The following is a 55,357-nucleotide window of genomic DNA, read 5'->3' on the forward strand; positions in this document are numbered from 1 at the left end:
TCAGCCGCTCTACGGCGTCGGCATGGAGCCGGCCCTGACCGAACACTTCGCCGAGCACCTGCCCGGCTATCGCGGCATGGGGCCGGTGCGGATCGGCAACCAGGCGCACGAGCACCTGCAACACGACGTGTACGGACAAATCATCCTGTCGACCGTGCAGGCCTTCTTCGACGAGCGCCTGCTGCGGCCCGCGACGGTCGAGGATTTCCGGGCCCTGGAGCGGGTCGGCGAGCGCGCCTTCGAGATGCACGACAAGCCGGACGCCAGCCTCTGGGAGTTCCGCGGCCGCGAGAGCATCCACACCTATTCGGCGGTGATGTGCTGGGCCGCCTGCGACCGGCTCGGCAACGCCGCCGCCAAGCTCGGCCTGGCCGACCGCGCCGACCACTGGAACGCCCGCGCCGCCCAGGTCCGGACCGCGATCGAGACCCGCGCCTGGAACCCCAAGCTCGGCCGCTTCGCCGCCACCTTCGAGGGCGAGGAGCTGGACGCCAGCCTGCTGCAGCTGGTCGACGTGCGCTTCGTCAGTCCCGACGATCCGCGCATGGCCGCGACCATCGCGGCGGTCGAAAAGGGCCTGCGCCGCGGCCCGTACATGCTGCGCTACGCCATCCCCGACGACTTCGGCGAGCCCAAGACAGCATTCAATTTCTGCACGTTCTGGCTCATCGAGGCGCTGCACCTGTCGGGCCGCTCCGACGAGGCCCGACAGCTGTTCGAGGAGATGCTGGAACGGCGCACCGCCGCCGGCCTGCTGTCAGAGGACATCGCCTTCGACGGCGCCGAGCTCTGGGGCAACTACCCGCAGACCTACTCGCTGGTCGGGCTGATCAACTGTGCGACGATGTTGTCGCGGCCGTGGTCGTCGGTGCGCTAGCCGAATCGGCGGATGCTCGTGGGGTCACGCTGAAAGGCCGGCCCCATGTTCCACGCCACCGAAACCCTGCACCGCTTCGAGGCGCGCGCCGCCAGCGGCGCCACGCGCGAGATTCTTGGCGCGAGCTTCGAAGATGCGGCGCTGGAATTCGTCGACCTCGTTCATGAGGGCGAGGTCGAGCTGACCGACTGCGAGAGCGGCGAACGGCGCCGCTTCCACATCGACTTGGACTAGCTATCCGGGGCTAGTCGTACCAGGCCCGGCCCGAGCGCTCGATCAGGGCGAAGGCGCCGGCCGGTCCCCAGCTGCCCGCGGCGTAGGGCTTGGGGGTCATCGACGATTCCCGCCAGGCGTCGGCCACGCCGTCGATCCATTCCCAGGCGCGCTCGACCTCGTCACGGCGGACGAACAGCGTGCTGTTGTTCTGGATGACGTCGAGGATCAGCCGCTCATAGGCGATGCGGCGGCGCGAATTGGGGCCGCTATAGGCCTTGGCCAACGACAGCGACAGCGGCAGCGACTGCAGGCGCATGCCGCGCTCCGACAGCCCCGGGGCCTTGTTCATCAGCAGCAGCTCGATGTCTTCGTCGGGCTGCAGGTCGATGACCAGGCGGTTGGCGGCCAGGTCGGCCTTGGCGGCGCCCTCGAAGATCGAGTGCGGCACCGGCTTGAACTGGATGGCGATCTGGGTGCGCCGCTCGGGCAGCCGCTTGCCGGTGCGCAGGAAGAACGGCACGCCGGCCCAGCGCCAGTTGTCGATGTCGGCGCGCAGCGCCACGAAGGTCTCGGTCCCGGTCGGCTGGCCGCGCTCGGCTTCGTAGCCGGAGACCGCCGCGCCGGAGGTGACTCCCGGCGTGTACTGGCCGCGGACACTGACGGTCTGAACGTCGGCGCGGGTCACCGGGCGCAGCGAACGCAGCACCTTGACCTTCTCGTTGCGGACGCTGTCCGGCTCCATGTCCGAGGGCGGCTCCATCGCCACCAGGCAGAGCAGCTGCAGCATATGGTTCTGCACCATGTCGCGCAGCGCGCCGTACTCGTCGTAATAGGGCCAGCGGTCGCCGACCCCCTCGGTCTCGGCCACGGTGATCTGCACGTGGTCGATGGTCAGGTTGTTCCACAGCGGCTCGAACAGGGTGTTGGCGAAGCGCAGCGCCAGCAGGTTCTGCACCGTCTCCTTGCCGAGGTAGTGGTCGATCCGGAAGATGCTCTCTTCGGGGAAGACCGCGGCCACCGCGCCGTTGATCACCTTCGAGCTCTCGAGGTCGCGGCCGATCGGCTTTTCCAGCACGATGCGGGTGCCGGGCCCGGCCATGCCGGCGTCGGCCAGGGCCGCGCAGACGCGGCCGTAGATGCTGGGCGACAGGGCCAGGTAGTAGATCGGGGTCTTGGCCCCGCCGAGCGCCGCCTTCAGTTCGGCCGCCCCGGCCGGGGTGGTGGCGTCGGCGCCGACGTACTGGAGGCGCTGTTCGAACCGCGCCCAGATCTTCGGGTCCAGCCCGCCGCCGCCGACCCGGGCCGACACCGCGTCCTTGATCTGGGCGACGAACGCCTCGCGCGTCATCTCCGCGCGGGCGGTGGCGATGATGCCGAAGCTCTCGGCCAGGAAACCGTCCGCATCCAGATTATAGAGCGACGGGAAGAGCATTTTCTGGGCGAGATCGCCTGTACCGCCGAAGAGCACGATCACGTCGGCGAGGGGCTGCTCGGCCATCTGATGTCACCTTTTCGCGAGAAAACGTCTTCGTGTGCGCATAGCGGCGTTCGCACGTGCGACGTCAAGCCCTTCTGACCAACCCATTTCCCACCAGAGGTGGATTTAGGCCCCGACCCTCACCGGATCGATCCGGCCGGTCGGACGTTTGTCGTTCGGCTGCGGGGCAAAGGTGCATATGAGTATCGACGAACTGAGCATTGGCCTTGATCGGCCCCCGTCCCGGCTCGCCCTGGAGGGCGCGGCGCTGTTTCTAGACCTCGACGGAACGCTGGCCCCGATCGCCGAGCGTCCCGAGGACGTCGGTCCCGATCGGCGGCGCAACGACCTGCTGAGCCGGCTGGCGAGCCGCATGAACGGTCGGCTGGCCGTGGTCAGCGGCCGCTCGCTGGACGACATCGACCGCATCCTGGAAGGCCGCGTCGCCTGCGCCGCGGCGATCCACGGTCTGGTGCGGCGGGACGCGCGCGGGGTGGTCGGAGAAGCGCCGCCGCACCCGGGCCTGGCCTCGGCCCGGGCCACCCTCAAGGACTTCGCCGCCGGCGATCCGCGGCTGCTGGTCGAGGACAAGTCGCTGAGCCTGACCCTGCACTACCGGCTGGCGCCCGATCGCGCCCAGGACGCCGTCGACCTGGCCGAGCGGCTGGCGACCGTCACCGGCCTGACCCTTCAGCCCGGCGACATGGTGGTCGAGCTGCGCACCCCAGGGGCCAGCAAGGGCGACGCCATCCGCGCCTTCATGACCGAGGCCCCGTTCAAGGGGGCCCAACCGATCTTCCTGGGCGACGACCTCACCGACGAGCATGGTTTCTTCGCGGTCCGCCAGATGGGCGGATACGGCGTGCTGATCGGGCCGCAGCGCCGCACCACCGCGATCTACCGCATGGACGGGGTCGAGGAGGCCCTGTCCTGGCTGGAGGGCGCGACGTGAGCCGCCTGATCGTCGTCTCCAACCGCGTCACCCCGCCCGCCGGCAAGGGCGAGGAGACGGTCGGCGGACTGGCGATGGCCCTGGCCGCGGCGCTGCGCGAATATTCGGGCCTGTGGTTCGGCTGGAGCGGCAAGACCGCGCCGGAGTTCAGCGGCCAACTCAACCTCCAGCGCGTCGACGGGGTGACCGTCGCGACCGTCGACCTCGAGGAGGCCGATCTCAACGAGTACTACAACGGCTACGCCAACAAGACCCTGTGGCCGCTGTTCCACTACCGCCAGGACCTGACCGCGTACGACCGCTCGTTCGACGAGGGCTACCAGCGGGTCAATCGCCGCTTCGCCGAGACCCTCGCTCCGCTGATCGAGGAAGGCGACCTGATCTGGGTGCATGACTACCACCTGATCCCGCTGGCCCGCGAACTGCGCGAACTGGGGATCAAGAACCGGATCGGCTTCTTCCTGCACATCCCCTGGCCGGCGCACCAACTGCTGATCACCCTGCCGCGGCACCGCCAGCTGGTCGAGGCGCTGTTCGCCTACGACCTCGTCGGCTTCCAGACCCCGGAGTATCGGCAGGCGTTCGAGGAGTACGTACTGAACGAGGCGCGCGGCGTCGCCGCCGGCGAGGATCAGCTGCGCGCCTTCGGCCGCACCTTGCGGACCGGGGCCTTCCCGATCGGAATCGACGCCCAGGACTTCGCCGAGCTGAGCCAGAGCGCCACCGCGCGGCGCACTCACGACGTCATGGCCGCCCACACCGCCTTTCGGAAGATGGTCATCGGCGTCGACCGGCTCGACTACTCCAAGGGGGTGGAGGAGCGGTTCCTGGGCTTTGAGCGGCTGCTGGCCGCGCATCCCGAACTGCGCCGCGAGGTGCTGTTCCTGCAGATCGCCCCGATCAGCCGCGAGGGCGTCGAGGCCTACCGCGAAATCCGCGCCCGGCTGGACGCGCTGTCGGGCCGGATCAATGGCGAGTACGCCGACATCGACTGGAACCCGGTTCGCTACGTCAACCGTAACTATCGCCGCGACGAGCTGGCCGGCATCTACCGCGCCGCCAAGGTCGCGTTGGTGACGCCGCTGCGCGACGGCATGAACCTAGTGGCCAAGGAGTTCGTCGCCGCCCAGGACCCGACCGATCCCGGCGTGCTGGTGCTCTCGCGCTTCGCCGGCGCCGCCAACCAGCTGAAGAGCGCCCTGATCGTCAATCCCAACAGCCCCGAGGAGATCGCCGAGGCTCTGCACCGGGCGCTGTCCATGGACCTGATGGAGCGAATTGAGCGCTGGCGCGCTCTCTTCGACAACGTCCAGCGCGAAGACGTCACCGCCTGGCGCGACGCGTTCGTGCGCGCGCTCGCCGCCACCCGCGAGGCCGACCGCGTGCGGACCGCCGAGGGACCCTTCTATGGCGAACAAGCTCGCCCGCTATCAGTCCATGCGGGACTTCAGTCGGACGGCCGAACCGAGCGGCCGGGCGAAGGTCAAACCGGCGGCCCACCTGCGCTACGTGATCCAGAAGCACGCCGCGACCCGGCTGCATTACGACTTCCGACTGGAACTGGACGGGGTCTTCAAGTCCTGGGCGGTGACCAAGGGCCCCTCCCTCGACCCCCACGAACGTAGGCTGGCCGTCGAGGTCGAGGACCACCCGCTCGACTACGGCGATTTCGAGGGCACGATCCCCAAGGACCAGTACGGCGGCGGCAGCGTCATGCTGTGGGACCGCGGCTACTGGGCGCCAGAGCCGGGAACCGACCCGCACCAGGGCCTCGAGAAGGGCGACCTGAAGATCGTGCTGGCGGGCGACCGCCTGCACGGCGGGTTCGTCCTGGTCCGCATGAAGACCGACCGCGATGGCGGCGACAAGACCAACTGGCTGCTGATCAAGCACCGCGACCAGTTCGCCCGCGAAGGCGACGACGACGCCCTGCTCAAGGACAACGACACGTCCGTAGCCTCCGGCCGCTCCATGGCCGACATCGCCGCAGGCGCGGGCAAGGCGCCCAAGCCGTTCATCACCACCGCCAAGGGCAAGGCCGACGGCGTCTGGCAGTCCAAGCCGCGCGGCGCGCCGGCGTCCGCCCCCCCGCCCAAACCGGCCAAGCGCAAGACCGCTGCGATGCCGGACTTCATCGAACCGCAGCTCTGCCGCACGCAGGACAGGCCGCCGAACGGCTCGGGCTGGGCGCATGAAGTGAAGTTCGACGGCTACCGCATGCAGCTGCGCGTCGCCGACGGCGCGGCCCGGCTGCGCACGCGCAAGGGGCTGGACTGGACCGAACGCTTTCAGGCCCTCGCCGACGCCGCCGCCGGCTTGCCCGACTGCATCCTCGACGGCGAGGCCGTGGCCTTGGACGGCGACGACAAGTTGAGCTTTGCGGCGTTGCAGGCCGCGCTGTCCGACGGACGCAGCGACGAGCTGATCTACTACGCCTTCGACCTGCTGTTCGAGGACGGCGAGGACCTGCGCGAGCTGCCGCTTAGCGAGCGAAAGGCGCGGCTCAAGACCTTGCTCGACGGGCGCGACGACGCCATCCGCTACGTCGAGCACTTCGAGACGTCCGGCGAGGCGGTCTGGCGCTCGGCCCAGAGGCTCGACCTGGAAGGTATCGTCTCCAAGCGCCTGGCCGCACCTTATCGATCGGGCCGCAGCGACACCTGGAGCAAGGCCAAGCTGCGCCCCGGCGACGAGGTGGTGATCGGCGGCTGGACCGGCGAGAAGGGCCGCCTGCGCTCGCTGCTGGTCGGACGCTACCAGGACGGCGCATTGGTCTATGCCGGCCGGGTCGGAACCGGCTTCAGCAGCGCCGTGGTCAGCCGCCTTCTGCCCCGACTGGAAGCGGTTGCGAGCGCCGACAGTCCGTTCAGCGGCCCCGGAGCGCCGCGCAAGGACGGCGACATCAACTGGGCGCGGCCCGAACTGGTCGCCGAAATCGAGTTCGCCGGCTACACCGACGGTGGCGCGGTGCGGCAAGGCGCGTTCAAGGGCCTCCGCGAGGACAAGCCGGCCGGCGAGGTCGAGACCGAAGCCGCCGCCCTGTCCAATCCCGATAAGCCGGCGCAGCGGAGCAAGCGCATGGGCGATTCGATCGTGATGGGCGTGACCATCTCCAGCCCCGACAAGGCGCTGTGGCCGAACTCGGCCGACAGCGACGCGCCGGTCACCAAGCTCGAGCTCGCACGCTACCTGGAGGCGGTCGGCCCGTGGATGATGCCGCACATCGAGGGGCGGCCCTGCTCGATCATCCGCATTCCGGACGGGCTGGGCGGGGAGCAGTTTTTCCAGCGCCACGCCGGCAAGGGCGCCTCGCCGCTGCTCTCGCAGGTCGAGGTGTTCGGCGACCACGCCGCCTATCTGCAGGTCGACCGCGTCGAGGCCCTGGCCGCCCTGGCCCAGATCGGCGCGGCCGAGTACCACCCCTGGAACTGCCGCCCGCACGCGCCGGAGACCCCCGGACGGCTGATCTTCGACCTCGACCCCGGCCCCGACGTCGACTTCGACGCCGTGGTCGCAGCAGCCCGCGACGTGCGCGACCGGCTGGAGGACCTGGGGCTCATCGCCTTCTGCAAGACCACCGGCGGCAAGGGCCTGCACGTGGTGACGCCGCTGGCCCCGTCGAAGGGCGAGCTGGACTGGCCGACGGCCAAGGCCTTCGCCAAGAAGCTCTGCGAGCAGATGGCGGCCGACGAGCCGGCCCTCTATGTGGCGAACATGGCCAAGAAGCTGCGCCAGGGGCGGATATTCCTGGACTACCTGCGCAACGACCGGCTTTCGACGGCGGTCGCGCCGCTCTCCCCCCGCGCCCGCGACGGCGCCACGGTGTCGTTCCCGCTGACCTGGAGCCAGGTCCGCGCCGGCCTCGATCCGCGCCGCTACACGATCCGCACCGCGCCGGCGCTGCTGGCCAAGACCAACGCCTGGGCCGATTACGCCGAGGGCGAGCGGTCGCTGGAAGCCGCAATCAAGCGTCTGAGCTGACACATTGGCCGCAGCTTCGCCGCGAAGATGAACCCGACCCGAACAGCACGGTTCAGCTAAGGCTCAAGCACGCTCCCTCATGATGGCTCTCAGTTCGATAGGAGAGAGCTTATGAGGAAGTTTCTGACCGCCGCCGTCGCCCTGTCGGTCCTGGCCAGCGCGGGCGTCGCCTCCGCTCAGCCGTACCGCGGCGACGATCGTCGCGACCACGCCGAGCGCCACTACGACAAGCGCATGGACAAGGCCGAACGCAAGTACGACCGCGACGTGCGCAAGGCCGAGCGCAAGTACCGCGCCGCCGCCTATCACCGCCCGCCGGGTTATCACTACCGTCACTGGAACCGCGGCGACCGGCTGCCGCCGGCCTATCGCGCCGACCGCTACCGGATCAGCAACTACAACTACTACCGTCTGCCCCCGCCGCCGCGCGGCTACTACTACACCCGCGTCGACAACGACGTGGTGCTGACCGCCGCGGCGACCGGCATCATCGCCTCGGTCATCGTGGGGATGTTCCAGTAGGCCGTCAGGACGCCCGCTTGCGGGCGGGCGTCTTGCGCGGCGCGGCCTTCTTGCCGCCGCCGCGGGGGTCGCTCTTGCGCCGCGGCCCGCCCTCCCCGAGGCTGCGGCGAAGGGCCTCCATCAGGTCGATGACCTCGGCCTCCTTCGGCTCCTCGACCTTCGAGACGACGCCGTGGTGGGCCTCCTTCTCGGCGATCAGCTTGCGCAGGGCGTCCTCGTAGCGGTCGTTGAACTCGCTGGGGTCGAACGGGCCCTCGAGTTGTTCGATGATCTTCTCGGCGATGGCGACCATCTTCGGGTCGGCCTTGACGTCGGGAATGCGGTCGAAGAACTCGGCTGGGTCCTTCACCTCCTTGTTGTTGCGCAGGCTGTAGGCGAGGATTCCCTGGTCGCGCGGCTCCAGCGCCATCAGCCGCTCGCGCTGGTGCATCACCACCCGGGCCAGGGCCAGCTTGCCGGCCCCCTCCATCGCCTCGCGGATCACCCCGAAGGCCTCGGCCGCCATGTCCCCGTCGGGCGCCAAAAAATAGGGGTCGTTCCAGTAGAGCCGGTCGATCTCGGCCGCATCGACGAACCGCTCGATGTCGATGGTGCGGGTCGTCTCCAGCCGGACGTTCTTGATCTCCTCGTCGGTGACGACGACGTAGCGGCCCTTCTCGACCTCGTAGCCCTTGACGATGTCGGCCCGATCGACCGGCCCGGTCTCCGGGTCGGTGGGGATCATGCGGATGCGGTTGTGGGTCTCCTTGTGCAGCATGTTGAAGGAGACGTCGGCGCTGCGCGAGGTCGCGGTGTAGAGCGCCACCGGGCAGCTCACCAGCGACAGGCGCAGATAGCCCTGCCAGGTCGGACGCGCGGCCATGTTCCAAGACTCCCCTGCGGCCAGAGTCCCAGAACGCCGAGCTTGGCGATTCAGTTCTCGGGCAAGGCCAGGTCGGGCAGCACGTCCAATTGCTGGGCGTCGAGCTGGCGCTGGCGGAAACCGACGCGAAGGCCGCTCTGGCCCCCGAACTCGACCAGTTCGTCGCGGGCGCGGTCATAGGCCGGCCAGGCGATGTCGCAGGCCGGAGCCCCGCTCTTGGCGAAGGCGACCCAGCAGCCGTGCATCAGCGTGGCCATGGCCCGGTCGTCGGCCGCCACCATGCTGGGCGGCGTGCGCCGGCCCCAGTATTCGAACACGTACTGGATCTCGGCGGCGTGAGCGGCGGTGGTCACGCCCATCGGCCGGAAGCGCGAGCCGACATAGCTGAAATGATAGAGCCAGGCCGGCTGGCCGCCGGCCGCCTGGCCCGCCAGCCAGCGGGCCGGGCCGACCATATAGCGGTCGCCGAAGGCGGCGCGGACCAGGGCCTCGTCGCCCTTGGCGGCCTCGTCGGGATAGGCGGCTTTCACCGCCTCGGGGATCGAGACCGCCATCGCCGCGGCGTTCGGCAAGCGGCGTCCCAACAGCGAGTCCTCGCCGGAATTGGCCCCGATGATCAGCGGGACGTCGATCGCCTTGCCCGCGGCGAAGGCCTGGGCCGGGGTTTGCTTCAGCACCCGCCCGTCGACGAACGGGCCGTAGTCGGCGCCTGCGCCCTCGTCGGCCAGGGTCTGCGCCGGCAGGGCGCGCAGCTGCGTCAGGTCGCTCGCGCCGAGCTTGGCGGCCATGGCGGCGCCTTCGGCCTGCTCCTGCGCCAGGGTCCTGGGCGCGCTCCAGCCGCCGCCCGACTGCACCGCGGCCTTGTGGAACAAGCCCTTGGCGCCCGGTGCAGCGAGCAGGGCGAGCGTGCTGGCCCCGCCGGCGCTTTCGCCGAAGACCGCCACATTGCCCGGATCGCCCCCGAAGGCGGCGATGTTGCGCCGGACCCACTGCAGCGCCGCGATCTGGTCCATCAGGCCGTAGTTGCCGGCCTGGTCCTTGCCCAGCGCCGGATGGGCGAAGTAGCCCAGCGGGCCGAGCCGGTAGTTGATCGCCACCAGCACCACGCCGTCGCGGGCGAAATTCTGGCCGTCATAGATCCAGCCGGCCCCGGTCTTGTGACCGCCGCCGTGCAGCCAGACCATGACCGGCGCCTTCTTGCCCTCCAGCGGCGTGAAGACGTTGAGCTGCAGGCAGTCTTCGCTCGTCGGCCCGTTGGCGCTGCCCTCGTTGGGCGTGCCGTCGGCGTTCATCTTCTGCGGACACGAGGGGCCGTTGGCGGTCGCGTCCCGCTCGCCATTCCAGGCGAGCGGCTTCCTCGGCGGCGCCCAGCGCAGCGCGCCGACCGGCGGCGCGGCGTAGGGCACGTTGCGGAAGATCTTGGCCCGGTCGGTCTGGACGCCGGCCAGCACCCCGCTCTCGACCTTGACCTTCGGCCCGTCGGCGGCCTGGGCGGTCCCCGCCAGGACCAGGCTTCCGAAGACGATCGCACCCCAACGCAGCATGGCGTTTCCCCCTTGAGCGGCGGGGGAGAATTCGGCGCAAACCCCGGCAGGTCAAGGTTCAGTGGAAGTCGCGGCTGCGGATCAGGCCGCCGGTCACCCGGTTGCGGATGCGCGGCGCCGGCCCATCTTCGTCCTTCATCTCGGCCAGGCGGGGCGAGAGATCGGTGAACCGGCGGGCGACCACGTGGATGACGTTGCTCTCGCTCTGGATCTGGCCGTGCACCACCAGGAAGGACGAGGTCATCACCAGCCGGCGATTGGCGGCGAAGGCGTCCTGCCAGACCACGATGTTGGCCACGCCGGTCTCGTCCTCCAGGGTCATGAAGGTGACGCCCTTGGCCGTGCCCGGCCGTTGGCGCACCAGCACCAGGCCCCCGACCGTGACCAGTCTCCGGTCGCGCATCTTCGCCAGGTCGCGGGCCTTCACCGCGCCAAGGCTGTTGAGGCTTTCGCGGAAGAAACTGATCGGATGGGCGCGCAGCGACAGGCTGGTGGTGCGGTAGTCCTCCTCCACCTCCTGCGGCAGGTTCATCAGCGGCAGCTCGACCTGATGTTCCTTGACCCCCATGGCGGCGAGCAGCGGCGCGTCCTTCAGACTATTGGTCTCGTCGGCCAGCCCCTTCACCGCCCACAACGCCTGGCGGCGGGACAGGCCCAGCGAGGCGAAGGCGTCGGCCTCGGCCAGCAGTTCCAGCGAACGGCGCGACAGCCCGGCGTGGACCGCAAAGCCCTCGACGCTGCGCACGCCGGCATTTCGAGCCTCCACCAGACGTTCGGCCTCCTTGTCGCTGAACCCCTTGACCTGGCGCAGGCCCAGCCGCACCGCGCGCAGACGGTCCTCCCGGCTCGCCGGCTCCAGGGTGCAGTCCCAGTCGCTGGCCAGCACGTCGGGGCCGCGCACCTCCACCCCATGCTCGCGCGCGTCGCGGACCAGCTGGGCCGGCTGGTAGAAGCCCATCGGCTGGCTATTCAGCAGCGAGGCCAGGAAGGCGTCGGGCCAGCGCCATTTCACCCAGGCCGAGGCGTAGACCAGCAGCGCGAAGCTGATCGCGTGGCTCTCCGGGAAGCCATAGGAGCCGAAGCCTTCGATCTGCTTGAAGCAACGCTCGACGAAGGCCGGGTCGTAGCCGCGGCCCTTCATGCCCTCCAGGAACTTGGTCTCGTACTCGCCGACGCTGCCGAGGTGGCGGAAAGTGGCCATCGAACGGCGCAGGCCGTCGGCGTCGTTCTCGGAGAACTTCGCCGCCTCGATGGCGATGCGCATCGCCTGTTCCTGGAACAGCGGCACGCCCAGGGTCTTGCCGAGAATGGCCTGCAGCTCGTCCTGGGGATGCTCAGGTCCCGGGCGCGGATAGTCGACCGGCTCGATCCCGTCGCGGCGCTTCAGGTAGGGATGGACCATGTCGCCCTGGATCGGGCCGGGGCGGACGATCGCCACCTCGATGACCAGGTCATAGAACTTCCTCGGCTTCAGCCGCGGCAGCATCGACATCTGCGCCCGGCTCTCGACCTGGAAGACGCCGATCGAGTCGGCCCGGCTCAGCATCTCGTAGACCTCGGGGACCTCCTGCGGGATGTGGGCGATGTCGGTGACCTTCCGGCCGACGTCTCCCTCCGGGATCATGTCGAAGCTCTTTTTCAGGGCGGTCAGCATGCCCAGCGCCAGCACGTCGACCTTCATCAGGCCCAGCGCGTCGATGTCGTCCTTGTCCCACTCGATGAAGGTGCGGTCCTTCATGGCCGCGTTGCCGATCGGCACGGTCTCGTCCAGCCGCCGCTGAGTCAGCACATAGCCGCCGACGTGCTGCGACAGGTGGCGCGGGAACTTCAGCAGCTCGGTCGCCAGCCGCACCGCGCGGCGGATCTCCGGATTGGCCGGATCCAGCCCCGCCTGGACGATGTAGCTGTCGGGCACCTCCTCGCCCCAGCTGCCCCAGATGGTGCCGGCCAGGGCGGCGGTGACGTCCTCGGTCAGGCCCAGCGCCTTGCCGACCTGGCGGATCGCCATGCGCGGGCGGTAGTGGATGACGGTGGCGACGATGGCGGCGCGGTCACGGCCGTAGCGGCGATAGACGTACTGCATCACCTCCTCGCGGCGGGCGTGCTCGAAGTCGACGTCGATGTCCGGCGGCTCGCCGCGCTTTTCCGAGATGAAGCGCGAGAACAGCAGGTCCTGGTCATCCTTGGTCGGGTCGACCGCAGTAACCCCCAGGCAGAAGCAGACGCAGGAATTGGCCGCCGAGCCGCGGCCCTGGCAGAGGATGTCCTGCTCGCGCGCCCAGGCGACGATGTCGTGGACGGTCAGGAAATAGTTGGCGAAGCCGAGCTTCTCGATCAGGTCGAGCTCGTGCTCGAGGGTGCGGCGCTCCTTCTCGCCCATGCCCTTTTCGAACCGCCAGGACGCGCCCTCCCAGGTCAGGTCGCGCAGATGCTGGATCGCGCTCTTGCCCGGCGGCACCGGTTCGTCGGGATATTCGTAGCTGAGCTGGGAGAGGTCGAAATCGATCCGCTCGACGATCTCTAGGCTGCGTTCGACCGCGCCGGGAAAGCGGGTGAACAGCCGGCTCATTTCGGCCGGCGCCTTCAGGTGCCGTTCGGCGTTGGCCGCCAGCCGCAGGCCCGCCTCGTGGATGGTGCAGGTCTCGCGGATGCAGGTCAGCACGTCCTGCAGCGGACGCCGTTCCGGGGCATGGTAGAGGACGTCGTTGGTGGCGACCATCGGGGCGCCGGACCGTTCGGCCAGCGCCGTCAGCCGCGACATCCGTTGCAGATCGCGGGAGCCATAGGACCGCGACGCCGCCAGCCAAACATCGCCGCGCAGGTCGCCGCCGATCTGGACGACCTGGCGCTCGAACGCCTCGTCCAGACGGGTCGGCGGCACGATCAGCACCAGCTGGCCTTCGGCGTGATCGGCGAAGTCGCCCCAATGCAGCTCACAGCCGCCCTTCCCCGCCCGCAGCTGGCCGAGCGTCAGCAGCCGGGTCAGGCGGCCATAGGCCTCGCGGTCGGAAGGGTAGCAGAGCAGCGACGGCGTCCCGTCGGCGAAGTCCAGCCGGCAGCCGGTCAGGGCCTTCACCGCGAACGGCGTCTCCGCCATCGAACGCATCTGCGTCCAGGCCCGCACCACCCCGGCCAGCGAGTTGCGGTCGGTGATTCCGATCGCCGCCATCCCCAGCATGCCGGCCGCCGAGACCAGCTCCCAGGGATGCGAGGCGCCGCGCAGGAACGAGAAATTGGTGGCGACCTGGAGCTCGGCGTAGCGGGTCATCCGAACACCCCGTGCAGCCACCAGCGGGCCGGGACGCCGTCTTCGTAAAGCCCCTCGCGATAGACCCAGAACCGCGCCCCGTCCTGGTCCTCCACCCGGTAGTAGTCGCGGACGTGGCCGACGCTGACGCCATCGATATCGCCGCGCCACCACTCCTCGCCGATGCGCTCTGGGCCCTCGGCCCGGGCCACGCGGTGCAGGCGCTTGCGCCACTGAAACTGCCGCGGCGGGTCGTCGGGGGTCAGGGCCATGACCAGGTCCAGCGGTTCGGGCTGACGGAACAGCCGCACCGGCCGCGGCGCCTCCGGGCTCCAAGCCTGCGGCGGTATGGCGGCCAACGGCGGCGCCGGACGGGCCGACAGCTCGGGCACGTGGCTCTGCACCGGCGCGGTCCTCCAGACCCGCTCGCCGCCCAGGCGGTTGCTCAGCCGGTCGACCAGCGGGCCGAGCCCCTCCTCGATCGCCGGCTCGGCGCGCGCGTCCAGGCGGACCTGGCGACCGGACACCGCCTCCACCGCCTCGGCCTCGAGGGTGACCACGTCGATCCCGAAGCCGGGGTCGAGGGTCTCCAGCTTGGGGGCCAGCAGCTTGGCGATCCGGGCCGGGTCGCGGGCGGCGAGCGCCAGCCCGACTTCCAGCGGCAGGGCCCGGCCGTCGAGCCGGTGAAAGACCAGGCGGAAGCGGCGGGCGCCCCGCCCCTCCTGCTCCAGGCGCGCGCACAGCTTGGCGGCGACGTCGCGCGTCACCCGCTGCAGGTCCTCCAGGGCGCTGATCGGCTCGAAGAAGGCCAGCCGCGCGAACCAGGGATGCGGCGGGCGGCGAAAGCTCAGCGCCTCTTCCGCGCGGCCCATGGCCTGGTCGATCCGCACCAGGGTCTGCTGGCCGAACCGGCGGGCCAGCGGCGCGCGCGGCATGCCCAGGACCTGCAACAGCAGCCGCAGGCCCAGCCGCTCCATCTGGGCGGCCGCCGCCGGGTCCAGCCGCAGGGCGGCCGGCGGCAGATAGGCCAGCAGGTCGGCCTGGCCGTTCGGCGGGACGATGATCTCCGCGCCCTTGCCGTAGTGGGCCAGCGCCCAGGCCGCGCCGGGCGTGTCGGCGACTGCGCCGCGCACGAAGATCCCGTTGGCCGCCAGTCGGGCGCGATAGTCGGCGAGCAGTTGCGCCTCGCCGCCCCACAGGTGCGCGACGCCGCTGATGTCGAGGAAGAGACCGTCGGGCGCAGCCTCGGCCACGGCCGGCGAGAACCGCACCGACCAGTCGGCCAAGGCGGTCAGGGCCTCGGCATCGGCCTCCGGCTCGCTGTCGGCGACGATCAGGTCGGGGACCAGGGCCATGGCGTCGGTCGCCTTCTGACCGGCGAACAGGCCGAGCGCGCGGGCCGCCTTGTCCGCCGCCGCCAGCCGCCGCGCGCCCCTGACGGTCTCGACCAGGGCGAAGGGACGGGGCCGCTCTTTCTCCCCCAAGACTGGAGGAACCACGGACAGCTTCTCAGCTGGCGAGGCGTTGCGCCGGCGCCAGTTGGCGATCGCCCAGTTCGGCGACCAGACGCAGAGGATGCGGGCCATTCTCGGCCTCCCAGGTGTATGCGGCCTCGGCTTCCATCAGCCATGCGCCGGTCCTCCCGCCCCGGCAGCGCTCCAGTTCGACCCGCCAGCGCGGCGGCCCGAGGCCGAATTCCCCCGGCCCAGGGTCGCTGGGCGCAGGCGTGATCTTCCAACGGGTGGCGGCGGCCGAGCCCGCCGTCTCCTTGCGCGCCGCCCCGCCATAGGGCCGGCGGCGGATCATGAAGCCGGTGGCCCCATGCTTCTCGCAGGCCAGTTGCAGCCGCCGCCCGGCTGTCAGGTCCACACCTTCCACCTCGGCGAAGACGGCCGCCACGCCGAGGGTCGACAGCGCGTCCTCGGCCACCGCCAAGGCCTCGTCCTCGTCGCGGGCGCAGACCTGGATCAGCCGTTCGGCCGGAAAGCCCAGCCCGACCAGGCCGGGGGCGAAAAGGTCGTCCCGCCGCAGGATCCACACCGCCTGTCCGCGGCGGGCCAGCGGCGCAGCGGCCAGGGCGGCGAAGGCGGCCGGACAGGCGCCGAGTTCGGTCTCCATTCCGGCGCCCAGCAGTTCGTGCCATTGGCCCAGCGGCAGCCCGCCGCCCGGCAGGCAGGCATCGATCGTCCCGGCCCCGAACGGCAGGGACTCGGAGTCCGCCCGCCTGCCCGCCTCGAGGGCGGCGATCTTCGCCTTGAGAGCCGCCAGTCGGCTGTCGCGAAAACCGGACATGGATTTTTCGTTCTCCGAAGTTCTACTTTTGTTCTAGTTTCGACGACGAGAGAGTCAAGCACCTCGCGGTGGTGCTATGCTCGGTGGAAAGAGACGAACGGGAGGTCCTATGTCCGCCGCAGTTCAGCTTCTCGTCGGCACCCGCAAGGGCGCCTGGATCTATCGCAGCGACGCCGCGCGACAGGCCTGGTCGGTGCAGGGCCCGATCTTCCTCGGCCATATCGTCAATCACCTGGTGCTCGATCCGCGCGACGGAAAGACCCTGCTGATGGCCGCCTCGACCGGCCATCTCGGGCCGACGATCTTCCGCTCCACCGACGAGGGCCGGAGCTGGGCCGAAGCCGAGCGGCCGCCTGCCTTTCCCAAGGTCGAGGGCGACGGACCGGCCCGCGCGGTCGATCACAGTTTCTGGCTGGAGCCCGGCCACGCCGGCGAACCTGGCGTCTGGTGGGCCGGAACCTCGCCGCCCGGCCTGTTCCGCAGCGCTGACGGCGGGGCGACCTGGGACAGCGTCGCCGGCTTCAACGACCATCCGAACTACTGGGACTGGTGCCCGGCCGACGGCGGCACCCCCGACGGGGCGCTGCTCAACCAGATCCAGATCGACCCGCGCGATCCCCGTCACATGTACATCGCCACCTCGACCGGCGGCGTGTTCGAAAGCCTCGACCAGGCGGCGACCTGGAAGCCGCTGAACCAAGGGGTGGAGGCCAACTTCTTCCCCGACCCCTATCCGGAATACGGCCAGGACGCGCACTATATCGCGCTGGCTCCCACCATGCCCGACCGCATCTGGCAGCAGAACCACTGCGGCATCTACCGTCTCGACCGCCCGGCCGAACGCTGGGACCGGATCGGCCAGGCCATGCCGGAAGAAATCGGCGACATCGGCTTCACCATCGTCCCGCACCCGCGCGACGCCGACAGCGCCTGGGTGTTTCCGATGGACGGCACCGAGGTCTGGCCGCGCACCAGCCCGGGCGGGCGACCGGCGGTCTACCGCACCCACGACGCCGGCAGGAGCTGGCGGCGCCATGACGCCGGTTTTCCGGCCGAGCAGGGCTGGTTCACGGTCAAGCGCCAGGCCTTCTGCGCCGACGCCAATGACCCGGTCGGGCTCTATCTGGGCGCCACCAACGGCGAGGTCTGGATGAGCGACGACGAGGGCGCGGGCTGGCGGCCGATCGCCCGGCACCTGCCGGAGATCTATTCCGTGGTGGCCGCGCCGCTCTGATGGTTCAGGTGTTCATCCCCTCGCAGCTGACCTCCTACACCGACGGGGTCAGCCGGCTGGCGGCGGCGGGCGGCAGCATCGAGCAGGTGCTCGACGACCTGGACCGCCGCTTCCCGGGCCTGAAGTTCCGCGTGGTCGACGAGCAGGACCGAATCCGCCGCCACATGCGCATCTTCCGGAACGGCGACCGCGCCAAGGACATCGGCCAGCCGGTGGACGAGACCGACGAGGTGCTGATCTTCGGGGCGCTCTCGGGCGGCTAGAGGATCTCGTCGGGCTCCGGCGTGATCGGAAAGCGGACGGCGGCGATCTCCTCGCGCCCCTCCATCCAGGCCTTGGCCAGCCGGTGGCCGCCGTCCATCAGCCGGCCCTCGGCGCAGAGGATCACCGGATAGGCGAGATCGGCGTCGAAGATCCGCCGCGCATGCTCGGCCACCTTGCGGACGGTGGGGACGTGGCGCTCCTGGAACCAGCAGTCGACGTCGAACTCGGCGATGTCGGCGAGCTTCACCCGCTCGATGGGCAGGTCGGCGGCGAGCGCCCACAGCCGGTCGGTCCACCAGAGGCCCCGGCCGCCCGGCACAGGTCGCGTGTACTTCTCGCGGCTCAGGGGCTGCGGCGTCTGGGTCATATGGCCTCCCTGCGGAGGCCGAGGTTGCGCGAGGCCGCGCCGCCCGGCAAGGCGGCGCGGCCTCTGGCGGATCAGAAGCGCAGGGTGCGCGCTTCCTTGACGTGCGGCAGGGCGCGGATCTTCTCGACCAGCGCGTCGCCCGGATCCTGGTCGACGCCGACCAGGGCGATGGCGTCTTCCCCGGCCGAGACGCGACCGAGGTTGAAGGTCGCGATGTTGACCTGGGCCTCGGCCAGCAGCGCGCCGAGCGCGCCGATGAAGCCCGGCTTGTCGAGGTTGTTGACGTACAGCATCGTCGTGGCGAACGGGGCGTCCAGGTCCATGCCCTTGACCTCGACCACGCGCGGCGCGCCGGCGATCACGGTGCCGGCGAACGAACGCTTGCCGAGCGCCGTGGTGACGGTGATCCGGACCAGGCTGTCGAAGATCGGCGAGTCGTCCTGCTTGCTCTCCGAGACGGTGATGCCGCGGTCCTTGGCCACGGCCGGAGCCGAAACCATGTTCACCTCGGCCAGCATCGGACGCAGGGCGCCGGCCAGCGCCGCAGCGGTCAGCGGGCGGGTGTTGAGGTTGGCGACTTCGCCCTCGTAGGCGATGTCCACGGCCTTGACCTCGACGTCGACCATCTGGCCGGCGAAGGCGCCCAGGCGCTCGGCCAGGGCCACGAACGGCTTCAGCTTCGGGGCTTCGTCGGCCGTGACCGACGGGCTGTTGAGGGCGTTGGAGACCGCGCCGGTGAGCAGGTAGTCGCTCATCTGCTCGGCCACCTGCAGGGCCACGTTCTCCTGGGCTTCCATGGTCGAAGCGCCCAGGTGCGGGGTGGCGATGAAGTTCTCGGCGCCGAACAGCACGTTGTCCTTGGCCGGCTCCTCGACGAACACGTCGAAGGCGGCGCCGCCGATGTGACCCTCGTCCAGGCCCTTGCGCAGGGCCGCTTCGTCGACCAGGCCGCCGCGGGCGCAGTTGATGATCAGCACGCCCTTCTTGGTCTTGGCCAGGTTCTCGGCCGACAGGATATTGCGGGTCTTGTCGGTCAGCGGGGTGTGCAGGGTGATGACGTCGGCGCGGGCCAGCAGGTCATCCAGCTCAACCTTCTCGACGCCCATCTCGACGGCGCGTTCAGCCGACAGGAAGGGGTCGTAGGCGACGACCTTCATCTTCAAGCCGTTGGCGCGGTCGGCGACGATGCCGCCGATGTTGCCGGCCCCGATCAGGCCGAGCGTCTTGGCGTAGAGCTCCACGCCCATGAATCGGTTCTTTTCCCACTTGCCGGCCTGGGTCGAGACGTCGGCGGCCGGCAGCTGGCGGGCCAGGGCGAACATCATGGCGATGGCGTGTTCGGCGGTGGTGATCGAGTTGCCGAACGGGGTGTTCATCACCACGATCCCCTTGGAGGTCGCGGCAGGGATGTCGACATTGTCCACGCCAATGCCGGCGCGGCCGATGACCTTCAGGTTGCCGGCGGCGGCGATGACGTCCTTGTCGGCCTTGGTGGCCGAGCGGACGGCCAGGCCGTCATAGTCGTTGATGATCTTGAGCAGTTCTTCTTTCGACAGACCGGTCTTCACGTCGGCGTCGACGCCGCGCTGCTTGAAGATGTCGATGGCGGCCGGGCTCAGCTTGTCGGCGATAAGGACGCGGGGCATGGGGGTTTCCTTGCAGGAATGAGGATAGGCGTCCTCGGCTCCACGCGGTTTTCGGGCGTGAAGTCACGAGGACGCGAGTAGGGCTCTAGGCGGCTTGCAGCTGCTCGAGGGTCGTGGCGAACGCCCAGTCGAGCCACGGGGTCAGGGCCTCGATGTCCGAGGTCTCGACCGTGGCGCCGCACCAGATGCGCAGGCCGGCCGGGGCGTCGCGGTAGCCGCCGATGTCGAGGGCCGCGCCCTCCTTTTCGAGCACCGAGGCCAGCTTCTTGGCGAAGTCGGCCTGGACGTCGTCGGCCAGGGCCGCGACGCGGGCGTCGACCACCTTCAGGCAGACCGAGGTGTTCGAGCGGGTCGCCGGGTCGGCGGCCAGGAAGTCCACCCAGTCGGTCTTTTCGACCCAGGCGGCCAGGGCCGCCAGGTTGGCGTCGGCGCGGCGCTGCATCTCGGCCAGGCCGCCGATCTGGGCGCCCCACTTCAGGGCGTCGATGGCGTCTTCCACGCAGAGCATCGAGGGCGTGTTGATCGTCGCGCCTTCAAAGATGTCCTTGGCCAGCTTGCCGGCCTTGGTCATGCGGAACAGCTTCGGCATCGGCCAGGCCGGGGTGTAGCTTTCCAGCCGGGCGACCGCGCGCGGCGACAGGATCAGGATCCCGTGCGCGCCCTCGCCGCCCAGCGCCTTCTGCCAGGAGAAGGTCACGACATCGAGCTTGGCCCAGTCGAGATCCTGGGCGAAGGCGGCGCTGGTGGCGTCGCAGATGGTGATGCCTTCACGGTCGGCGGCGATGAAGTCGGCGTTCGGGACGCGGACGCCCGAGGTGGTGCCGTTCCAGGTGAAGACCAGGTCGGCGTCCTTGCGCACCTTGGTCAGGTCCGGCAGTTCGCCGTACGGCGCATCCAGGACTTCGGCCGGCAGCTTCAGCTGCTTGGTCACGTCGGTGACCCAGTCCTTGCCGAAGCTCTCGAAGGCCAGCAACTGGACCGGCTTGGGACCCAGCATCGACCACATCGCCATTTCCACGGCGCCGGTGTCCGATCCGGGCACGATGCCGATCAGGAAGTCGTCCGGAACCTCCAGCACCTGACGGGTGCGGTCGATCGCTTCCTGCAGGCGCGTCTTGCCCAGCTTCGAGCGGTGCGAGCGGCCGAGCACGGCGTTCTGGAGATTTTCGGGGGTCCAGCCGGGGCGCTTGGCGCACGGGCCGGAAGAAAACTCGGGGCGAGCCGGGCGCATGGCCGGCTTGGCGAGGGTCGTCATAGCGATGTCTCCCATCCTTACAGATGAGCAGCACCCCGTTGGGGGGGTGTGGCCCGCGGCGGAGAAACTCCGGATCGCGGCGCAGCGCAAGCGAAAATTTTCGGACGTTCGTCGCCGGCGCACCCTGCGCGGCTAGGCCGCCCGTCGTCGGCGCTGGAGCAGGCCGACCACCGCGCCGCCCAGCAGGCAGGCGCTGATTCCCAGGAAATTCAGGTTGTTGATCCAGATGTACAGCATGTCGACGGGACGCGACGTGACGATGTAGAACGCGTGCAGACTGAACTGCACCGCATAGAGCAACATGACGCCGCCGAGCCAGAAACTGGCGAAGCTGACGGTGATGATCAGCAGGCCGATGGCGGTGAGGCCGTCCAGGGTGAGCCGGGCGAGCGCCTGGGCCGAGTCCGGCAACAGCAGTCCGCTCAGGATCGACAGCACGACGTTGGCGCCGACAATGGCGCCGCCGACCCGCTCGGCGAATGTGCCCTTCCAGAGGGCCAGCAGCGAGATTCCCAAGGTGAGGGCGATCAGGCCAAGAACGATCGGTGATGTCGGCATAGCACTGCGCCCCTAACTCGCATTAGGGGCGCAGCACCAGTTAATCTATTGCAACCAAATCGGCTCAGCCGACTTCGCGCATCGCCGTCACGGTTTCGCGCTTCCGCATGGCCGGCTTGTCCATGTAGCCGAGCTTGGTGCGGATGCCGAGGCGCAGCTGGGCTTCCGCCAGCTCGTTGTGCACGCCGACCATGGAGCTCCGGGCTTCTCCCAGGGCCTTGATGGCTTCCACCATCTTCACCTGCACTTCGTCAGCGAAGACGAGCGAGGCGTTAACTTCCGAGCGGGCCTTCAGCAGATCCGCCAGCAGTTCAGTGGCTTCGACCATGGCCTGGTCAACCGCCGCTTCCGTCGAGAACAACTTGGTCGCGACACGCTGCGCGACAAACGCCTTTTCCATGGGGAACCCCTCCGAGGAAATTAACCAACTCCGTCAAGGTAAACCGGAGGTTAAATTCTACCTAGGAGATTCATGTTCCGTTAACCACGATTTTATCGCTCGACGGTTGTGATCGTGGCTTTGGCGCCACAGTTCGCCCCTCAAGCGAGCCGTCTGGAAGCGAACCGTTAGGAGAATTCGCCTAAATCGAGAGCTCGGATGAAGCCCCGGCGCCATGACTGACCAGCCTCGCACCACCGTCTCGCGGCCCCAGATGACCTTCCACGCGCGCGTGGCGGGGGTGGCCCTGATCACGACCGTGGTCGTACTGGTGGCCGCCTGCCTGACGTTCATGCTTCAGCAGTGGGCCGTCGCCCGCGAACAGAACCACCAAGCCCACCGGGCGCTCTCCGAGGTCGTGGCCAGCGCCGCCGCTCCCGCCCTCGCCGCCCAGGATCGCGACAGCGCAAAGCACTCCATTGCTACGCTCGGCAGCGACGGCAGCGTCACCCTGGCGGTGTTGAAAGACGCCTCGGGCGCGACCGTCGCCAGCTTCCGGCGCCCCGAACCGCTGATGTCGGAGTCGTTCGAGGTGATCACCACCCCGGTGATGGCGGCCGACCGCAAGGTCGGCGAACTGAGTCTGACCTTCGAGACCCCCGCCCTCACCGCGCTGCTGCCGCAGTTCGTCGCCCTGACCCTGGCCCTGCTGTTCGGAGGCGTGGGCGTAGCGCTGTTCCTGGCCCGCGGACTCGCCTCTCGGGTGATTGCGCCCGTGCTCAAGCTGTCCGAAGCAATGCACGACGTCGCCGCCAGCGGCCGCTTCGCGCCCGTCGAGGTTGAAGCTGACGACGCCCTGTTCCGCAGTCTGACCGACAGCTTCAACCACCTATTGGCGAAGCTCGACGAGCGTGAGCAGGCGCTGCAGCGGACCCTGCGCGAACTGGTCGAGGCGCGTGACGCGGCCAACGCCGCCAACGTGCTGAAGTCGCAGTTCCTGGCGAACATGAGCCACGAGATCCGCACTCCGCTCAACGGCGTGCTGGCCATGGCCGAGGTCATGTCGATGGGCGACCTGACCCAGGTGCAGCGCGAGCGCCTGGACGTCATCCGCCAATCCGGCGGCCTGCTGCTGGCCGTGCTCAACGACGTGCTCGACCTCTCCAAGATCGAGGCCGGCAAGCTCACCCTGCTGGTCGACGACTTCGACCTGGACACCGCCATTTCCCCGACCCGCGACTCGTTCTCGGTGATCGCCCAGGGCAAGGGCCTGGATTTCAAGGTCGAGGTGGCCGAGGAGGCGCGCGGCGCCTGGCGCGGCGACGCCGACCGCATCCGCCAGATCGTCGGCAACCTGCTGTCCAACGCCGTCAAGTTCACCCTGCAGGGGGAAGTCAGCGCGTGCTTCGACGTCGCGCCCTCGGGCGTGCTGCGCCTGGTGGTCCGCGACAGCGGCGTCGGCATCGCCACCGAAAAGCAGGCCGGGCTGTTCGAGAAGTTCACCCAGGCCGACAATTCCGCGACCCGTCGCTTCGGCGGCACCGGGCTGGGCCTGGCCATCTGCCGCGAGCTGACCCAGATGATGGGCGGCGTGATCAGCGTCGAGAGCCGCGAGGGCCAGGGCTCGGTGTTCACCGTCGAGCTGCCGCTGGACCGCGGCGAGCTGGCCGTCGAGGCGCCGGTCGCGCCGCAGGCCGCTGAGGAGGCCGACGAAGGCGCCCTGCGCCTGCTGGCCGCCGAGGACAACCCGACCAACCAACAGGTCCTGGCCGCGGTCATGGGCTCGCTGGGCATCGACATCGACATCGTCGCCAACGGCCGTCTGGCCTTCGAGGCCTGGCGCGATGGGTCTTATGACCTGATCCTGATGGACATCCAGATGCCGGTCATGGACGGCATCGACTCCGCCCGCGCCATCCGCGGGGCCGAGCGCGAGGCCGGCCGCCCGCGCACCCCGATCATCGCCCTGACGGCCAACGCCCTGTCGCATCAGGTCGAAGAGTACCTGGCCGCCGGCATGGACGGCCACGTGGCCAAGCCGATCGAGATCGCCAAGCTCTACGAGGCGATCAGCCGGGCCCTGACCGAGGCCGCCGCGGCCGGCGCCGCCAGCGGAGCCGTGGCCGCGGCCTGACCGCGCCCGCGGGCAAGCTGAACGACAGACAACGGCGGCCTCAGAAGCGTTTCAGGTCGCCCATGGTCTTCTGCCATCAACGTCGCTGCCCAGCGACGCCGATGTCCAAGGAGGACCGTCATGAAAAAGCTCGTTCTGGCCCTGACCGCGGCCTCCGCCCTGGCCGCCGCCGCCGCGCCCGCTGCGGCCCAGCCGTACGGCGGCGGCTACGAACGCCACCAGCGCTACGACAACGATCGCGCCGACCGCCTGATGTGGCGCATCGAGCGCGCCGAGCGCCGGGGAACCCTGAACTCGGGCGCGGCCTCGTGGCTGCGTCGCGAGGTGAGCAACACCGAACGCCTGGCCTGGCGCTACAGCCGCGACGGCTTCAGCCAGTGGGAGCGCCGGGACATCGACCGGCGCTATGACCAGCTGGCGCGCCGCGTGGACCGCGACGACCGCCGCTACGGCTACGGCTACGGCCCCGACTACCGCCGCTGAGGCGAGAGCTGGGGACACCAGGAAGGGGCGGCCTCGCGGCCGCCCCTTTTCGCGTGCGCCCGGCCGCGCCAGACTGGCGGCGGGGAGGACGCCATGGCCTACGAGATCGCTCACGACGACGGGATCCGCATCAGCGACGATGCGCAGCGCTTCGACATCGACCGCGCGCACGGCTGGATCGGCGGACGAAGCTACTGGGGCCTGGGCATTCCGGAGGCGACCTTTCGCGCCGCGATCGCCAACAGCCTGGCCGTCGGCGCCTACGGGACGGACGGCGCGATGGTCGCCATGGCCCGCGTGGTGACCGACCGGGCGACCTTCGGCTGGATCTGCGACGTGTTCGTCGATGAGGCCGCCCGCGGACAAGGCCTCGGCAAGCGGCTGATGGCCTATCTGAAGGCCCACCCCGACCTGCAGGGCCTTCGGCGCCTGCACCTGGCGACCCGCGACGCCCACGGCCTCTACAGCCAGTTCGGCTTTGCGCCGCTGACCGGCGTCGACCGCTGGATGGAGATCCGCGGCCCCGGCTATCCCTAGACCCTGCTCACGATGATCCATCGTGAGTAGGTAGGCTCTAGGCCTCGAGGATCGCCAGTTCCGGCCAACGGCGCTGCGCCGCCTGGGCCGTGCGCAGGAAGCCGCCGGTCGCACGGCTGGGGTTCGGCCGCAGGCGCATGGCGAACAGGTCCTCCAGGCCGAACGGCGCGTGGACGGTCAGTCGGTCGTCGTCTTCCAGCCGCACGCCGACCGCGAAGACGGTCGAGGTGAACCGCGACAACGCCTGGGCGCTGGAGGTCAACGGTTCGTAGGGCTCGCCGAACTTCTGCTCGAACCAGAGGTGCACGCGCGCCTGGTTGCGGACCTCGACCATCTCCTGGAACGGCGGCTCGAAGACCGCGGCGACCTGGCGGATCACCACATCCTCGGCCTCATAGGAGGTGTCTGACGCATCGAAGTAGCCGAGGTCGTAGTCCTTGATCCCGTGGTCGGGATCACGGCCGGTCAGGTGGTTCAGCACCGGCTGATAGACGGCGCCCGAAAACACCAGCCAGTCCGGCAGGGCCAGGCCGCGCACCGTGGTCAGCACATGCATGAGGCTGGGGGTCGCGCGGACGACGGCCTCCAGGCGCGCGGAAAGCTCGCCGCTCATTTGCCGCCCCGCAGCGCCCAGCCATGGTCCAGCGGACCATGGCCGCCGCCGAGCCCCGGCGCGGCGCGCATCGCCTCATGCACATAGGCCCAGGCGCGGGCCACCGCCTCGGTCAGCGGCAGCCCCTGCGACAGGCCGGCGGCGCAAGCCGAGGCCAAAGTGCAGCCCGTGCCGTGGGTGTGGCGGGTGTGGATGCGTTCGCCCTCGTAGGTGGTCTCGCCCTGCGGCGTCAGCAGCACGTCGGTGACGGTCTCGCCGGGCACGTGGCCGCCCTTCATCAGCACCGCGCGGGCGCCGAGCTTCAGCAGCGCCTCGCCGACCCGGCGCTGGTCGTCCAGGCTCTCGACCGCCAGACCGGTCAGGGCCTGGGCCTCCGGGGCGTTGGGGGTCAGCAGCGCCGCGCGCGGGATCATCATGTTGCGCACCGCGTCCACCGCCTCGGGCGCCAGCAGGTTCGAGCCGCCCTTGGCGACCATCACCGGATCGATCACCGCCGGCGCCGACGTGCTGTCGAGGATGTCCGCCACCGCCTGCACCATGGCCACGTCGCCCAGCATGCCGGTCTTGATCGCGTCGGCGCCGATATCGTCCAGCACCGCCCGGGCCTGGGCCGCGACCACCTCGACCGGGATCGGGTGGACGCCGGTGACCCCCAGGGTGTTCTGCACCGTCACCGCGGTGATCGCCGTCGCCGCATAGGCGCCCAGCATGGTCACGGTCTTGATGTCGGCCTGGATCCCGGCGCCGCCGCCGGAATCCGAGCCCGCGATGATCAGCACTCGGCCCAAGGTCTCGCTCATGGCCACGAGGTAGCGCGAGCGGGCGGCGAATGCATCGGGATTTCCGCAGCTGTCCACTGTGGCGCTGGCGCCCGGGCCGCTGCTAACCTTCGCAGCATGAAAGTCGCCCTCGTCACCGGGGCCGGTTCCGGGATCGGCCGCGCCAGCGCGATCGCCCTCGGTGAAGCCGGCTACAGCCTCGTCCTCGTCGGCCGCAGGGCCGACAAGCTGGAGGAAACCGCCGCCGCCCTGCCCGGCCAGGCCCTGATCCACGCCGCCGACATCGCCGACGAAGCCGGCGTCGAGGCCGCGTTCGAGGCGGCCCGCACCCGGTTCGGGCGGCTGGACGTTCTGTTCAACAACGCCGGCGTCTCGGCCGGTGGGCGGCTGGAGGACCTGTCGCTGGACGCCTGGCGGCGCGTGGTCGACGCCAACCTCACCGGCGCCTTCCTCTGCACGCGGGCCGCGTTCCGGCTGATGAAGGCCCAGGACCCGCGCGGCGGGCGGATCATCAACAACGGCTCGATCTCGGCGCACGCGCCACGGCCGTATTCGGTCGCCTACACCGCCACCAAGCACGCGATCACCGGCCTGACCCGCTCGACCTCGCTTGAGGGACGGGCCTACGATATCGCCTGCGGCCAGATCGACATCGGCAACGCGGCGACCGAGATGACGTTGGCCATGGCCAAGGGCGTACCCCAGGCCGACGGCTCGTTCGCGCCCGAGCCGCTGATGGACGTAAAGGCGGTCGCCGGCGCGGTGGTGTTCATGGCCGGCCTGCCGCTGGACGCCAACGTCCAGTTCATGACCGTGATGGCGACCAAGATGCCGTTCGTCGGCCGCGGCTAGCGGGCGGCGGCGACCGCCTCCCAGACCTTCAGCGCCTGCACCGTCTCGGCGACGTCGTGCACGCGCAGGACCGCGGCCCCGCGCTGGACGCCGGCAAGGACCGCGGCCAGCGATCCCGCCAGACGCCCGTCCAACGCCGCCCCGCCGACCGGATCAAGGGCGGCGATGAACCGCTTGCGGCTGACGCCCAGCAGCACCGGGAAGCCGAGGGCCGCGACCTCGTCCAACCGGGCGATGAGCGCCAGGTTGTGCTCGGGCCGCTTGCCGAATCCGACGCCGGGGTCGAGCCAGATCTTCTCGCGCGCCACGCCGGCCGCCAGGGCCGCCTCCGCCCGTTCGGCCAGGAAGGCGCAGACCTCGGCCACGACGTCGTCGTACTGCGGGTCGGCCTGCATGGTCCGCGGCTCGCCGCGCATGTGCATCAGCACCAGGTCGCAGCCGAGCTCGGCGGCGGCCCGCGGTCCGTCCGGGGCGTAGCGCAGGGCCGCGACGTCATTCCAGATGTTCGCGCCCGCAGCGACCGCGGCGCGGGCCACCTGCGGCTTCATCGTGTCGATCGAGATGGCGACCGGGCTCTCGGCCCGGATCGCCGCGATCAGCGGCACGGCCCGGGCGATCTCGTCCTCAGCGGACACCGGCTCGGAGCCGGGGCGGGTCGATTCCGCCCCGACGTCGAGGATATCCGCGCCCTCGGCGATCAGCCGCCGCGCATGGACCAGCGCGGCCTGCGGATCGAGGAACCGCCCGCCGTCCGAGAAACTGTCGGGGGTGACGTTGACGATCCCCATGACCTTCACCGAACCGGACATGGGCCAGCCTCCTCACGGCGCAAACAGCAAGACGCCCTCCTGGCGCGGGGCCGGGAGGGCGTCAAGGTCGCTAGGTCTGGGCCAGCCTTAGGCCGGTTCAGGCCGCGGCGAGATCGGCACCGCCACCGACGGCCCCGTGGGCCGCTTGGAATCGGCGTCGTCGCGCACGGGCGGGACGCCCTTCAGCGCGTTGATGATCTCGTCGCCGCTCAGGGTCTCGTACTCGAGCAGGGCCTTGGCCAGGGTGTGCAGGTCGTCCATCTTCTCGGTCAGAATCCGGCGGGCCTCGTCGAAGCCGCCCTGGACCAGGCGCTTCACTTCCGCGTCGATCAGGTTGGCCGTCTCTTCCGAAACCGACTGGGTGCGCGAGACCGAGTGGCCGAGGAACACCTCGTCCTGGTTCTCGCCGTAGGACACCACGCCGAGCTTGTCGGAGAAGCCCCACTTGGTGACCATGGCGCGGGCCAGCTTGGTCGCCTGGTCGATGTCGGACGAGGCGCCCGAGGTGATCTTGTCCTTGCCGAAGATCAGTTCCTCGGCCATCCGGCCGCCCATCAGGATGGCCAGGCGCGAGGTCATTTGCTCGTAGGACATCGACAGCTGGTCGCGCTCGGGCAGCTGCATGACCATGCCCAGGGCGCGGCCGCGCGGGATGATCGTGGCCTTGTGCACCGGGTCGGTGGCCGGGACGTTCAGGGCGATCAGGGCGTGGCCGCCCTCGTGGTAAGCGGTCAGGCGCTTTTCATCCTCGGTCATGGCCATGGACTTGCGCTCGGCGCCCATCATGACCTTGTCCTTGGCGTCCTCGAAGTCGCGCTGGGTGACCATGCGCCGGTTCTTGCGCGCAGCCATCAGGGCCGCTTCGTTGACCAGGTTGGCCAGGTCCGCGCCGGAGAATCCGGGGGTGCCGCGGGCGATGGTCTTGACCTCGACGTCGGCCGCCAGCGGCACGTTCTTCATGTGGACGCGCAGGATGCGCTCGCGGCCGCCGATGTCCGGGTTCGGCACCACGACCTGGCGGTCGAAGCGGCCGGGACGCAGCAGCGCCGGGTCCAGGACGTCCGGACGGTTGGTCGAGGCGATGACGATGATCGCTTCCGACGGGTCGAAGCCGTCCATCTCGACCAGCAGTTGGTTGAGGGTCTGCTCGCGCTCGTCGTTGCCGCCGCCCAGGCCGGCGCCGCGGTGACGGCCGACGGCGTCGATTTCGTCGATGAAGATGATGCAGGGGCTGTTCTTCTTGGCCTGCTCGAACATGTCGCGCACGCGGCTGGCGCCGACGCCGACGAACATTTCGACGAAGTCCGAACCGGAAATGTAGAAGAACGGCACGCCGGCTTCGCCCGCGACGGCGCGGCCCAGCAGGGTCTTACCGGTGCCGGGAGGGCCGACCATCAGGGCGCCCTTCGGGATCTTGCCGCCCAGGCGCTGGAACTTCTGCGGATCCTTCAGGAAGTCGACGATCTCGGTCAGCTCTTCCTTGGCCTCGTCCACGCCGGCGACGTCGTCGAAGGTCACGCGGTTCTTGTTCTCGGTCAGCATCTTGGCCTTGGACTTGCCGAAGCCCATGGCGCCGCGGGCGCCGCCCTGCATCTGACGCATGAAGAAGATCCAGACGCCGATCAGCAGCAGGATCGGCAGGCTGTTCAGGAACAGGCCCAGCAGCCCGCCGCCGGCCGACTTCACATTGATGTCGGCGCCGCCGGACTCCAGCCGCTTGATCAGGTCGTCCTGATTGTTCGGGGTCAGCGCGGTGTACGACTTGCCGCCCGCGTCCTTGATCTCGATCGCCGTGCCGCGGAACGTCGCGGACTTGACCTCGCCGGCGTTCACCTTGCTCAGCAGCTGCGAGTAGGAGATCTGGCCCGAAGCCCCGGCCGCCTGACTGCCGCCGGTCATCATGCTGTAGAGGCCGATCAGGACGACGACGATGACGCCCCAGATGGCGAGATTACGCAGGTTCATGACGCGCCTTCGTGAAAAGTGTCTCTCAAAGCCCACTGTAGGTGGGAGTGGCCATGGGCACTAGCAAGCCTCGTGCCGCGCGACCGAATATCGCGGTTCGCTGAACGAGCTTGGCCAAGCCCGATTCCAGACATGCAAAGGGCCGCGCAGTCTCCCGCGCGGCCCCCCACAACTAGGCATAAAGCCTTAATTTCTTACCGGCTCGGCTTCTTCGGCGCGGCGATCAGGCCTTCGCGTTGAGCGCGCTTGCGGGCCAGCTTGCGCGCGCGGCGCACGGCTTCGGCCTTCTGGCGAGCGCGCTTTTCGCTCGGCTTTTCATAGTGCACGTGCCGCTTCATTTCGCGGAACGAGCCCTCGCGCTGCATCTTCTTCTTCAGCGCCTTGAGGGCCTGATCGACGTTGTTGTCGCGGACGAAAATCTGAACCAGAGGTCTCTCTCCTATCACCCGTTCCCGCTCGGCCTTCCTGACATCAGGCGGCGGCGAACGGATAAAAGCCTTGCGACCCGTCGAGCGAAGGCCCTTCGGGTTGAGCGCGGCGAGATATCAGAACCCGGCGGAGATGTCCACGGCGGACAGGCGGAAAATCCGCCGCTAAGATGCCGAGCATGGCGAATGTAGATGATTGGGCGCAGGACGCCGAACGGCAGGTTCTCGACGCCGCCTTGCAGATTGCCGCCGATCGCGGCTGGACCTGGCCGACGGTGAAGGCCGCCGGCGCGGCCGCCGGACTGTCGGACGCCGACGTCGAGCTGCTGCTGCCGCACGGTCCGCGCGACCTCGCCGCCTTGCTGGCCAAGCGACACGACGCCCTGACCCTGGCCGCCCTGCCGGCCCCCGAGGGCCTGAAGATCCGTGAGCGTATCCGCACCGCGGCCATGACCCGGATCGACGTCGCGGCCCAGGACGAAGCCGCCGTTCGGCGTTGGGCAGGTTTCCTCGCCCTGCCGATACACCTGCCGTTGGCGCTGCGGCTCTTGTGGGACAGCGCCGACCAGCTGTGGCGCTGGGCGGGCGACACGGCCACCGACGAGAACCACTATTCCAAGCGCGCGATCCTCTCGGGAATCCTGGCCAGCGCGCTGGCGATCCGGCTGTCGTCGGGCCGCGACGCGGCGGCCGCCTTCGTCGACGCCCGCATCGAGAACGTCATGGCCTTCGAGAAGTGGAAGGGCGGCCTGAAGCCCTCGCAGCTGCTGACCGACATCGCCGGGGCGCTCGGCAAGATGCGCTACGGCTAAACGCCTCCCATTCCCCGGCGTCATCCGGCAATGATGCGGCCTTTGCATCATTCATAAGGAGACGCCCATATGGCCGACGCCTTCTCGCAGGCCTGGACCTGCTTCGACGTGACGCTGGACGGCCACGTCGCCCACATCCAGCTCAAGCGCCCCGAGGCGATGAACTCGATGATCCGCGAGTTCTGGAACGAGCTGCCGGTCATCGTGAAGGACATCGACCACAACGCCCGCGCCCGGGCGATCGTGATCTCCTCGACCGGCAAGCATTTCAGCGCCGGCATGGACCTGGCGGTGTTCGGCGGCGGCGGGTCGTCCTCGGCCAACCAGAACCAGGACCGCCACATCAACGCCGAGCAGCAGCGCCATCATATCCTGTGGCTGCAGGACTGCTTCGGCTGCCTGGACGCCGCGCGCATCCCAGTGATCGCCGCCATCCAGGGCGGCTGCATCGGTGGAGCGGTCGACATGACCAGCGCCTGCGACATCCGCTACGCCAGCGCCGACGCCTTCTTCTGCATCCAGGAGATCAACATCGGCATGACCGCCGACGTCGGGACGTTCCCGCGGCTGTGCAAGCTGATCCCCGAGGGCTGGGTGCGCGAGATGGCCTACACCGGCCGCCGCATGCCGGCCGCCAAGGCCAAGGAGATCGGCTGGGTCAACGAGGTGCTGCCCACCCATGAGGACTGCGTCGCCCACGCCCTGGCCACCGCCCACGAGATCGCCAGCAAGGCTCCGCTGGCGGTGACCGGATCGAAGGTGATGATCAACTACGCCCGCGACCACACCATCCAGGACGGCCTGGACTACATCGCCGTCTGGCAGACCGGCATGTTCTCGGGCCCGCACATGGGCGAGGCGTTCAAGGCCAAGTCCGAGAAGCGCGAGCCGGTGTGGCAGGGGCTGCAGCCTCTGAAGCACGGGATGTAGGGAGCGGCCGCGTAATGTGTCATCCCGGAAAGCGCGCAGCGCTTGTCCGGGACCCATCGCCGCCGAGGCCGGGAGCACGAGGCGCGGCCCGCGCCGCTTCCTCTGCGATCAGGTGTTCATGGGTCCCGGTCTTCGGCCTTCAGCCGAAACCGGGATGACAGACGTGTTCAGCCGTCCAGCTCGGCGTCGGTGAGGATGCAGCCGTCGAGCTTGGCGTCGGATAGGTCGGCTTCCAGGAAGCGGGCGCGCAGGGCGAAGGCGCGGCGCAGGTCGGCCTGGCGGAGATTGGCGCGCGAGAGGTCGGCGCGGACGAACCGGCCCTGGCCGATCTCCAGCGGGCCGAGCATCGCCCCGCGCAGGTCGGCGCGGGTCAGTTGGGCGTCGATCAGGCGCGCCCCGCGCAGATCGGCCATCCGCAGGTTGGTCCCGCGCAGGTCGCAACGCGACAGGTCCGCGCCCTGCAGCTCGACGCCCTCGAGGTTCATCCCGAACAGCACCGAGCCCGGCGCGATCAGGCCGCTGAGTTTGCGGCGCTTGAGCGTGACCACCGGGCGGAAGTCGACCTCGGCCAGCCGGGCGGCCGCGCCGGCCCGCCCGCCGCTGTCGCAGAAGGCCTCGTGGGCGGCCAACACCTGGCCGAGCGGGCGCTCGTCGACATAGACCACCGCCGGCGGCGCGCGCAGCACGTCGGAAAGATCGGCGCCCTCGACGGTCGCAAAGCTGAAATCCACGCGGATGAGGATGGCGCGCCGCAGCGAGGCGCCGGAGAGGTCGGCGCCGGCCACCTGGGCCCCGGTCAGGTTGGCTCCATCGAGCTTGGCCTTGATCAGGCGCGCCCCGCCCAGTTGAGCGTCGGTCAGGTTGGCGTCGGTGAAATCGGTAGCCAGGGCCGAAGCCCCGGTCATCTGGGCGCCGGTGAGGTCCGCGCCGGTCAGCACGGCGAAGTTCAACTCTCCCGGGCCGCCGGCATGGTCGAGGTAGCGGAACCCCTCGGTGCGGTCCTGCAGGGCGATCCGCCCTTCGCGCAGGTCGCAGCCGGCGAGGTTGGCGCCCGTCAGGTTGGCCCCGCGCAGCGAGGCGCCGCGCAGGTCGGCCTTGGAGAGGCTCGCCTTGCGCAGGTCGGCGTCACGCAGGTCGGCGCCGAACAGGATCGCGCGATCCAGCTTCACCCCGGCTAGCATCGCGCCCGACAGCCGCGCGCCGGTGAGATCGGCGTCGCTGAGATCGAAGCCCTCGAGCTTCAGACCCGACAGGTCGGCATAGGCCAGGTTCGCCCGACGCCCGCCGGTGCGGTGGGCGAGGTAGCGGCGATGGGCCTCCAGGGTGCGCCTAAGCGCCTGGGGATCCAGCGGCCGATGAAGGTTGGCGACTGCGGACATGCGGACCGGAGAGAGGATCGAGGCCCTCAGGATCAGACATCGCGCTTAAGGAACGGTTGCACAATTGTGACGTCATCGCGGCGACTTCTAACGCCGATCTGCGATCTACAGCCAGCCCTTCTTCTTGAACCAGATGAACGGGGTAACTCCCGTGATAACCATAAGCAGAAGAGCCAATGGATACCCAAATATCCAGTGCAGTTCCGGCATCACGTCGAAGTTCATCCCATATATAGACGCGACCAGCGTCGGCGGCAGGAAGACGACTGCGACAACAGAGAAGAACTTGATGATGCTGTTCTGCTCGATGTTGATCAGGCCGAGAGCCGCGTCGAGCAGGAAGGAGATGTGGCCGGAGGTGAAGCTGGAATGCTCGGTCAGGGCCTGGACGTCATGCTGGATCGAGATCAGGTGGCTGCGCCGGCTCTCCTGTTTCTGGAACTCCGGAGCCAGGGCCGCGAAGCTGGCCAGGCGGCTGAGCGAGACCAGGCTCTTGCGGGCCATCGAGGTGATCGACTGGGCGCGCGCCAGGTCGGTGAGCAGCGGCCCGAAGGCGGTGCTGGGCGGACGGTTGAAGATCGCCACCGAAGTCTCGTGAACCAGGGCCGACTGCTGCTCAAGCACTTCGGCGCAGCGCTCGACGATGGCGTCGAGCAGCTCCAGCGCCGCCTCGCCGCCGTCGCCTAGCGGGAGCTTGGCGCAGCGTTGGGCGAAGATCGAGAACGCCTTCAGCGGCTCGTAACGGACGGTGATCAGCAGGTCGGCCAGCAGCACGAAGGTCACCGGCGTGGCGACGGGATGCGGCTCGTCGGCGCGGGCCAACAGGGTGGCGGTCAGGAAGGTCGCGCCATCTTCCTGATAGAGGCGCGAAGACGGCTCGACGTGGGCGATCTCTTCGCGGGTCGGCAGGTCGATCCCATAGGCCTGCTCGACGGCGCGCTCCTCCTCGGGCGTCGGCGAGACCAGATCGATCCAGATGATGTCTTCGCCGGGCCGCCAGCCATCGGCGACGACTTCAGGCGCAAGCCCCCTGCCGGTGCGGCGAAGCAGGTTCAGCATGAGGCTCTCCGCGAGGGATGGAGCCCCATCTGGAACGTCGAGGGATGGGCGTCAACGCCCGGCCGGTCAGTTCGACTCGGCCGGCGGGGTCATCTGGGTCGCGGCCTGAATGAGGGCGGCGATCCGGTCGGTGGAGTCGGCGGCCTGGCTCAGCATCTGCAGCGGGCCGGCGCCCGGACGGACGACCGAGGCGACCTGGTTGGCCGCGCCCTGGGCCACGGCGAGAGCGGTGTTCTGCGCGCCGTTGAGCTTGTTGCTCGCCATGCGGAGCGCGTTGGCGTCCTGGTAGATGAAGCCGTGGGTCGGATAGGTCGACGAGCCCAGGTCACGCACCGGATCGTACCAGACCTTGACCTGCGACCAGTCGCCGGCCGGCGAGACGTCGATGACCGTGACGTCCTTCTCGATCTGGCCGCGGGTCCCGCCGATGCGCGACCAGTTGGCGTGGGTGATCTGAATGACGCGGTCGGTCAGCACCTGGCTGACCACGGCCACGTGGCCGAGACGCATCTTGCCGGTGGGCTTGAAGCAGAGGACGGCTCCCGCCTTGGGGCTGAAGCCGGTTTCGTACTTGCCGACCGCCTGACGCCACCAGGTCCACGCATCGCCGTAGATCTGGACGCCGGAAATCAGCCGCGCGAACGGGACGCACTGCCAATAGGTATCGGCCATCGCACCCGAGATCGGAGCAAAGAACATAACCGCCGCGGCGGCCAGGGAGCCGATCACGGCCCTCGGTCGTTTAAGCATGCTACGGGTACTCCCCCACGCGAACAGCGTAAGGGGTAACCATCTCACGCCTCGATGAAAAGAGTCTTTACGGGCCTGCGGTAGAAGGTCGCCGGGTCCGCTGCGCATCCGCCGACAGCTTCATGCGCGGCGGGGCCAGGCGTTCGGCAAGATGAATTGACGCCCCAGCCAGTGAAATGACGCCGCATCGGCAAACTAACCACAGCGCCGGGCGCGGAGGCTGGTCATTGAGCTCAAATAGTTTCGAAACCGAACTCACGAATACTATCTGACGCGGAACCCAGACCATGTAGACGGCGCAGCTTGTCTCGCGCGTATAAACGAGCTGCGCGTTACCAAATGTTTCAGAGACCGTTGGCGGCGCCGGCGCCAAGAAGAAGATCGAGCCGCCGGGCGCGGTCACAATTACGGCATCAGGTGCGGCGGTCGCCGTCGAAACGAGCACCGTGGAGGCTGCAGATCGGGCTTGGCGGCGCCGCAGGGTGATTCCGCATGCGCACCCACGCGCCTCGAGGCCGCAATGACGCCCTGTGCTTAGGCCGCCGCGGTCATGTAGCGGTCCCAGAAGCCTTCGGCCGGCTCGACCTGCTCGACCACGTCGACCCAGAGACCGGAGGGGTCGAAGAAGCCGAAACGCAGCTGGCCGAACGGCTCGTGGGCCAGGGCGTAGTCGACCCGCAGGCCGCGGTCGCGAAACTCCTCGTAGGCCAGGGTGGCGTCCTCGACCTGCAGCTCGAAGCACATGCCGTGGCCCGAGAACGCCTGCGGCCCCGGCGGGCTCGACGGATGGTTCGGATGCATGAAGGCCAGGGTCGCGCCGTCGGCGGCCAGCAAGACGAACCAGTCGGCCTCGAACACGACCTCGAACCCTAGATGCGCGATCCAGAAGTCGCGGCAGTCCCCAAGCCTGGGCGTGACGATGATCGGATAGCGGTCGACGAATTTCATGGCGCCTGTCCTTGATCGGCCTCTGCCCCTTGATCAGCCTCGATCGCGAGTTAAGATACAGACTGTCTGTATGTCAAATGGGAAATCGACGATGGGCGTAAAGGCGCAGCGGGCGGCGGCGACGCGGACGCGGCTGGTGGCGGCGGCGCGTGCGCTGTTCGCCGCCGACGGATATGCGGCGACCGGCACGGAGGCGATCCTGGCGGCGGCCGGCGTGACGCGGGGCGCGCTCTATCACCACTTCGCCGACAAGCAGGCCCTGTTCGCGGCGGTCTGCGAGCAGCTGCACGAGGAGGCCGAGCGCGCGATCGAGGCCGACGCAGACGCGCAAGGCTCGGCCTTCGACGGGCTGACGGCCGGCTGCCTCGCCTTTCTCGACTTCATGGCCGCCCCGCAGGTGCGCCGGATCCTGATCCTCGACGCACCCAGCGTGCTGGGTTGGGAGGCCTGGAACGAGATGGATCGCCGGCACGGTTTCGGACTGCTGATCGCGGGCGTGCAGGCGGCGATCGACGAAGGCAGCCTGGGCGGCGACCCCGAAACCCTGGCGGTGATGATCAACGGGGCGCTGAATTACGGGGTGGTCTGGGCCGGCCACGGCGAGGGGCCTGAGGCGCTGATGCGGCTGAAATCGAGTTTTATTGAGACCATGGCCCGCTTGCGGCGATGAAACTCCACCTTATCTGACGCGGTTGGCTCGATAGAATTTCCATAACTGAGAGGACCTCGATGGACACCCTTATGACCCTAGCTGCTGATCCGGCCGTGTGGGCGGCGCTGATCACGCTCATCGTCATGGAGGTGGTCCTTGGCATCGACAACCTCATCTTCATCTCCATCCTCTCGAACAAGCTGCCCCCCGAACACCGCACCAAGGCCCGCCGGATCGGCATCGGTCTGGCCCTGATCATGCGCCTGGTGCTGCTGTCGACCCTGGCCTTCATCGTCGGCCTGACCGCGCCGGTGTTCGAGCTGCCCTGGCACGGGGCGCTGGACGAGAATGGCAAGCCGGCCTGGGAGCTGGCCTTCTCGTGGCGCGACCTGATCCTGATCGCCGGCGGCCTGTTCCTGGTCTGGAAGGCGACCACCGAGATCCACCACACCCTCGATCCGACTCCGAACGACGACGTGTTCGACTCCAAGAAGGCGGTCGCCAAGAACTTCGGCGCGGCCATCATCCAGATCATCATGCTGGACCTGGTGTTCTCGATCGACTCGATCCTGACCGCCGTGGGCATGACCGAACACCTGCCGGTCATGGTGATCGCGGTGATCGTGGCGGTGACGGTGATGCTGCTGGCCGCCGACCCGCTGGCCAACTTCATCAACAACAACCCGACCGTGGTGATGCTGGCCCTGGGCTTCCTGCTGATGATCGGCACCGTGCTGATCGCCGACGGCTTCGGGGTGCACGTGCCGAAGGGCTACATCTACGCGGCGATGGCGTTCTCGGCGCTGGTCGAGGGGCTGAACATGTGGAGCCGCAACGCCGCCAAAAAGCGCGAGGCGTTGGGCCAGGACGCGACCAAGCACTGACCCCGGGCCCCAAAGCGTCATCCCGGAAGCCGCGCAGCGGCTGTCCGGGATCCATTGCCGCCGCGTCGAAGTGAACGGCGAGGCCGGCGCCGTGGCCTGCACGATCAGGTGTTCATGGGTCCCGGTCTTCGGCTTCGCCGAAACCGGGATGACACGCAGCGGCGGCGCTTTCGCGCCGCCTCGCGGCTACAGAAAACTGTACGGATCGACGTCGATGGCCACCCGGATCGCGCCGGGCGGCCGCACGCGGGCGCGCCAGGTGGCGAGGTAGGCCGAGAGGTCGACATTGCGGTCGGCGCGGACCAGGAAGCGCTTGCGCCGCCGGCCGCGCACGAGGGCGAGCGGCGCGTCGGCCGGACCGTAGACCTCCACACCCTCGGCGTTGGGCGCGACCTTGGCCATCTCGCGGGCGAAGGCCTCCAGCGCCGCCGCATCGGGGCCCGACACCACGATCGCCCCCAGCCGCCCGAACGGCGGCAGCTTCATGATCTCGCGCTCGGCCATCTCGGCCTCGACGAAGGCGTCTCGGTCCTGAGCCTTCAGCGCCTGCATCACCGAATGTTCGGGGGCGTAGGTCTGCAGGAGGGCGCGACCCGGGCGGTCGCGGCGGCCGGCCCGGCCGGTGGCCTGGGCCAGCAGCTGGTAGGTCCGCTCGGCCGCGCGCAGGTCGCCGCCGCGCAGGCCGAGATCGGCGTCGACCACGCCCACCAGGGTCAGCTTCGGAAAGTTGTGGCCCTTGGCGGCGGCTTGCGTCGCCACCAGGATGTCGATCTCGCCGTCGGCCATGGCGTCGACCAGGCGGCGCGCCTCCTTGGCGTCCCAGACGGTGTCGGACGAGAACACCGCGATGCGGGCGTCCGGAAACAGATGGCGGGCCTCCTCCTCCACCCGCTCGACCCCGGGACCGATCGAGGTCAGGCTGTCCTTGGCCCCGCAGTGCGGGCACTTGTCGGGCTTGGGCATGGAGAAGCCGGTCAGGTGGCAGACCAGGCGGCCGCTGTAGCGGTGCTCGACCAGCCACGAGTCGGTGTCGGGCGAGGTCAGCTTCTCGCCGCAGGCCTTGCACAGCACCAGCGGGGCGTAGCCGCGACGATTGAGGAACAGCAGGGTCTGCTCGCCGGCGGCCAGGGTCTGGCCCATCGCGTCGACCAGCGGCGGCGACAGCCAGCGCCCGGACGGCGGCGGTGTCGCCTTCAGGTCGATCAGGGTGATGTCGGGCAGCTGCGCGGTCCCGTGGCGGCTGGTCAGCTTCAGCCAGCGGTAGCGGCCGGTCTCGGCGTTGCGCAGGGTCTCCAGCGACGGCGTGGCCGAGGCCAGGATCACGCCCGCGCCCTCGATCTTGCCGCGCATCACCGAGAGGTCGCGGGCCTGGTAGATGAAGCCCTCGTCCTGCTTGTAGGAGCCGTCGTGCTCCTCATCGACGACGATCAGCGACAGATGCGTGAACGGCAGGAACAGGGCCGAGCGGGCGCCGATGACGATGCGGGCGGCGCCGGTGGCGACCGCGTCCCAGGTGCGGCGGCGCATCGGCGGGGCGACGTCGGAGTGCCATTCGGCCGGTTCGACCCCGAAGCGTTCCACGAACCGGGCGATCACCGCCTGGGTCAGAGCGATCTCGGGCAGCATGACCAGCACCTGGGCGGCGGGATCCTTGGCCAGGGCGGCGGCGACCGCCTCCAGGTAGACCTCGGTCTTGCCCGAGCCGGTGACCCCGTCGAGCAGGGCGACGTTGAAGCCGCCCTCGGCGACCATGGCCTGCAGGGCCTGCGCGGCCGCGGCCTGGCTGGCGTTCAGCGCGTGGCCGGCGCGGGCGAGGTCGGGCTCGGGAAAGGCCGCCGGTTCCTCGACGAGGCGCAGGGCCAGGGCCCCCTCCTCGACCAGCCCCTTGACGACGCCGGCCGAGACCCCGGCGGCGCGGGCGAGATCGGCAGGCGTCTGCGGGCCGCCGGCGGCGGCCTCCAGCACCTTCTGACGGGCCGGCGTCGCGCGGGCGGGCGTGACGCCCGTGGCCTCCAGCAGCTTGTGCGGCTTGGCCTTGGGGGCGCGGGCGCCGCGGATGGCGATGGCCAGCGGCTGGCCCGGCGCGTCGACCGAGTAGCGCGCCGCCCACTGCACGAACTCGATGGCCCCGGGCGGCAGCGGCGGCGAATCCAGCTTGCTGTCGAGGGCCTTCAGCGGCCGGTTGCCGCCCGCCCCCTCGCGCAGGGCGACGACCACGCCGCGCAGCAGCCGCGGCCCCAATGGCGCGGCGACCTGGTCGCCGACGACGAGCTCCATCCCTTCCGGCTCGGCGTAGTCGAACGCCTCGGGCAGGGGCATGGGAAGCAGGACGGAGGCGATGCGGCTCATGGCCCCGTCCAGATAGGCTGGCCGCACGCGCCTGCAAACGCTAAACAGCGCCCGCACAACCGCGCCAGAAGGTCACCCATGCAGCTCTTCCTCGACACCACCGACATCGGCCTGCTCAAGGAGCTCACCGCCACCGGCCTGGTGGACGGGGTGACCACCAACCCGACCCTGATCGCCAAGTCCGGCCGTCCAATGCTGGAGGTGATCGCCGAGATTTGCGAGCTCGTCGAGGGCCCGGTCAGCGCCGAGGTCGCCGCCACCGAGGTCGAAGGCATGCTGGCCGAAGGCGCCAAGCTGGCCGCGATCGCCCCGAACGTGGTGGTCAAGCTGCCGCTGACCCGCAACGGCCTGATCGCCACCGCCGAGTTCGCGGTGCAGGGCATCCAGACCAACGTCACCCTGTGCTTCACCGCCGCCCAGGCGCTGCTCGCCGCCAAGGCCGGAGCCAGCTACATCTCGCCGTTCATCGGCCGCCTGGACGATTACGGCGCCGAAGGCATGACCCTGATCGAAGAGATCCGCGCGATCTACGACAACTACGGCTTCGACACCGAGATCCTGGCCGCCTCGATCCGAACCCCGGCCCACGTCACCGCCGCGGCCCTGGCCGGCGCCGACTGCGCGACCATTCCGCCCACGACCTTCGCCGACCTTTTCAAGCACCCGTTAACCGAAAAGGGTCTTGAACAGTTCCTCAGCGACTGGGCCAAGACGGGCCAGTCCATCCTGTAGAACGCTGGGGGCGGGCATATGAGCGGGGCGAAGGCGAAGGAACACAGTCTCGAGCCCCGCGAGGTCCGCGCCTTCCTGTCGGACAATCCGGACTTCCTGCGCGGCGACGTAGCGCTGCTGGCCGAGCTCGGCCTGCGCGCCGACGCGGCTAATGTGATCGACTTCGGCCCCGCCGCCCTGGCCCGCGTGCACGAGGCGCACAAGCGCGAAAGCAGCGCCCGCAAGCACCTGGAAGCCACCGCCCGCGCCAACTTCGCCGCCCAGGCCCAGACCCACGGCGCGGTCGTCGACATGCTGGAATCGCGCAACCATGCGGACCTCGCCCGCCGGGTCGACGAGCTGGCGCAGCTGCGCTTCGGCCTGATCGGCGGCGTGGTCGCCTTGGAAGGACCCGAGCGCACCCCGGCCGGCTGGCGGATGCTGATCGAGGGCCAGATCGACATGATCATCGGCCACGACCGGGTGGCGCTGATGGGCTTCGAACCCGTCGCGCTCGGCCTGTTCGGCGATCGCGCGCCTCAGGTCCGCTCCATGGCCATGGTCCGCATGGCGATCTGGGAGCCGTCGCGCGAGGGCCTGCTGGCCTTCGGCTCGGCCGACGAGCACGGCTTCACGGAGGACATGGGCGTCGAGCTGGTCGCCTTCCTGGCCCGGGTCGTCGAACGCACGGCGGAGCGGTGGCCGGTCCTGTGACCAGCGCCCGCCAGGCGCTCGCCTCCTGGCTGGAGCACCTGGCCAAGGAGCGCCGCGCCTCGCCCCGCACGGTCGAGGCCTACGCCTTCGCCGGCGGCCGCTACATCAGCTTTCTTGAGCGCCATCGCGGCGAGGCGCTGAGCCTCTCAGACATGGGAACCCTGGCCCCCAGCGAGATCCGCGCCTGGCTGGCGCACCTGCGCCAGGGCGACCATCCGCTGTCGGCGCGCTCGCTGTCGCAATCGCTTTCGGCGATCCGCACCTTCCACAAGTTCCTCGACCGCCGGCTGGACACCCCCAACGCCGCCATCGCCCTGGTGCGCGGCCCGCGCGTCGTCCCCTCTGCGCCGCGGCCGGTCAGCGAGGACCAGGCCGCCGGCCTGATCGCCGAGCCGGCCTTCGACCCGACCTGCGACGACTGGGAGGTCAGCCGCGACCAGGCGGTGCTGACCCTGCTCTACGGCTGCGGCCTGCGGATCTCCGAGGCGCTGTCGCTGAAACGCTCGGACGCGCCGGTCCCCGACACGCTGCGCATCCTGGGCAAGGGCGGCAAGACCCGCATGGTCCCGGTGCTGCCGGCGGTGCAGGCGGCGATCGCCGCCTATGTCGCCGACCTGCCGTTCGTATTGGCGCCGGACGATGCGCTGTTCCGCGCCAAGCGCGGCGGCCCCTTGAGCCCGCGCCACGTGCAGGCGACCGTGCAGTCCCTGCGCGGCCGGCTCGGTTTGCCCGACAGCGCCACGCCGCACGCCCTGCGTCACTCGTTCGCCACCCACCTGCTGGGGGCCGGCGCCGATCTGCGCTCGATCCAGGAACTGCTGGGCCACGCCTCGCTGTCGACCACCCAGCGCTACACCGAAGTCGACGCGGCCTCCCTGCTCAGCGCGTACGCCAAGGCCCATCCGCACGCGTGAGGTGGAAGCCTAGTGCGCGCCCGCTGACCCGGGGAGGTGCGTCTTGTCGTGGCGGCCCACCTTGCCCACCAGGGCCTGTTCCGCCTCGGTCATGCCGCTGACCACCACCTCGGCGCCTTGGCGACGATAGCGAAACACCACCTTGTCCACCGCGGCGACGCCGGTCAGGTCCCAGAGGCGGGCGTCGGCGAGGTCGATCTCCACGCGGCGAGGGTGGCCGTGGTGCTCGAACCCGGCCGCGAACACGTCAGCGGATGCGAAGAACAGCTGCCCGGAGACCCGATAGCGGAGCTCGCCCTCCGGCGCGTCGACCGCCTCCACGCGGATGGTCTTACCGACCTTGCGCATGAAGAAGACGGCGCTGAGCAGAACGCCCAGCATCACTCCCTTGGAGAGGTCGTGGGTGACAACGACGGTCACGGTAGTGGCGATCATCACGATCGAGGACTGTACCGGCGTCGAGGGCATGCGGCGGATCGCCCCCCAGTCGAAGGTGTTGATGGAGACCATGATCATGACGGCGACCAAGGCGGCCATGGGGATCTGTGCCACCCACTCCTGAAGCGCCAGGATCAGGAACAGCAGGAACAGCCCTGCCCATAGGGTGGAGAGCCGGCCCCGGCCGCCGGACGAGACGTTGATGATCGACTGGCCGATCATGGCGCAGCCGGCCATGCCGCCGAACAGAGGCGAGAGGATGTTGGCGACCCCCTGGCCGCGGGTCTCCCGGTCCTTGTCGGACGGGGTGTCGGTCAGGTCGTCCAGCAGGTTGGCGGTAAGCAGGCTCTCCAGCAGCCCGACGAAGGCCAGGGTCAGCGACACGGGCCCAAGAATGCTCAGGGTCTCCCAGGTGAGCGGAACCTGAGGCAGGCCGAACGCCGGCAGGGTCTTCGGCATCTGACCCATGTCGCCGACCGTGCGGACGTCGACGCCGGCGAGCACGGCGAAGACGCTCAAGGTGACGATGGCGACCAGCGGCGCGGGCACCGCCCGGGTGATCCGTGGGAAGCCGTAGATGACGACGAGGCCCGCGGCGACCATGGCGTAGGTCTGCCAGTTGGCCCCGATCAGCTCGGGCATCTGGGCCAGGAAGATCAGGATGGCCAGCGAATTGACGAAGCCGGTCATCACCGAGCGGGAGACGAACTTCACATAGCGGCCCAGCCGGAGTAGGCCGATCACGATCTGGATGACGCCGCAGAGCAGCGACGCGGCGAACAGGTACTGCAGCCCGTGCTCCTTCACGAGGCCGAGCATCAGCAGCGACATCGCGCCGGTGGCCGCCGAGATCATCGCCGGCCGGCCACCCACGAACGAGATGGTCACGGCGATGACGAAGCTGGCATAGAGGCCGACGGCCGGATCGACGCCCGCGATGATCGAGAAGGCGATGGCCTCCGGGATCAGGGCCAGGGCGACCACGGTCCCCGCGAGCAGGTCGCGGCGGGGATTTGCGAGCCATTGTTGGCGCGCTGAAGCGACGATGGACATGCAGGTTTCAAAAAATCAGGCGCGCGGGACGTGGAACACGTCGCTTCGGCGCAGTTTCCCGGCGGATCGGCGGCCGAGATAGCCACCCGCGCGGCGGCGGGTCCGTGGTGAGCACCGCTTCATGACGCGCCGCGCCGTCGGATGCAAGGCGGAGGGCCCTCCCCCGCCTCGGCGAGGCAAGAACAGACACAGGCCGCGAACCGCACTAGCTTAGCTTCATGCCCAGGCCTCTGATCCGTCACGCGACGACTGACGATCTAGCCGAGGTGCTGGCGCTCTATCGGCAGCTCAATCCGGACGATCCAGTGCTCGATGTCGCCGGCGCTGGGCCGGTCTGGGCGACGCTGCTGGGCTCGGGCCTGACCACGCCGTTCGTGGCGGAGATCGAGGGGCGGCTGGTCGCGTCCTGCACGCTGGCGATCGTGCCCAACCTGTCGCGCGGCGCGCGGCCCTATGGGGTGATCGAGAACGTCGTGACGGACGAAGGCCATCGCCGCGCCGGGCTCGGGCGCGCGGTGCTGGAGGCGGCGTTGGACAAGGCCTGGCGAGCCGACTGCTACAAGGTGCTGCTGGCGACCGGGTCGCGGCGCGAGTCCACCCTGCGCTTCTACGAAGGCGTCGGGTTCACGCGCGACGCCAAGACCTATTTTGAGATCCGCCGGCCGTAGGGCCTATCGCTAGGCCTTGCGATGCTCGGCGAAATCCGCGGCGCGGTGACTGCGCTCGTCCGCCCAGGCGGTGCTGAGCTGGGCGCGCATGTCGTGCCAGTCGACCAGCACGTCGCATTTCGGGCAGCGGCCGCTGAGCTCCAGCTCGGTGTCGCACTCACGGTGGAACATCCGGGTCGCCGGCTGGCCGCCGGCCGGCTTGCACCAGCGCTCGCCCCAGGTCCGCAGCGCCAGGATCACCGGCATCAGGTCGCGGCCCTTGTCGGTGAGCCGGTATTCGTGCCGCGGCGGACGTTCGCTGTAGGCGTGACGCTCGACCAGACCGTCAGCCTCCAGCCGCTTGAGCCGCGCGGCCAGCACCTGGCTGGAGGCGCCGGTCTGGGCCTGGAGATCCTGAAACCGGCTCTGGCCGAGCAGCAGCTCGCGGACGATCAGGATCGACCAGCGGTCGCCCACCAGGCCGGTGGAATGGGCGATCGGACACAGGGTGTCGTCGCCATAGTCGCCGTCAGACCCGCCCATGCGTTTTCTCCGCCTCCTCCTCCCATAGCACCAAGCCGAGGCGCGACAAAAGATGACACGAGCGTCATTTTTGAGTCGCTTTGAGTTTCAAAGTCGCTATCGTTCCCCCCAACCCTGGGACAGTGGGATTGGAGGATTGGTCATGGCTGACGGCGCTCACGACCCGAAGGCGCTGCGTGCGCAGATCGGGATTTCGCATGCCGACGAGCGGCGGATCGCCCAGGAGCTGTCGCCGGCCGTGGCCTGGCCGACGCTGTTCCTGGCGCTCGCCCTGCCGGCGGCGCTTATCGGGGTGATCGCGCTGGGATTCAGCGGCGCCTGGCCAATGTGGGCCTGCACCCCGATGCTGGCCGCGATCTCCTACGCCCACTACACGCTGGTCCACGAGGCCATCCACGGCAACGTGGTCGCCAGCCCCAAGAGCCTTCATTGGATCAACACGGTGGTCGGCTGGATCGGGTCGTTGGGCATGGGCTCGGGCTGGCCGGCCCTGCAGCGCACCCATGTGCTGCACCACTCCCACACCAACACCGAGCGCGACCCGGACATCTCGGTGAAGGGCACCTTCGTCCAGCTGCTGCGCAAGTGGCTGATCGGGGTTCCCATGTCGCTGATGCCGATGTGGTCGCTGCGGTTCATCAACGCCGAGCGCTACAAGCGGCTGGGTACGATCCTCAGCCCCAGCGAAATCGCCCAGGTCACAGCCGTCACGCTGTTCACTTGGGCGCTGCTGATCGCCGCGATCGCCACCGGACATGTCGCCGAGTGGTTGATGCTCTGGTTCCTGCCGACCCGGATCGGGATCCTGGCGCTGAACATCTTCTTCCAGTGGCTGCCGCACCACCCGTTCGACCAGACCGAGCGCTACCTCAACACCCGCGTCAGCCTGTGGCCGGGCGGGACCCTGCTGCTGCTGCAGCAGAACTTCCACCTGATGCACCACCTGTGGCCCAGCGTGCCGTTCTACAACTATGCGCGGCTCTTCCATCGGCTGCGGCCGGTGCTGAGAGCCGAGGGCTCGCGGATCGAGGGCCTGATGGTCGGGCCCCAGCGCCGGGCGATCACCGACTAGGGCTCAGCGCGGCCGGGCGAAACGGCCGTCGCCCTGGACGTTCTGGCGGACCAGGGTCGACACTGCGCAGCCGCCCACCGAGCGCATGACCGTCAGGTGCATGCCGGCCGGCGGCAGGCTGGCCAGGGTCTGGGCGCCGGACGGGCCGCGGCGGTCCTGCGGACGCAGCGCGGCGGCGGGCTGGGCGGGGTAGGCGACCTGGAGCGTCGCCTCCTTGGGGCAGGCCGGGGCGGGCGGCGCGGAAAGCGCGGTCGCGGCCAGCGCGGTCAGAAGCAGGGAAGCGGCCATGACGATCCTCCTGTGGCGAGGAGTCTACGCCCGCGCCGCGACGGTCCGAAGCCGATTCAGCGGCTCATCCGCAGCCAGGTGAACGCCGCGCCGGGATCGCGGCCGACATCGACGATGCGGAACCCCTCACGCAGGTAGAAGTCTTGGGCGCGAAGGTTCGGCGACTGGCACTTGAGCGACAGCGGCCCGTCGGCGACCGCGCTCACGTGGTCGAGCAGCGCCTTGCCGACGCCGGCGCCGCGGGTCTCGACATACAGCGAATGCAGGAAGTTGTTCGGGCGATAGAAGCCGGCGATCCCCAGCAGGCGATCGCCGTCACGGGCCAGATAGACCTCCTCCTCGACGGCCGCGGCGAGGAAGTCGGCGGCCTGGTGCCGCTCGGGCGCGACCCAGGTGAAGGTCTCGCGCAGGACCCGCTCGTAAAGCGCCGCGCAGGCCGCGATCTCGTCCGCCTGCGCGCGCCTTACTTCGAGCATCAGGCCTGCATGGTCCAGCCTTCGACGCCCATGGCGGCCTGCCGGCCGGCTTCCGAGCGGGTCGGGTGCGGATGGCAGACGCGGGCGATGTCCTCGCTGGCCGCCTTGAAGGCCATGGCCACGCAGTACTCGCCGATCATCTCGCCGGCCTGCGGGCCGACGATGTGGACGCCGAGGATCTCATCGGTCTTGGCGTCGGCGATGACCTTCGCGAAGCCTTCGGTCTCGTGGTTGATCTTGGCGCGGCTGTTGGCGCTGAACGGGAACTTGCCGACCTTGTAGGCGACCCCGGCGTCCTTCAGCTGCTCCTCGGTCTTACCGACCCAGGCCACTTCCGGGTAGGTGTAGACCACGCTGGGGACCAGGTCGTAGTCCACGTGACCGTACTTGCCGGCGATCATCTCGATGCAGGCGACCGAGTCTTCCTCGGCCTTGTGGGCCAACATCGGGCCGTGGATGGCGTCGCCGATCGCCCAGACGCCCGGGGCCGAGGTCTTGAAGTGGTCGGTTTCGATGAAGCCGCGCTTGTCCGGGGTGATCCCGACGTTCTCCAGGCCCAGGCCCTCGGTGTAGGGACGCCGGCCGATGGCGACCAGCACGTACTCGGCTTCCAGGGTCTCAGCGGCCCCGCCGGCGACCGGCTCGACGGTCAGCGAGACGCCCTTCTTCGACGCGGTGGCGGCGGTGACCTTCGCGCCCAGCTTGAACTCCACGCCCTGCTTGGTCAGCGAGCGCTGGAAGGTCTTGGCGGTCTCGGCGTCCATGCCAGGCGTGATGCGGTCGAGGAATTCGACGACGGTCACCTTCGAGCCCAGGCGGCGCCACACCGAGCCCAGCTCCAGGCCGATGATGCCCGCGCCGATGACGATCAGGCTGCCCGGGACTTCCGGCAGCGACAGCGCGCCGGTGGAGTCGACGATGCGCTGGTTGTCGATGGTCACGCCGGGCAGCGGGGTCGGCTCCGAGCCGGTGGCGATGACGATGTTCTTGGCTTCCAGGCTGGTCACCGAGCCGTCCTCGGCGGTGACGTCGACCTTGCCCGGGCCGGTGATCTTGCCGGCGCCCTTGATCCACTCGACCTTGTTCTTCTTGAACAGGAACTCGATGCCCTTGGTGAGCGCGGTCACCGAGTCGGCCTTCTGCTTCATCATCTGCACGAGGTTCAGCTTGGGCTTCACCTCGATGCCGAGGGTGGCGAAGTCGCCGCCGGCGGCCTCGTACAGTTCCGAGGCGTGCAGCAGCGCCTTGGACGGCATGCAGCCGACATTGAGGCAGGTGCCGCCGAGCGTCGTGCGCTTCTCCACCACGGCGACCTTCAGGCCCAGCTGGCCGGCGCGGATGCCGGCGTTGTAGCCGCCGGGGCCGCCGCCGATGATGATGACGTCGTATTGAGCCATTGCTCTTCAGTCCTTAGCAAAACGGCGAGGCGTGAAGCCCCGCCGCCATGAAATGCGTTCGCCGGTGACGGCGTGATTTAGACGTCCAGCAGCAGGCGCTGCGGGTCTTCGATGGCTTCCTTGACCTTCACCAGGAAGGTCACCGCGCCCTGGCCGTCGACGATGCGGTGATCGTAGCTGAGCGCCAGGTACATCATCGGGCGGATCACCACCTGGCCGTTCACGGCCATCGGGCGTTCCTGGATCTTGTGCATGCCCAGGATGCCCGACTGCGGGGCGTTGAGGATCGGGGTCGACATCAGCGAGCCGTAGACGCCGCCGTTCGAGATCGTGAACGTGCCGCCTTGCAGGTCTTCCAGGGCCAGCTGGCCGTCGCGGGCCTTCTTGCCGAGGGCGCCGATGCCCTTTTCGATGCCCGACAGCGACAGCGCGTCGGCGTCGCGCAGCACCGGAACCACCAGGCCCTTGTCGGTGCCGACGGCGACGCCGATGTCGTAGTGGTTCTTATAGATGACGTCGGTGCCGTCGATCTCGGCGTTGACGTCCGGCACGTGCTTCAGGCCGTGGATCACCGCCTTCACGAAGAAGCTCATGAAGCCGAGCTTCACGCCGTGGCTCTTTTCGAAGCCGTCCTTGTACTGGTTGCGCAGGGCCATGACCGCGCTCATGTCGACCTCGTTGAAGGTCGTCAGCATGGCCGCGGCGTTCTGGGCTTCCTTCAGGCGGCGGGCGATGGTCTGGCGCAGGCGGGTCATGCGGACCCGCTCTTCGCGCTCGTGGATCTCGCGCGGCGCAGCCGGAGCGGCCGGGGCCGCCGGGGCGTTGGCGCGGGCTTCCAGCGCAGCCAGGGCGTCGCCCTTGGTCACACGGCCGGCCTTGCCCGAACCGGCGATCGAACCGGCGTCGAGATTGTTTTCGGCGACGATGCGCTGGGCCGAGGGGGCCAGCGGCGCGGCGGCGGCCGGAGCGGCGGCGGGCGCCGGGGCCGGCGCGGGAGCCGGCGCAGCGGCCTTGGGAGCCTCGGCCTTCGGAGCCGGAGCAGCGGCCGGAGCCGACGCCACGGCGCCTTCGGCCAGGCGGCCGAGCACGGCGCCCGGCTCGACGGTCGCGCCTTCTTCGGCCGCGATGAACTCGAGCACGCCGTCCGCGGGGGCTGCGACCTCGAGGCTCACCTTGTCGGTTTCGAGTTCGACCAGGATCTCGTCCTTCCGAACGGCGTCGCCCGCCTTCTTCGTCCAGCGCGCGACCGTCGCCTCGGTGACGGACTCGCCCAGGGCGGGGGTCATGATGTCGGCCATTGGAAGTACCTGTCTCTCTCTTCGTTCTGTTCTTTATTTAGATCTCTCGGGACGCCGTTAGGCGAAGGCGTCCGCGAGGAAGTTCTGCAGTTCGCGCATGTGCCGGCTCATCAGGCCCGCGGCGGTCGAGGCCGAGGCCGGGCGGCCGACATAGCGGGCGCGCTTGGCCTTGACCTTGAGGCGCTCGAGAGTGAGCTCCAGCCACGGGTCGACGAACGTCCAGCCGCCCATGTTCTTCGGCTCTTCCTGGCACCAGACGAGCTCAGCATTCGGGAAGCGCGACAGTTCCGTCGACAGCGACTTCACCGGCCACGGATAGAACTGCTCGAGGCGCATGATGTAGACGTCGTCGACGCCCTTCTCCTCGCGCGCGTCCAGCAGGTCGTAATAGACCTTGCCCGAGCACAGCACGACGCGGCGGATCTTCTCCGGTTCGACCAGCTTGACCGTGGTGTTGACGCCGCGCTCGGCGTCGTCGTTCAGCACCCGGTGGAAGGACGAGCCCTCGGCCAGGTCGGCCATGGTCGAGGTGGCCTTCTTGTGGCGCAGCAGCGACTTCGGCGTCATCACGATCAGCGGCTTGCGGAATTCGCGGCGCTGCTGGCGGCGCAGGACGTGGAAGTAGTTGGCCGGGGTCGAGCAGTTGACCACCTGCATGTTGTCTTCGGCGCAGAGCTGGAGGTAGCGCTCCAGGCGGGCCGAGGAGTGCTCGGGGCCCTGGCCCTCGTAGCCGTGCGGCAGCAGCATGACCAGGCCGCTCATCCGCAGCCACTTGCGTTCGCCCGACGAGATGAACTGGTCGATGACCACCTGGGCGCCGTTGGCGAAGTCGCCGAACTGGGCTTCCCACAGGGTCAGGGTCTTGGGGTCGGCCAGCGAGAAGCCGTACTCGAAGCCCAGCACCGCCTCTTCCGACAGCGCCGAGTCGATGACCTCGAAGTGGGCCTGGCCCGGACGCAGGTGCGAGAGCGGGGTGTAGTGCTCCTCGGTCGTCTGATCGATCAGGTCCGTGTGGCGCTGCACGAAGGTGCCGCGGGCGCTGTCCTGGCCGGCCAGGCGAACCGGGAAGCCCTCGTCGAGCAGGCTGGCGAAGGCCAGGTGCTCGGCGGTCGCCCAGTCGAGCCCTTCGCCGGCCTCGATCGCGCCGCGGCGGTTCTCGACGGCGCGGCGGACGGTCTTGTGGACGTCCAGGCGCTCGGGGATGGCGGTGATCTTCTGGCCGAGGTCGACCAGCTTGGCCATCGGCACGCTGGTGTCGCCGCGGCGATCGTCGCCCTCGGGCAGGGCCAGGCCCGCCCACTTGCCGTCCAGCCAGTCGGCCTTGTTGGGCTTGTAGGTCTTGCCGGCCTCGAACTCCTTGTCGAGGAAGTCCTCGAACTCGGCGACCCAGCCGGCGACCTCAGCCTCGGTGGCCACGCCCTCGGCGATCAGCTTGCGGGCGTAGAGCTCGCGGGTCGGCGGGTGGTCCTTGATCTTGGCGTACATCAAGGGCGAGGTCATCGTCGGGTCGTCACCCTCGTTGTGACCGAACCGCCGGTAGCAGAACATGTCGATGACGACGTCCTTGCCGAACTGCTGGCGGAACTCGGTGGCCACCTTGGCCACGAAGGTCACGGCTTCGGGGTCGTCGCCGTTCACGTGGAAAATCGGCGCCTCGACCATCAGCGCCACGTCCGACGGATAGGGCGAGGAGCGGCTGTACTGCGGCGCCGTCGTAAACCCGATCTGGTTGTTGACGATGAAGTGGATGGTCCCGCCGGTGCGGTAGCCCTTGGTGCCCGAGATCGCGAAGCACTCGGCGACCACGCCCTGGCCGGCGAAGGCCGCGTCGCCGTGCAGCAGCAGCGGCAGCACGTGGCCGCGGCCGGAGTCCGGCGCATCGCGCAGGGTGAAGGCCTGCTTGGCGCGCGCCTTGCCCAGCACGACCGGGTTGACGATCTCCAGGTGCGAGGGGTTGGCGGTCAGCGACAGGTGGACGTTGTTGCCGTCGAACGCGCGGTCCGACGAGGCGCCCATGTGGTACTTCACGTCGCCCGAGCCCTCGATGTCCGAGGGCACCGACGAGCCGCCCTGGAACTCGTGGAAAATGACGTGATACGGCTTGGCCATGACGGCGGCCAGCACGTTCAGGCGGCCGCGGTGCGGCATGCCGAGCACGATGTCGCGGACCCCGAGCGCGCCGCCGCGCTTGATGATCTGCTCCAAGGCCGGGACCATGGCTTCGCCGCCGTCCAGGCCGAAGCGCTTGGTGCCGGGATAACGCTTGTGCAGGAAGCGCTCGAAGCCCTCGGCCTCGATCAGCTTCTTGAGGATGGCGACCTTGCCTTCCTTGGTGAAGTGGATCTCCTTGTCGCGGCCCTCGATGCGCTCCTGCAGCCAGGCCTTCTGGGCCGGATCGGAGATGTGCATGTACTGCACGCCGATGTCGCCGCAGTAGGTGCGCTTGAGGATCGCCAGGATCTCGCGGACGCTGCCCGTCTCCAGGCCCAGCACGTAGTCGAGGAAGATCGGACGGTCGAAGTCGGCCTCGGTGAAGCCGTAGGTGGCCGGATCGAGCTCGGAGGCGTCGCCGTCCGGCACCGTGATGCCCAGCGGGTCGAGGTTGGCGCGCAGGTGGCCGCGCATCCGGTAGGCGCGGATCATCATGATCGCGCGGAGGGAATCGAGGGTCGCGGCGCGGACCGATTCAGGCGAGGCGCTCGGCGCGGCGCGTTCGGCGACCTTGGCGCCGACCTTGGCCTCGACCGCCGGCCAGAGGCCGTCGATGGCCGAGAGCCAGTCGGGACGGGCGGCCGGGGCGCCCGGCTTCGTCCACGAGCGCTTGCCCGCGGCGGCCTTCACCTCTTCGGCGCGATCGTTCAGCGATCCGAAGAAGGCCTGCCAGGAGGCGTCGACCGAGGCGGGGTTCGCCGCCCATTTCGCGTAGAGGTCCTCCACGAACGCGGCATTGCCGCCATAGAGGAAAGAGGTCTCCGCGAGCACCTCGTTGATCAGACTGCCGTCGTCCGCCATTTCGTCCGTTTTCCTGGGGCCCGTCGCGCGGACTTCAGGAAGAAGGAGCCGAGCGCGGACCGCCCATACTACTTAGGTTGTCGCCGGGCGCCTTCCAGGCGCCCGGCATGCCGTCAGGCGCCTTTCAGCACCTCGAGGAGAGTCTCGCCCAGCTTCGCCGGCGACGGCGAGACGCGGATGCCCGCGGCCTCCATCGCAGCGATCTTGTCTTCCGCACCGCCCTTGCCGCCGGAGATGATGGCGCCGGCGTGGCCCATGCGGCGGCCCGGAGGCGCCGTACGGCCCGCGATGAAGCCGACCATAGGCTTCTTGATGGCTGAATTCTTGATGAACTCGGCCGCGTCTTCTTCCGCCGAGCCGCCGATTTCGCCGATCATGATGATCGACTCGGTTTCCGGGTCCTTGAGGAACATGTCGAGCACGTCGATGAACTCGGTGCCCTTGACCGGGTCGCCGCCGATGCCGACCGCGGTGGTCTGGCCGAGGCCGACCTGCGAGGTCTGGAACACCGCTTCATAGGTCAGGGTGCCGGAGCGCGAGACCACGCCGACCGAGCCCTTCTTGAAGATATTGCCCGGCATGATGCCGATCTTGCACTCGCCGGGCGTCAGGACGCCGGGGCAGTTCGGGCCGATCAGGCGCGACTTCGAGCCGGCCAGGGCCTTCTTGACCTTGATCATGTCGGTCACCGGGATGCCCTCGGTGATGCAGATGATCAGCGGGATCTGGGCGTCGATGGCTTCCAGGATCGAGTCGGCCGCGAAGGGCGGCGGAACATAGATGACGCTGGCGTCGGCGCCGGTCTGGACGACCGCTTCCTGGACGGTGTCGAACACCGGCAGGCCGACGTGGGTCTGGCCGCCTTTGCCGGGGGTCACGCCCCCGACCATCTTGGTGCCGTAGGCGATGGCCTGTTCGGTGTGGAAGGTGCCCTGGGCGCCGGTGATGCCCTGGCAGATGACGCGGGTGTCTTTACCGATGAGGATCGACATCAGTTGGCCTCCCGCACGGCTTTGACAATCTTCTCGGCGCCGTCCGAGAGGTCGTTGGCGGCGATGACGTTCAGGCCGCTCTCGTTGATGATCTTCTTGCCGAGCTCGGCGTTGGTGCCTTCGAGGCGAACCACGAGCGGCACGTTCAGGCCGACCTGCTTCACCGCGTTGACCACGCCGTTGGCAAGGATGTCGCAGCGGGCGATGCCGCCGAAGATGTTGACCAGGATGCCCTTCACGTTCGGGTCGGCCATGATGATCTTGAAGGCCGCGGTGACCTTCGGCTCATCGGCGCCGCCGCCGACGTCCAGGAAGTTGGCCGGCTCGGCGCCGTACAGCTTGATGATGTCCATGGTGGCCATGGCCAGGCCGGCGCCGTTGACCATGCAGCCGATCTCGCCGTCGAGGGCGATGTAGCTGAGGTCGAACTTCGAGGCCTCGATTTCCTTCGGGTCTTCTTCGCTCTCGTCGCGCAGGGCGACGATGTCCGGGTGACGGAACAGGGCGTTGCTGTCGAAGCTGACCTTGGCGTCCAGCACCCGCAGGTGATCGTCGCCGGTGACGATCAGCGGGTTGATCTCCAGCATGCTCATGTCCTTGGCGAGGAACGCCGTGTAGAGCTGCCCGAGCAGGGTCGCGGCTTCCTTGGCCAGGCCGCCGGTCAGGCCGAGAGCCTTGGCGAGGCGGCGGCCATGGTGCGGGAACACGCCGCTGGCCGGGTCGATGGAGAAGGTGACGATCTTCTCGGGGGTCGAGTGAGCGACCTCCTCGATGTCCATGCCGCCCTCGGTGGAGGCCACGACCGAGACGCAGCTCGTTTCGCGGTCAACCAGCAGCGACAGGTAGAATTCCTTGGCGATGTCGGCGCCTTCCTCGATGTAGAGGCGGTTCACCTGCTTGCCCTTGGGCCCGGTCTGGTGGGTCACCAGCACGCGGCCGAGCATCTCCTCGGCGTTGGCCTTGACCTCGTCGACCGACTTGACGACGCGGACGCCGCCCTTGGAGTCGGGACCGAGGCCTTCGAAGCGGCCCTTGCCGCGGCCGCCGGCGTGAATCTGGGACTTCACGACGAACACCGAACCACCGAGGTTCTTGGCGGCCTTGACCGCTTCGTCGGGAGAGAAGGCGGCATAGCCGCGCGGGACCGCCACGCCGAACTCGGAGAGGACGGACTTGGCTTGATGCTCGTGGATGTTCATGAGGCCGCGTAACGCGTGATCGGGAAACCCGCCGGGTTCGACGGACGGCCGGGGTTATAGGCGCCGGCGCTCAATGTGGCAACCGCGAGCCCCCAACAAAACCGCGTATTTTCGCCTACTGTATACAATCTTGACGCCAGCGTCATCGAAGAAAGACCAATCACAACAATCGCTCGACCAGTAGGACGCGCGAGCGCTGCGCTTCCTCATGCGGCGCAATCGTGTTTTCTCCTGCGCATGCGCTCGGCGATGGCGAAATGGTTGGAGTACGGCCCCACGGGCGGGCTCGCCGGATGGCGGCGCGGCTTCGCGATCGCGGCCGTCGCGGCCGTGTTCCTGGCCGTCTCGGGCGCGTTCGGAATGGGCCAGCTCTCGCTGCTCGAGCGCCTGGCCTACTGGGGCGGAACGCTGGCCGCCGGCACCGTCTGGGGCGGACTGGCGTCGCGGTTCGTATTTCCGCGCTCCGACGCGGCCGGCGGCGTCTGGCTGCGCACCCTGCTCTACGCCCTGGTGATCGCCGGGCCGATCACGCTGCTGGTGTTCGTGGTGAACCGTCACCTGCTGCAC

The 55,357-nt window shown here is 69.1% G+C and carries 51 protein-coding genes, 1 pseudogene and 1 other annotated feature (2 of these 53 only partly in view); of the genes and pseudogenes, 22 read left to right on the forward strand and 30 right to left on the reverse strand.

Features of this window, described 5'->3' with window-relative positions; all coding sequences use genetic code 11:
- Both O4N75_RS20690 and O4N75_RS20695 read left to right on the forward strand, forming a co-directional pair.
- A protein-coding gene (locus O4N75_RS20690; RefSeq protein WP_269627283.1) for a glycoside hydrolase family 15 protein crosses the window boundary here: on the forward strand, positions 1-877 show its 3' portion. 920 nt of this gene lie to the left of the window's left edge; 877 of the gene's 1,797 nt are visible here — the last part of the coding sequence; its start codon lies beyond the left edge, outside the window; it ends in the stop codon at positions 875-877.
- A gap of 45 nt (positions 878-922) precedes the next feature.
- Positions 923-1,111: a DUF5961 family protein gene (locus O4N75_RS20695; protein WP_269627284.1), complete on the forward strand. Its 189-nt coding sequence runs from the start codon at positions 923-925 to the stop codon at positions 1,109-1,111.
- A gap of 10 nt (positions 1,112-1,121) precedes the next feature.
- Here the strand turns inward: O4N75_RS20695 and zwf are convergent, their stop codons facing one another.
- The gene (gene zwf / locus O4N75_RS20700) at positions 1,122-2,591 is read right to left on the reverse strand and encodes a glucose-6-phosphate dehydrogenase (RefSeq protein ID WP_269627285.1); all 1,470 of its coding nucleotides are present in this window, start codon (positions 2,589-2,591) and stop codon (positions 1,122-1,124) included.
- Positions 2,592-2,769: 178 nt separating this feature from the next.
- Here zwf and otsB point away from each other — a divergent pair, with 178 nt between their 5' ends.
- The 4 genes and pseudogenes from otsB to O4N75_RS20720 all read left to right on the forward strand — a co-directional run bounded on the left by otsB (position 2,770) and on the right by O4N75_RS20720 (position 8,025).
- The gene (otsB, locus tag O4N75_RS20705; protein ID WP_269627286.1) at positions 2,770-3,522 is read left to right on the forward strand and encodes a trehalose-phosphatase; all 753 of its coding nucleotides are present in this window, start codon (positions 2,770-2,772) and stop codon (positions 3,520-3,522) included.
- A pseudogene (otsA, locus tag O4N75_RS20710) lies at positions 3,519-4,880 on the forward strand (alpha,alpha-trehalose-phosphate synthase (UDP-forming)); the annotation flags it as partial. The gene otsB and the pseudogene otsA, both read left to right, overlap by 4 nt.
- A gap of 49 nt (positions 4,881-4,929) precedes the next feature.
- Positions 4,930-7,503 carry a DNA ligase D gene (gene ligD / locus O4N75_RS20715; protein WP_269627287.1) on the forward strand — a complete coding sequence of 858 codons (2,574 nt, stop codon included), beginning with the start codon at positions 4,930-4,932 and terminating at the stop codon, positions 7,501-7,503.
- Between the two features lie 111 nt (positions 7,504-7,614).
- A complete protein-coding gene (locus O4N75_RS20720) occupies positions 7,615-8,025 on the forward strand; it encodes an RcnB family protein (RefSeq protein WP_269627288.1) in 411 nt (136 codons plus the stop codon).
- Positions 8,026-8,029: 4 nt separating this feature from the next.
- On the opposite strand, the gene O4N75_RS20725 is transcribed toward O4N75_RS20720, so the two are convergent.
- The 5 genes from O4N75_RS20725 to O4N75_RS20745 are packed head-to-tail and all read right to left on the reverse strand — an operon-like array spanning position 8,030 to position 15,970.
- Entirely contained in the window at positions 8,030-8,887 is an 858-nt protein-coding gene (locus tag O4N75_RS20725; protein WP_269627289.1) for a Ku protein, read from the reverse strand.
- Positions 8,888-8,937: 50 nt separating this feature from the next.
- Positions 8,938-10,431 (reverse strand): carboxylesterase family protein, encoded by a 1,494-nt coding sequence (locus O4N75_RS20730; RefSeq protein WP_269627290.1) that lies wholly within the window; start codon positions 10,429-10,431, stop codon positions 8,938-8,940.
- Between the two features lie 58 nt (positions 10,432-10,489).
- Positions 10,490-13,699, reverse strand: a complete 3,210-nt coding sequence (locus O4N75_RS20735) for an error-prone DNA polymerase (protein WP_269627291.1) — start codon at positions 13,697-13,699, stop codon at positions 10,490-10,492.
- Positions 13,696-15,264 carry a DUF6504 family protein gene (locus O4N75_RS20740; protein WP_269627292.1) on the reverse strand — a complete coding sequence of 523 codons (1,569 nt, stop codon included), beginning with the start codon at positions 15,262-15,264 and terminating at the stop codon, positions 13,696-13,698. The genes O4N75_RS20735 and O4N75_RS20740 overlap by 4 nt, the downstream gene beginning before the upstream one ends.
- Positions 15,188-15,970: a protein imuA gene (locus O4N75_RS20745; protein WP_269627293.1), complete on the reverse strand. Its 783-nt coding sequence runs from the start codon at positions 15,968-15,970 to the stop codon at positions 15,188-15,190. The genes O4N75_RS20740 and O4N75_RS20745 overlap by 77 nt, the downstream gene beginning before the upstream one ends.
- A gap of 109 nt (positions 15,971-16,079) precedes the next feature.
- Between O4N75_RS20745 and O4N75_RS20750 the strand changes: the two genes are divergently transcribed.
- Together O4N75_RS20750 and O4N75_RS20755 are read left to right on the forward strand one after the other, a co-directional pair.
- The gene (locus O4N75_RS20750; RefSeq protein WP_269627294.1) at positions 16,080-17,204 is read left to right on the forward strand and encodes a glycosyl hydrolase; all 1,125 of its coding nucleotides are present in this window, start codon (positions 16,080-16,082) and stop codon (positions 17,202-17,204) included.
- Positions 17,204-17,467 (forward strand): MoaD/ThiS family protein, encoded by a 264-nt coding sequence (locus O4N75_RS20755; protein WP_269627295.1) that lies wholly within the window; start codon positions 17,204-17,206, stop codon positions 17,465-17,467. Before O4N75_RS20750 ends, O4N75_RS20755 begins: the two co-directional genes overlap by 1 nt.
- On the opposite strand, the gene O4N75_RS20760 is transcribed toward O4N75_RS20755, so the two are convergent.
- The 5 genes from O4N75_RS20760 to O4N75_RS20780 form a co-directional block, all read right to left on the reverse strand.
- Positions 17,464-17,835: a hypothetical protein gene (locus O4N75_RS20760; protein ID WP_269627296.1), complete on the reverse strand. Its 372-nt coding sequence runs from the start codon at positions 17,833-17,835 to the stop codon at positions 17,464-17,466. The two genes, O4N75_RS20755 and O4N75_RS20760, sit on opposite strands and share 4 nt — an antisense overlap.
- 71 nt (positions 17,836-17,906) lie before the next feature.
- Positions 17,907-19,481 carry a phosphoglycerate dehydrogenase gene (serA, locus tag O4N75_RS20765; protein ID WP_269627297.1) on the reverse strand — a complete coding sequence of 525 codons (1,575 nt, stop codon included), beginning with the start codon at positions 19,479-19,481 and terminating at the stop codon, positions 17,907-17,909.
- 85 nt (positions 19,482-19,566) lie between these two features.
- The gene (locus tag O4N75_RS20770; RefSeq protein WP_269627298.1) at positions 19,567-20,736 is read right to left on the reverse strand and encodes a phosphoserine transaminase; all 1,170 of its coding nucleotides are present in this window, start codon (positions 20,734-20,736) and stop codon (positions 19,567-19,569) included.
- Between the two features lie 132 nt (positions 20,737-20,868).
- Positions 20,869-21,294 (reverse strand): hypothetical protein, encoded by a 426-nt coding sequence (locus O4N75_RS20775; protein ID WP_269627299.1) that lies wholly within the window; start codon positions 21,292-21,294, stop codon positions 20,869-20,871.
- Between the two features lie 64 nt (positions 21,295-21,358).
- Complete coding sequence (locus O4N75_RS20780; RefSeq protein WP_267231634.1) at positions 21,359-21,694, reverse strand: hypothetical protein; 336 nt, start codon at positions 21,692-21,694, stop codon at positions 21,359-21,361.
- A 214-nt stretch (positions 21,695-21,908) separates the two neighbouring features.
- Between O4N75_RS20780 and O4N75_RS20785 the strand changes: the two genes are divergently transcribed.
- The 3 genes from O4N75_RS20785 to O4N75_RS20795 all read left to right on the forward strand — a co-directional run bounded on the left by O4N75_RS20785 (position 21,909) and on the right by O4N75_RS20795 (position 24,827).
- Entirely contained in the window at positions 21,909-23,807 is a 1,899-nt protein-coding gene (locus O4N75_RS20785; RefSeq protein WP_269627300.1) for an ATP-binding protein, read from the forward strand.
- Positions 23,808-23,927: 120 nt separating this feature from the next.
- Entirely contained in the window at positions 23,928-24,290 is a 363-nt protein-coding gene (locus O4N75_RS20790) for a hypothetical protein (RefSeq protein ID WP_269627301.1), read from the forward strand.
- A 93-nt stretch (positions 24,291-24,383) separates the two neighbouring features.
- Complete coding sequence (locus O4N75_RS20795) at positions 24,384-24,827, forward strand: GNAT family N-acetyltransferase (protein WP_269627302.1); 444 nt, start codon at positions 24,384-24,386, stop codon at positions 24,825-24,827.
- 37 nt (positions 24,828-24,864) lie between these two features.
- Here O4N75_RS20795 and O4N75_RS20800 read toward each other — a convergent pair whose 3' ends face one another.
- Together O4N75_RS20800 and thiD are read right to left on the reverse strand one after the other, a co-directional pair.
- Complete coding sequence (locus O4N75_RS20800; protein WP_269627303.1) at positions 24,865-25,440, reverse strand: nucleotidyltransferase family protein; 576 nt, start codon at positions 25,438-25,440, stop codon at positions 24,865-24,867.
- Positions 25,437-26,240, reverse strand: coding sequence for a bifunctional hydroxymethylpyrimidine kinase/phosphomethylpyrimidine kinase (gene thiD, locus O4N75_RS20805; protein WP_269627304.1), 804 nt, complete (start codon positions 26,238-26,240; stop codon positions 25,437-25,439). Before thiD ends, O4N75_RS20800 begins: the two co-directional genes overlap by 4 nt.
- 96 nt (positions 26,241-26,336) lie before the next feature.
- Here thiD and O4N75_RS20810 point away from each other — a divergent pair, with 96 nt between their 5' ends.
- Positions 26,337-27,071: an SDR family oxidoreductase gene (locus tag O4N75_RS20810; RefSeq protein WP_269627305.1), complete on the forward strand. Its 735-nt coding sequence runs from the start codon at positions 26,337-26,339 to the stop codon at positions 27,069-27,071.
- On the opposite strand, the gene folP is transcribed toward O4N75_RS20810, so the two are convergent.
- From folP to rpsU, 3 genes are all read right to left on the reverse strand, one after another.
- A complete protein-coding gene (folP, locus tag O4N75_RS20815) occupies positions 27,068-27,880 on the reverse strand; it encodes a dihydropteroate synthase (protein ID WP_269627306.1) in 813 nt (270 codons plus the stop codon). The genes O4N75_RS20810 and folP overlap by 4 nt on opposite strands.
- Before the next feature lie 87 nt (positions 27,881-27,967).
- On the reverse strand, positions 27,968-29,845 hold the full coding sequence (ftsH, locus tag O4N75_RS20820; RefSeq protein WP_267231627.1) for an ATP-dependent zinc metalloprotease FtsH: 1,878 nt from the start codon (positions 29,843-29,845) through the stop codon (positions 27,968-27,970).
- A 194-nt stretch (positions 29,846-30,039) separates the two neighbouring features.
- On the reverse strand, positions 30,040-30,273 hold the full coding sequence (rpsU, locus tag O4N75_RS20825) for a 30S ribosomal protein S21 (protein ID WP_111275467.1): 234 nt from the start codon (positions 30,271-30,273) through the stop codon (positions 30,040-30,042).
- Between the two features lie 179 nt (positions 30,274-30,452).
- Between rpsU and O4N75_RS20830 the strand changes: the two genes are divergently transcribed.
- Complete coding sequence (locus O4N75_RS20830; RefSeq protein ID WP_269627307.1) at positions 30,453-31,085, forward strand: COQ9 family protein; 633 nt, start codon at positions 30,453-30,455, stop codon at positions 31,083-31,085.
- A 69-nt stretch (positions 31,086-31,154) separates the two neighbouring features.
- Entirely contained in the window at positions 31,155-32,015 is an 861-nt protein-coding gene (locus O4N75_RS20835) for a crotonase/enoyl-CoA hydratase family protein (protein ID WP_269627308.1), read from the forward strand.
- 167 nt (positions 32,016-32,182) lie between these two features.
- On the opposite strand, the gene O4N75_RS20840 is transcribed toward O4N75_RS20835, so the two are convergent.
- The 4 genes from O4N75_RS20840 to O4N75_RS20855 all read right to left on the reverse strand — a co-directional run bounded on the left by O4N75_RS20840 (position 32,183) and on the right by O4N75_RS20855 (position 36,151).
- Complete coding sequence (locus O4N75_RS20840; protein ID WP_269627309.1) at positions 32,183-33,394, reverse strand: pentapeptide repeat-containing protein; 1,212 nt, start codon at positions 33,392-33,394, stop codon at positions 32,183-32,185.
- Between the two features lie 105 nt (positions 33,395-33,499).
- A complete protein-coding gene (locus O4N75_RS20845) occupies positions 33,500-34,453 on the reverse strand; it encodes a magnesium transporter CorA family protein (RefSeq protein WP_269627310.1) in 954 nt (317 codons plus the stop codon).
- A gap of 66 nt (positions 34,454-34,519) precedes the next feature.
- Positions 34,520-35,203, reverse strand: a complete 684-nt coding sequence (locus tag O4N75_RS20850; protein ID WP_269627311.1) for a CHAP domain-containing protein — start codon at positions 35,201-35,203, stop codon at positions 34,520-34,522.
- Between the two features lie 534 nt (positions 35,204-35,737).
- A complete protein-coding gene (locus tag O4N75_RS20855; RefSeq protein ID WP_269627312.1) occupies positions 35,738-36,151 on the reverse strand; it encodes a VOC family protein in 414 nt (137 codons plus the stop codon).
- Between the two features lie 91 nt (positions 36,152-36,242).
- On the opposite strand from O4N75_RS20855, the gene O4N75_RS20860 reads away from it, so the two are divergent.
- On the forward strand, positions 36,243-36,821 hold the full coding sequence (locus O4N75_RS20860; protein ID WP_269627313.1) for a TetR/AcrR family transcriptional regulator: 579 nt from the start codon (positions 36,243-36,245) through the stop codon (positions 36,819-36,821).
- Between the two features lie 59 nt (positions 36,822-36,880).
- Complete coding sequence (locus O4N75_RS20865; RefSeq protein ID WP_269627314.1) at positions 36,881-37,687, forward strand: TerC family protein; 807 nt, start codon at positions 36,881-36,883, stop codon at positions 37,685-37,687.
- Between the two features lie 186 nt (positions 37,688-37,873).
- Here the strand turns inward: O4N75_RS20865 and O4N75_RS20870 are convergent, their stop codons facing one another.
- Positions 37,874-40,036, reverse strand: a complete 2,163-nt coding sequence (locus O4N75_RS20870) for a primosomal protein N' (RefSeq protein ID WP_269627315.1) — start codon at positions 40,034-40,036, stop codon at positions 37,874-37,876.
- A 78-nt stretch (positions 40,037-40,114) separates the two neighbouring features.
- Between O4N75_RS20870 and fsa the strand changes: the two genes are divergently transcribed.
- From fsa to O4N75_RS20885, 3 genes are read left to right on the forward strand one after another with little or no spacing between them, the layout of a single operon-like run.
- Positions 40,115-40,768, forward strand: a complete 654-nt coding sequence (gene fsa, locus O4N75_RS20875; RefSeq protein ID WP_267231616.1) for a fructose-6-phosphate aldolase — start codon at positions 40,115-40,117, stop codon at positions 40,766-40,768.
- A gap of 18 nt (positions 40,769-40,786) precedes the next feature.
- On the forward strand, positions 40,787-41,461 hold the full coding sequence (locus tag O4N75_RS20880; RefSeq protein ID WP_269627316.1) for a DUF484 family protein: 675 nt from the start codon (positions 40,787-40,789) through the stop codon (positions 41,459-41,461).
- Positions 41,446-42,375 carry a tyrosine recombinase XerC gene (locus O4N75_RS20885; RefSeq protein ID WP_269627317.1) on the forward strand — a complete coding sequence of 310 codons (930 nt, stop codon included), beginning with the start codon at positions 41,446-41,448 and terminating at the stop codon, positions 42,373-42,375. Before O4N75_RS20880 ends, O4N75_RS20885 begins: the two co-directional genes overlap by 16 nt.
- Before the next feature lie 9 nt (positions 42,376-42,384).
- On the opposite strand, the gene O4N75_RS20890 is transcribed toward O4N75_RS20885, so the two are convergent.
- Complete coding sequence (locus tag O4N75_RS20890) at positions 42,385-43,860, reverse strand: SulP family inorganic anion transporter (RefSeq protein ID WP_269629405.1); 1,476 nt, start codon at positions 43,858-43,860, stop codon at positions 42,385-42,387.
- 58 nt (positions 43,861-43,918) lie between these two features.
- Positions 43,919-43,973, reverse strand: a sequence feature (sul1 is cis-regulatory element that is thought to sense ions involved in sulfur or methionine metabolism; They are found in Alphaproteobacteria).
- A 111-nt stretch (positions 43,974-44,084) separates the two neighbouring features.
- Between O4N75_RS20890 and O4N75_RS20895 the strand changes: the two genes are divergently transcribed.
- A complete protein-coding gene (locus tag O4N75_RS20895) occupies positions 44,085-44,534 on the forward strand; it encodes a GNAT family N-acetyltransferase (protein ID WP_269627318.1) in 450 nt (149 codons plus the stop codon).
- Positions 44,535-44,543: 9 nt separating this feature from the next.
- On the opposite strand, the gene O4N75_RS20900 is transcribed toward O4N75_RS20895, so the two are convergent.
- The gene (locus O4N75_RS20900) at positions 44,544-45,056 is read right to left on the reverse strand and encodes a helix-turn-helix domain-containing protein (RefSeq protein WP_269627319.1); all 513 of its coding nucleotides are present in this window, start codon (positions 45,054-45,056) and stop codon (positions 44,544-44,546) included.
- Between the two features lie 142 nt (positions 45,057-45,198).
- On the opposite strand from O4N75_RS20900, the gene O4N75_RS20905 reads away from it, so the two are divergent.
- Positions 45,199-46,128, forward strand: a complete 930-nt coding sequence (locus O4N75_RS20905) for a fatty acid desaturase (protein WP_269627320.1) — start codon at positions 45,199-45,201, stop codon at positions 46,126-46,128.
- A 3-nt stretch (positions 46,129-46,131) separates the two neighbouring features.
- Here O4N75_RS20905 and O4N75_RS20910 read toward each other — a convergent pair whose 3' ends face one another.
- From O4N75_RS20910 to sucC, 7 genes are all read right to left on the reverse strand, one after another.
- Positions 46,132-46,416: a hypothetical protein gene (locus O4N75_RS20910; protein WP_269627321.1), complete on the reverse strand. Its 285-nt coding sequence runs from the start codon at positions 46,414-46,416 to the stop codon at positions 46,132-46,134.
- A gap of 56 nt (positions 46,417-46,472) precedes the next feature.
- Positions 46,473-46,892 (reverse strand): GNAT family N-acetyltransferase, encoded by a 420-nt coding sequence (locus O4N75_RS20915; protein WP_269627322.1) that lies wholly within the window; start codon positions 46,890-46,892, stop codon positions 46,473-46,475.
- A complete protein-coding gene (gene lpdA, locus O4N75_RS20920) occupies positions 46,892-48,289 on the reverse strand; it encodes a dihydrolipoyl dehydrogenase (RefSeq protein WP_269627323.1) in 1,398 nt (465 codons plus the stop codon). The genes O4N75_RS20915 and lpdA overlap by 1 nt, the downstream gene beginning before the upstream one ends.
- 77 nt (positions 48,290-48,366) lie before the next feature.
- A complete protein-coding gene (odhB, locus tag O4N75_RS20925) occupies positions 48,367-49,587 on the reverse strand; it encodes a 2-oxoglutarate dehydrogenase complex dihydrolipoyllysine-residue succinyltransferase (protein WP_269627324.1) in 1,221 nt (406 codons plus the stop codon).
- A 57-nt stretch (positions 49,588-49,644) separates the two neighbouring features.
- On the reverse strand, positions 49,645-52,599 hold the full coding sequence (locus tag O4N75_RS20930) for a 2-oxoglutarate dehydrogenase E1 component (RefSeq protein WP_269627325.1): 2,955 nt from the start codon (positions 52,597-52,599) through the stop codon (positions 49,645-49,647).
- A gap of 113 nt (positions 52,600-52,712) precedes the next feature.
- Positions 52,713-53,591: a succinate--CoA ligase subunit alpha gene (sucD, locus tag O4N75_RS20935; RefSeq protein ID WP_267234368.1), complete on the reverse strand. Its 879-nt coding sequence runs from the start codon at positions 53,589-53,591 to the stop codon at positions 52,713-52,715.
- Positions 53,591-54,790, reverse strand: coding sequence for an ADP-forming succinate--CoA ligase subunit beta (gene sucC, locus O4N75_RS20940; protein WP_267234367.1), 1,200 nt, complete (start codon positions 54,788-54,790; stop codon positions 53,591-53,593). The genes sucD and sucC overlap by 1 nt, the downstream gene beginning before the upstream one ends.
- Before the next feature lie 249 nt (positions 54,791-55,039).
- Between sucC and O4N75_RS20945 the strand changes: the two genes are divergently transcribed.
- A protein-coding gene (locus O4N75_RS20945) for a LytTR family DNA-binding domain-containing protein (protein WP_269627326.1) crosses the window boundary here: on the forward strand, positions 55,040-55,357 show its start. The gene runs 444 nt beyond the window's last position; only the first 318 of its 762 coding nucleotides appear in the window; the start codon lies at positions 55,040-55,042; the stop codon falls past the right edge of the window.

Source organism: Phenylobacterium sp. NIBR 498073 (assembly GCF_027286305.1).
Taxonomy (GTDB): Bacteria; Pseudomonadota; Alphaproteobacteria; order Caulobacterales; family Caulobacteraceae; genus Phenylobacterium.

Bases quoted from the DNA above. Each gene is read 5' to 3' on its own strand.
- O4N75_RS20720 (WP_269627288.1), top strand. From the start codon at position 7,615: ATGAGGAAGTTTCTGACCGCCGCCGTCGCCCTGTCGGTCCTGGCCAGC.
- O4N75_RS20770 (WP_269627298.1), bottom strand. From the start codon at position 20,736: ATGACGACCCTCGCCAAGCCGGCCATGCGCCCGGCTCGCCCCGAGTTT.
- O4N75_RS20865 (WP_269627314.1), top strand. From the start codon at position 36,881: ATGGACACCCTTATGACCCTAGCTGCTGATCCGGCCGTGTGGGCGGCG.
- sucC (WP_267234367.1), bottom strand. From the start codon at position 54,790: ATGAACATCCACGAGCATCAAGCCAAGTCCGTCCTCTCCGAGTTCGGC.
- ftsH (WP_267231627.1), bottom strand. From the start codon at position 29,845: ATGAACCTGCGTAATCTCGCCATCTGGGGCGTCATCGTCGTCGTCCTG.
- O4N75_RS20750 (WP_269627294.1), top strand. From the start codon at position 16,080: ATGTCCGCCGCAGTTCAGCTTCTCGTCGGCACCCGCAAGGGCGCCTGG.
- O4N75_RS20735 (WP_269627291.1), bottom strand. From the start codon at position 13,699: ATGACCCGCTACGCCGAGCTCCAGGTCGCCACCAATTTCTCGTTCCTG.
- O4N75_RS20760 (WP_269627296.1), bottom strand. From the start codon at position 17,835: ATGACCCAGACGCCGCAGCCCCTGAGCCGCGAGAAGTACACGCGACCT.
- O4N75_RS20870 (WP_269627315.1), bottom strand. From the start codon at position 40,036: ATGAGCCGCATCGCCTCCGTCCTGCTTCCCATGCCCCTGCCCGAGGCG.
- O4N75_RS20740 (WP_269627292.1), bottom strand. From the start codon at position 15,264: ATGGCCCGCATCCTCTGCGTCTGGTCGCCGAACTGGGCGATCGCCAAC.
- lpdA (WP_269627323.1), bottom strand. From the start codon at position 48,289: ATGGCTCAATACGACGTCATCATCATCGGCGGCGGCCCCGGCGGCTAC.
- O4N75_RS20780 (WP_267231634.1), bottom strand. From the start codon at position 21,694: ATGGAAAAGGCGTTTGTCGCGCAGCGTGTCGCGACCAAGTTGTTCTCG.
- thiD (WP_269627304.1), bottom strand. From the start codon at position 26,240: ATGAGCGAGACCTTGGGCCGAGTGCTGATCATCGCGGGCTCGGATTCC.
- O4N75_RS20900 (WP_269627319.1), bottom strand. From the start codon at position 45,056: ATGGGCGGGTCTGACGGCGACTATGGCGACGACACCCTGTGTCCGATC.
- sucD (WP_267234368.1), bottom strand. From the start codon at position 53,591: ATGTCGATCCTCATCGGTAAAGACACCCGCGTCATCTGCCAGGGCATC.
- fsa (WP_267231616.1), top strand. From the start codon at position 40,115: ATGCAGCTCTTCCTCGACACCACCGACATCGGCCTGCTCAAGGAGCTC.
- O4N75_RS20775 (WP_269627299.1), bottom strand. From the start codon at position 21,294: ATGCCGACATCACCGATCGTTCTTGGCCTGATCGCCCTCACCTTGGGA.
- O4N75_RS20880 (WP_269627316.1), top strand. From the start codon at position 40,787: ATGAGCGGGGCGAAGGCGAAGGAACACAGTCTCGAGCCCCGCGAGGTC.
- O4N75_RS20835 (WP_269627308.1), top strand. From the start codon at position 31,155: ATGGCCGACGCCTTCTCGCAGGCCTGGACCTGCTTCGACGTGACGCTG.
- O4N75_RS20910 (WP_269627321.1), bottom strand. From the start codon at position 46,416: ATGGCCGCTTCCCTGCTTCTGACCGCGCTGGCCGCGACCGCGCTTTCC.
- O4N75_RS20755 (WP_269627295.1), top strand. From the start codon at position 17,204: ATGGTTCAGGTGTTCATCCCCTCGCAGCTGACCTCCTACACCGACGGG.
- O4N75_RS20790 (WP_269627301.1), top strand. From the start codon at position 23,928: ATGAAAAAGCTCGTTCTGGCCCTGACCGCGGCCTCCGCCCTGGCCGCC.
- O4N75_RS20915 (WP_269627322.1), bottom strand. From the start codon at position 46,892: ATGCTCGAAGTAAGGCGCGCGCAGGCGGACGAGATCGCGGCCTGCGCG.
- O4N75_RS20745 (WP_269627293.1), bottom strand. From the start codon at position 15,970: ATGTCCGGTTTTCGCGACAGCCGACTGGCGGCTCTCAAGGCGAAGATC.
- O4N75_RS20840 (WP_269627309.1), bottom strand. From the start codon at position 33,394: ATGTCCGCAGTCGCCAACCTTCATCGGCCGCTGGATCCCCAGGCGCTT.
- O4N75_RS20725 (WP_269627289.1), bottom strand. From the start codon at position 8,887: ATGGCCGCGCGTCCGACCTGGCAGGGCTATCTGCGCCTGTCGCTGGTG.
- O4N75_RS20895 (WP_269627318.1), top strand. From the start codon at position 44,085: ATGCCCAGGCCTCTGATCCGTCACGCGACGACTGACGATCTAGCCGAG.
- otsB (WP_269627286.1), top strand. From the start codon at position 2,770: ATGAGTATCGACGAACTGAGCATTGGCCTTGATCGGCCCCCGTCCCGG.
- O4N75_RS20855 (WP_269627312.1), bottom strand. From the start codon at position 36,151: ATGAAATTCGTCGACCGCTATCCGATCATCGTCACGCCCAGGCTTGGG.
- O4N75_RS20810 (WP_269627305.1), top strand. From the start codon at position 26,337: ATGAAAGTCGCCCTCGTCACCGGGGCCGGTTCCGGGATCGGCCGCGCC.
- O4N75_RS20845 (WP_269627310.1), bottom strand. From the start codon at position 34,453: ATGCTGAACCTGCTTCGCCGCACCGGCAGGGGGCTTGCGCCTGAAGTC.
- ligD (WP_269627287.1), top strand. From the start codon at position 4,930: ATGGCGAACAAGCTCGCCCGCTATCAGTCCATGCGGGACTTCAGTCGG.
- O4N75_RS20730 (WP_269627290.1), bottom strand. From the start codon at position 10,431: ATGCTGCGTTGGGGTGCGATCGTCTTCGGAAGCCTGGTCCTGGCGGGG.
- O4N75_RS20830 (WP_269627307.1), top strand. From the start codon at position 30,453: ATGGCGAATGTAGATGATTGGGCGCAGGACGCCGAACGGCAGGTTCTC.
- O4N75_RS20905 (WP_269627320.1), top strand. From the start codon at position 45,199: ATGGCTGACGGCGCTCACGACCCGAAGGCGCTGCGTGCGCAGATCGGG.
- O4N75_RS20800 (WP_269627303.1), bottom strand. From the start codon at position 25,440: ATGAGCGGCGAGCTTTCCGCGCGCCTGGAGGCCGTCGTCCGCGCGACC.
- folP (WP_269627306.1), bottom strand. From the start codon at position 27,880: ATGTCCGGTTCGGTGAAGGTCATGGGGATCGTCAACGTCACCCCCGAC.
- O4N75_RS20695 (WP_269627284.1), top strand. From the start codon at position 923: ATGTTCCACGCCACCGAAACCCTGCACCGCTTCGAGGCGCGCGCCGCC.
- O4N75_RS20930 (WP_269627325.1), bottom strand. From the start codon at position 52,599: ATGGCGGACGACGGCAGTCTGATCAACGAGGTGCTCGCGGAGACCTCT.
- odhB (WP_269627324.1), bottom strand. From the start codon at position 49,587: ATGGCCGACATCATGACCCCCGCCCTGGGCGAGTCCGTCACCGAGGCG.
- serA (WP_269627297.1), bottom strand. From the start codon at position 19,481: ATGCCCCGCGTCCTTATCGCCGACAAGCTGAGCCCGGCCGCCATCGAC.
- O4N75_RS20795 (WP_269627302.1), top strand. From the start codon at position 24,384: ATGGCCTACGAGATCGCTCACGACGACGGGATCCGCATCAGCGACGAT.
- zwf (WP_269627285.1), bottom strand. From the start codon at position 2,591: ATGGCCGAGCAGCCCCTCGCCGACGTGATCGTGCTCTTCGGCGGTACA.
- O4N75_RS20860 (WP_269627313.1), top strand. From the start codon at position 36,243: ATGGGCGTAAAGGCGCAGCGGGCGGCGGCGACGCGGACGCGGCTGGTG.
- O4N75_RS20785 (WP_269627300.1), top strand. From the start codon at position 21,909: ATGACTGACCAGCCTCGCACCACCGTCTCGCGGCCCCAGATGACCTTC.
- O4N75_RS20850 (WP_269627311.1), bottom strand. From the start codon at position 35,203: ATGCTTAAACGACCGAGGGCCGTGATCGGCTCCCTGGCCGCCGCGGCG.